This window comes from Deinococcus aquatilis DSM 23025 (genome assembly GCF_000378445.1).
GTDB lineage: Bacteria > Deinococcota > Deinococci > Deinococcales > Deinococcaceae > Deinococcus > Deinococcus aquatilis.
In genome coordinates this window covers 1-56,553 of the sequence record NZ_KB899710.1, presented here as the reverse complement: position 1 = coordinate 56,553, position 56,553 = coordinate 1, and the positions used below count along the sequence as shown (strand labels likewise).

The following is a 56,553-nucleotide window of genomic DNA, read 5'->3' as shown; positions in this document are numbered from 1 at the left end:
TGACTGTGACTGCCTGAGGATCGAGGCCCAGCGACTGCACGAGGCCGCCCGCACTCTGAGCCGACAAAGCCGCTCCTGGGTTGCCCTCCTTGAACACCACGATGTATTGCCCCGGAATGGCATTGGCCTGATCCGCTCCCAGCAGAGGGGCCAGAGCTTCTACCGGCCCCGGTAAGGCGGCAGGCTGATCGACTTGCTGCGTTCCACACGCGGTCAGGAGAGCCGTAAGCAATGCTGTACCCAGAAAAAGACTGTTTTTCGGCATAAAGAAACTCCTCCAATCATCTGCGGCGGCGAGGCATTTGGACGTAATTCATTCAATGTTCATTAGGACTTGATTGAAGTATTAGCACGCTCCTGACCACCTGGGCGTTAAAAAATCGGCAGTTCAGGGCAGCCCCCCCAATCGGGCGGAGGGAGAAAAGAGATCCGGTCGCACCTTGATTGACCCGGCGGAATTGACGTACAGGGCAGGCGACCTCCCAGCAGGTTCACCGCCTGCCCCTCCCCTAGGCAAAAACACTGAACCAAGCGTAAGCCTGTGCCTGTGCGGATGGCCGGGGCGGGAAGTATCGTATGGGCTATGCCGGATTCGAGCCGCCCGCCCACTGCTTTCCCTCTGACCAGATCGGCTGCCGAGCTGTCTGCGGCGACAGAAGAAACCAGGTCGGGCACTCCTTCTGCGGCTTCCGGGCCGCTGGGTCCGGTCTCACCGGGTGCAGTTTCACTGGGTACAGGCCTACTGGGAAAGACCGCCCACCATGTCGCGGCGGCGTCTGCGTCCGTGCGGGTGGCCGTGTTGATCATCAGCGATACACGCACGCCTGAAACCGACACCAGCGGTCAGTACCTGCTGGCCGAGTTGCGGACGCAGGGGCATCAGGTCACGTCCTACCGGATCGTCAAGGACGACGCTGTGGAAATCCGCGCCGCACTGGTGGCCTTCGTGCGCGAGGCGACCATCGTGATCAGCAGCGGCGGCACGGGCATCACCGGGCGCGACGTGACCATTCCGGTGGTGGAATCGCTGATTACCAAGCCTATTCCTGGCTTTGGCGAGCTGTTCCGAATGCTGTCCTATGCACAGGTGGGCGGCGCGGCCATGCTGTCGCGGGCCGTGGCGGGCCTGTGCCGGGGCGCGGTCATCTTTGCCCTGCCCGGTAGCCTGAATGCCGTGACCACCGCCTGGGAAGGGCTGCTGAAATCCGAACTTCCGCATCTGGCCTTCGAGGTCACGCGGCACGGGCAACCCGGCGTGACCGATCTGGGGGGGGCCAGACCTGCGGGCGGCGCGGCAGCAGGAAATACAGGAACTTCTTCCAAGCCCGCAGCGACAAAAACGCCGGAGCTTGGGCGGCACACACCGGGAGGCGGTCACGGTGGCTAACCTGGAGGGACTCGGAGGATTTCTGGCAGGTTTGACGCCCATCACGCGGGTATCGGGGGCGTTCGCGGTCGTGATCCTGCTGCTGGCGGCCTACTGGCTGCTGAGGGTAGGACGCGAGGCGCAGCGGGGGCTGGTGCCGCGTGCAGCGTGGTGGAGTGTGCCGGGACTGGCAATGCTGCTGTTTGCGCCGGTGCTGGACGTGCCCGCGCTGTTCGGGATCGGTGCGGCCATTCTGCTGATCTCCGAATTCTGGCCGGGAGCCTTTGCCTTTGCCGACCGCAAGCCGGGCGCGGCATGGCCGCTGGTCAGTCTGCTGTTGGGTGCCGCCCTGACTCTGGGTATCGTGCGTGCCCCAGAGATAGAAAGCGGGGCAGTGGGCGCGGCCCTGATGCTGCTGCTGGCCGGAGCAGGCGGGCTGATCTCATCGGTGCTCTATCCGGCTGCTCCCGCCCGGACTCCCGGCTTCGGCGTGCGCTGGCAGGCGGTGCAGTCGCCCGAACTTCCCGACCTGACCGTGACCCTGACCGAACACGGCGCACAACTGCGCAACGTGTCGCGCCGCACCCTCAATCTGGCCGGATGGTCGCCCGCCAGTGTCAACGGCTGGCTGCGTCTGCGCGATGAGGGCGGGCATCCCCTGAACACCCTGAGAGCGGGCCAGACTGCATTTTTGCCCCTAGACGGGCAGGAATCCGGTGTACGCGTCTGGTACGTGGCAGGCAACACCTCCGGTACCCCGCTGCTGTTCCGGGCCGACTGGACGCCGCGCGTGCATGCCAATTACCGGGTACTGAACTGAGCCTGGCCCTCTGGCAGTACCTGTCCTCTGTCAAGGGCTGTCAGTGGCAAGCCGACAACGCAGACAGAAGGGGCTGTACAGCATGATTCAGAAGGGCTGACAGAACACCCATAATCCACAGCCCAAACCCTCATCCGGTCAGGATTTATCACAGCGTTGCCCCCAGTGGGGGCCTACCTTGCCCCCACCGTTCTCATAACTGTGGGGAGGTCGGCGCGTATGGTGGGCCAATCGTGAGTTTGGTGTTTGACTGGTCGGCGCTCTGGGCATCTACAGCAGGGCAAGGTACGGGGGGGACGCTCCGCCGCGTGCCAGAAGACTTCCGTGTCGATGAAGTGCCCGCCTATCTGCCTTCGGGCGAGGGCGACCATCTGTTTGTGCGGCTGGAAAAAACGGGCCACACCACGGCTCATCTGCTGCGCGAGCTGACGGCCCATCTGGGGGTTCGTGACCGTGATGTGGGGGTTGCCGGACTCAAGGACCGCCATGCCGTGACCTCACAGTGGATCAGTCTGCCCGGAAAAGTGGAGCGGCGGCTGGAATCGTTTGCCATGGAAGGCGTGCGCGTGCTGGAAACGGCGCGGCACGGCAACAAACTGGCAATGGGGCACCTGCACGGCAACCGCTTTGTGGTGCGGGTGCGCGATGCGGCAGGCACCGCCGCCGAAGCAGAGGCCACCCTCAGTCTTCTGACACGAGTGGGCGTTCCCAATTATTTTGGTCCACAGCGGTTTGGACTGGGGGGCCTGAACGCCGAAGAGGGTCTGCGCGTGCTGCGCGGTGAATCCAAGATCAAAGACCCTCGCGTGCGCCGTTTTCTGACCACCAGCGTGCAGAGTATGGTCTTCAACCGCTTTCTGAGTTTGCGGCTGGAGCGCGGACTGTTTGCAACGCTGATTGCGGGCGATATGGCTAAAAAGCACGATACGGGCGGCGTTTTTCTGGTCGAAGACGCGGACGCCGAGAGGAGCCGCGCCGAACGGGGTGAGGTCAGCGCCACCGGAACTCTGTTTGGCAAGAAGGTCAAACCCCTGACACTGGCCGCAGGAGAGCTGGAGGCCGAAGCTCTGGCTGCTTTTGATCTGACGCCCAGCGTGTTTGCCTCGCGCAGAGGGGATCGCCGCCTGACACGGATTTTTTTGCAGGACGCCCAAATCACCCCCGAAGAAGACGGGTTTACGGCGGCGTTCACGCTTCCCAAGGGCAGTTTCGCCACCAGCGTGCTGCGCGAGATCATGAAAGTGGAGATCGATACGGTGGACCTGCTGGAGTTGCCCGAGGATGCCGATGACGAAACGGCTCTGCATAGCGCCCCAGCGGACGAGGGAGACGCATGAAAACCACCCTGCTGATGTTGATTTTGTTGCTCGGTTCCGCTCTGGCCCTGCAACTGCCCAGCGCGACCCTCAGCCTGCGCCCTTCTTTTGCGGGCGCGGTGCTGGAAGGCCGGATCGCCTCTGCGCGTGCCGACGAACTGCTGGGCGTCTGGAGCGGTGCTGGCCGCGCCCGCCTCCTGAAATGTACCCCGCGCTGCATGGTCGTCGATGCCATTCCGGTCAGCGGCACCGTGCTGATGAATGCCGATTCTGCCTACCGGGTGGCCCTGGGAGGCTCCTTCAAGGCAGGACAGAAATTGATTCTGGTGCTCAAATTTCGCGATCAGAAGATCCTGAATGTGAATGCCACCGTCGCCCGACCATGAGTGAGCAGCACAGGGCCATTCCGTTTGCTGCACCGGAGCCGGATCAGACGTTGCGGGCGGCATTTCTGAGTGCCACCTACGGCCCGGCCTGGCAGCGCTTTCGTCTCAGATCCGAGTTGGAGGGCCAACACACCGCTGAAGACTCGGAAGGATCGGAGCCGGGCTGGGCTGCTGGTGTGCGCTCCTGGGTGATTATCACGGCTTGGAATCCTGGCGGGCAGATTCAGACGGAGTGGGACAACGCCGAGGCCCACCAACGCCTGCTGGCACGCGTGGGCCGCGCTGGACTGGTGCCCACCCTGGCGGTCAACGGCGACGACCAGTGGCGCGAAACAGCCCTGATTCTGCCGGGAGCCAGCCTGCGCGACGGCCTTCGCCTGGGCCGCGAATTTGGTCAGGCAGCCGTGTTGTACGGCGTGGGCAGGCGGGTGGCGCTGGTCTGGCTGGGCACGGATCGGCGGAAAGTAGACAGAGGAGGCGTAGACCGACGCCGTGGGCAGAGGTGCCGTGTAGAACGGTACTGGATGCAGACTGTTGGGTAGTAGGGAGAAGCGCTGAGCCTCAGCCCAACGTCTACTCAGTAGCTGCACGGCCCCAACATCGGCCTTCAACGCGTATACTCTGCGTTTGTGACTGCCGACAGCGGGGCCGAACGTGCCCAGAATGCCATTTCTCCGCTTGGAGTCCTGCCTCCGGCGGGGCCGTCCTGCGTGCATCTGCCCCTGAACGTGACGCCGCAGGAATTGGCCCGCTACGCCGTGGGCCTCGCCAATGCACGGGGCGGCACGCTGCTGGTGGGCGTGGATGCCCTCGCGGGCGGCGCAGAGGCGGTCCGGGATGCGGGCGAACTGCATCCCCTGATGGTCACGCACGCCATTTTCGAGCTGTCGGGCGGGCGGCTGACCGTGAACGTGCAGCATCACCGCCTGCCGGGGGGCGCGAGGGTGCTGGCCGTGTTCGTGCCGCAAGCGCCCTACGTGCTGGCCGCGCCCGATGGAGCCGTGATCGCGTGGGACGGCGCACATCTGGTCCCCGTGACCCCCGCCGAAGCCGAGCCGGTAGCCGACCGGGATTACACCGCCACCGTGCCGCCTGACGCGAGCCTGGCCGACCTCGATCCGGCAGAAGTGGCCCGCCTGCGCGGACTGGGACGCCGGGGCAGCGCGTCCAACCTGCCCGATCTGGACTTTTTGCAGGAACTGGGGCTGCTGATTCCCAGCGGCGGAGCGCTGCGGCCCACGCTGGCGGGCATCCTGTTGGCGGGCACTCCGGCGGCGCTGCGGGCGCATCTGCCTCAGGCCGAGGTCTGCTTTTATCATCACTCCAGCACCGACGTGGAATTTCAGTTCCGGGAAGACCTGTTGCGGCCCATTCCGGCCCTGCTGACCCGGCTGGCCGAACTGATTCAGGCCCGCAACCGCTTTACGCCCGTACAGGTGGGCCTCTTCCGAATCGAGGTCTGGGATCAGGATGAATCGGTGTACCGCGAAGCCCTGCTGAATGCCCTGACCCACCGCGACTACACCCTGCGCGACGCCGTGCATGTACACCATTACCCTGACCGACTGGAGATCATGAATCCGGGCGGGCTGCCGGGGGGCATCACACCGGGCAATATCCTGCGCCACCAGCCCAAGCGCCGCAATCCTCTGCTGGCCGAAGTTCTGGCAAAACTGGGCCTCGTGGAGCGGGCAGGCGTGGGCGTGGACAAGATGTACGGCCTGATGCTGCGCCACGGCAAAGAGCCGCCCGAGTTCACGACCTACCCCGACGCCGTGACGCTGGCCCTGCACTCACCGGGCTTCGACGCCGACTTTGTGCGTTTTGTGGCCCGCAAGCAAGAAGAGATGCAGACCCTGTCGCTGGATATGCTGATCGTGCTGAGCCTGCTGGCCCGCGAAGGCGAGGCGACCCGCGCCACCCTGGCCCGCGCCCTGCAACTGGCCGAGGACCGCACGCCGAGGCTGCTGCGCGGCATGGAAGAACACGCCCTGATCGAGCGGGCAGGCGTGGGGCGCGGCATCGCCTACATCCTGAGCGCCGAGGTTCGGGCCGCGCTGGGCAAACCGGGAGCGTCTGCACCCAGCAGACCAGCGGCCCCTCAGACGGCTCCCAGCCAGCCTGTTTTTAGCCCAGAAGTGCCGCAAGAGCCTACGCCCCCGGCACACCCTGTCGGGCAGGGCGCTGGAGAAGTGCAGGCGTGGGCCGAAGCTCTGGCCTCCGCCATCCGCGCCGCCGCGCCTGCCCAGATTCCTACGCTGCCGCCCGAGCCAGACGAGGCCCAGCCTCTCCCCCATTCTGCGCCTCCTGCACGCGCTGCCCGCGCTCCCACGCCCACCCAGACCGACGGCCCTTCTGCTGCCGAGGTGAGGGCCGTGGCTCTGGCTCTGGCCCGCGAGCAGGGCAGCGTCAGAAACGTGGAACTCCGCGCCGCCTGTGCCCTGACGCCGCAGCAATCTTGGCGCGTGCTGCGGCGACTGGTACAAGACGGGCTGCTGCAAAAGCGCGGGCTGGGCAAGCGGGACGCGGCCTACGTGCTGGCGTAAGGGGCTGAGTGTGGGGCGACAGAACCCCCCCGTTGCTAACGCAACGCCCCCCTTGAGGGGAGGACAAGGGCTTTTGCGCTCCCCTTAAGGGAGGCTGACTGCGAAGCAGACTGGGGGGTTGTGTGACCCACCTCGGCCAGAATCAATAACTCACAGCCTTCCCTCTCACCCCTTCCGAGCCACCACGAACACGCGCCGGAACGGAAAGGGTGTGCCGTAGTCCTGAACCGGATAGGCCCGTGCCAACTCTGAGCCGTATTCGGCCAGAAATTCGGCGGCTTCTGCCCCGTCCAGTTGCGCCAGCACGGGCCTCAGCGCCGTTCCTTTCACCCATTCCAGCACCGCGTTTGCGCCGTCTGGGAGTGCGGGAAGCAGATGCAGATAGGTCGTTTCCCAGGCGTTGACCGTGAAGCCGAGGGGAGCGAGAAGCGCGGTGTACTGGGCGGGGCCGAACGCGCCCAGTGTGGCCTTATCGCGGGACTCGGCCTGAAGGTTGGCCCAGCGTGGGCGGCTCAGCACTTCGGCCAGCAGGATATGGCTGGGGGCCTCAAAATTGCCCGGAACCTGAAAGGCGAACGTACCGCCAGCCGCCACGAGTCCGGCCAGACGCGGAATGAGGCGGGCGTGGTCGTCTACCCACTGCAAAGCCGCGTTGCTGAACAGCACCTCCAGCGGCGCGGCGGATTGCCACTCGCGTAGATCGGCCTGCTGGAAAGTCAGGTTGGGGCCAGCATAGGCGGCCTTGCTCAGCATTTCCGCGCTGCTGTCGAGGCCCAGTACCGTTGCCTCCGGCCAGCGCTTTGCCAGAGCTGCCGTGAGATGGCCTGTGCCGCAGCCCAGATCAGCCACAGTATGCGGCGGTGTCTGGGGCTGCACCTGCGCCAGCAAGTCAAAGAAGGGCCGATCCCGCTCCTGTTGAAACTGAAGGTATTGCTGCGGATTCCACATGAATCGAGCTTAGGATTCTGGGCAGAAGGGTGCTTGGTACTACTCTAGAGACAACAACTGCCAGCTTTTGCCGATGCTTTTGGGCCGTACACTACCTCTCATGCTCTATGTAACAAACGTTTGTTCCACCTGCCCGGAGAAACTGTGAATCCGGCGCTGACCCGCCCGCGCAGCGTGCTGTTTGCACCCGGCAACCGCGCCGATCTGATGGCGAAACTGCCCCGCAGCGGGCCGGACGCGGTGGTTCTGGACCTTGAAGACGCTGTACCCAACACGCCCGAAGCCAAAGCAGAGGCCCGGACGATGACGCGGGACGCGGCGCGGGACCTGGTGGCCGCCTTTCCCAGACTGAATGTCTTTGTGCGGATCAATGCGCTCCACTCGGCGTACTTTGCCGACGATCTGCACGCCCTGACCCCCGAACTGGCGGGCGTGGTGGTGCCCAAACTGGAATCGGGGGCCGAGGCGCAGGCGGTAGAGGCGGCACTGGCGGAACACGGGCTGAACCTGCCCATCATGGCGGGGCTGGAAACGGCACTGGGCGTGTGGCACGCGCACGACATCATGGACGTGCCTGCGGTGCTGTGGGCCTACTTCGGGGCAGAGGATTACACCACCGACCTCGGCGGCACGCGCCTGTCAGAGCCGTCTCAGACGCCCAATCTGGAGGTTCTGTATGCCCGTTCTCGGGTGGCCCTGGCGGCGCGGGTGGCGGGTGTTCCGGCGCTGGACATTGTGGTCACGCGGCTGAACGACGACGCGGCCTTCTCGGTGGATGCCGCACAGGGGCGGGCGCTGGGCTATGCGGGCAAGCTGTGTATTCATCCGGCGCAGGTGCCGCTCTGTCACGGTATTTTTGGCCCCACGCCCGCCGACACCGCCCGCGCCCGCCGCCTGCTGGACGCCGCCCACGCCGCTGCCGAGGCCGGACGGGGCGTGATGACCTTTGAAGGCCAGATGATCGACGAACCGATGCTTGCCAAAGCCCGCGCCCTGATCGCGCAGGCAGAGGCCGCCCAGACTGAGGCCGTACACGAAGAGGCACGCCATGAATGAAGACCTGAACCGCCCGCAGGGTCGCTACTTTGAAGAACTGACCCCCGGCACGCTGATTCGTCACCGCATCACGCGCACCATCACCGAGGCGGACAACGTATTTTTTACGACCATGACCATGAATCCGCAGCCGCTGCATCTGGATCACGAGTACGCGGCGGGCACCGAATTTGGTCGGCCTTTGGTGAACAGCCTGCTGACCCTGAGCCTGCTGGTGGGCCTGAGCGTGCATGAGCTGACGCTGGGCACGCTGATCGCCAACCTCGGCCTGACCGATGTGGTCTTTCCGCGCCCCGTGTTTCACGGCGACACCATCCACGCCGAATCGGAAGTGCTGGAGGCCCGCGCCAGTGGCAGCCGCCCCGACGCCGGAATCGTGACGGTAGAGCACCGGGCCATCAATCAACGTGGGGAAGTGGTGGCGCGGTGCAAACGAACGGCGCTGATGCAGAAAAGAAAGTGATTTAAGGAGAGAAAGTGACTTGGGGGTGCGGGGAGGAAAGGCGGTCACTGCGCCGACGCCTCCCCCCTGCTAGCCTGCGCCTGATGTCCGTCCTGCCCCTGCTTCCGCCCACCGAAAAGCCCCGAATCATCGTGGAGCATCCTGATTTTTATGTGGTGCACAAACCTGCGCTGTGGCTGACACATGCGGTTCGGGCGCGGGTAGAAGTGCCGGACGTGCTGAGCTACATGCAGGCGGCCACGGGCGAAAGCATTCTCGCGCCGCCGCACCGCCTTGACCGGGAAACCAGCGGCGCACAGCTTCTAACCCGCGATACCGACGCCGCCCGCAAGTTTTTCACCCTGTTCAAGACGCATCTGGTGGGCAAAACCTACCTTGCCATCGTACACGGCACGCCCGATTGGGAGCGGCGCACGCTGGATGCCCCGCTGGGTGAACTGGGACTGGGGGGCCGCAACAAGATCGTGATCCGGCAGGCGGTGATCCCGGACGGCAGGCCCGCCATCACCGATTTCCGCGTGCTGGAGCGGCGCGGCGGCCACAGCCTGATCGAAGCGTACCCACGTTCGGGGCGGCTGCACCAGATTCGGGCGCACCTCTCTCATCTGGGGTTGCCGATGGTGGGCGACAAGATCTATGGCCGCGACCCCGACGCCTTTCTGGAGTTTATGGAAACCGGGCAAACGCCAGAGCTGACCACCAGATTGGGGCTGGCACGTCAGGCCCTGCACGCCGCCCGCATCGCCTTTCCGTGGGATGGAGCGCAGTTCAGCGCAGAATTGCCGCTGGCTCCCGATTTGCAGGCGTACTGGGACGGGCTTCAGGCATCCGTGCCTAAATCATTTGACATCGAATAACCCACCAACCAGCTTGGCCTTCGCTTGAGACGGCGTGAAGCAGGCATTCAGAGGGGGGAAAGCCTTTCTTGAAACTCGGCAGTAGGCGCGGAATGCCGGTCTAGAGTGCCTCCAGTCCTACGGAGGCACCCACATGAACCGCAACATCAAAACAATGCTGGCCCTAACGACCGCCCTTGCTCTGGCCGCTCCCGCCGGAGCACAGACCATTGCCGACAAAGGCACCGTGAACGTGAACGGTGCGAAAGTGTTTTACAAGGCGACTGGCAGCGGCCAACCCCTGATTCTCATTCACGGCTACCCGCTCAGCGGCGAACTGTTCAAGAACAACCGCGCCGCTCTCGCCAAAAACTTCCGTGTGATTACGGTCGATTTGCCTGGATTCGGTAGCAGCACCACCACCAGCCGTGAGGCCAGCATCGAGAACTACGCCAAAACCATGCTGGCCTTTATGGACGCCGTAAAGATCGACAAGGCCATCGTGGGCGGCATGAGCATGGGCGGCATGACCCTGCTGCAAATGTACAAGCAGGCTCCTGAACGCTTTAAGGGCCTGATTTTCATTGACACCACCGCCGACGCCGCTGGCCCCGCCGAAGCGGCCAACTGGCGCGGCACCGCACAGCAGGCCGAAATGATGGGAGTCTCCAGCCTCGTGCCCGCCCTGCTGCCCCGCATGCTGACGGGCAAGAGCCGGATGGAGATGCCCAATCAGGTGGAATTCCTGAGCGGCCTGATCAAGCAGGCCAGCCTGAACGGAGCCATCGGCGGCGCGAATGCTCTGGCCGCCCGTCCCGACGCCAACCCCATCCTGCCCACCATCGGCGTGCCGACCCTGCTGGTGTTCGGCGTGGAAGACAACGTAACGCCCATCGAGCTTGCCATGAAGATGCAGAAAGGGATCGTGGGCAGCAAACTGGTGCTGATTCCCGGTGCAGGCCACGCCGCCACCTTCGAGAAAGCCGCTGCCGCTTCTGCCGCCATGCTGGACTGGGCCAAGACGGTCCGCTAAAAAGGCATGCTGTAATAACAACGTGCTGGACAGGGCTGGAGCGCTGAGGCGTTCCGGCTCTTTTTTGTTGCCAGCGCCACAGCTCCCAACAGCTTGACTGGCTCCCGCACCTCTGCCACAACCTACGGCCTACAACCCACAACCACAGCCCAATTCACACTGCATTCACATTCGCTCCTCCTGCCCTTCACGCGGGTCGCCGTACCTTCTATTCACGCAAGGGGACAGGCCCCACGCACCACACAGAAGGACGCGCAGCAGCGCGAGGGAGCAACTCACATGGACGTCATCATCAACAACGCTACACCCGCACAGATCACCGCTCAGCCCGCCCAGACCTACGCTCCTGTTCAGGGGATGCCCTACGGCTACGGCCCACAGGCATACCAGCCCTACGGACACCACGACGGCCCCGGCTTCGGCTTTTTCGCCCTGCTGGGACTCGGTATCTTCCTGGTTGCCCGCGCCCGCCGCAAGCGCCAGATGTGGCGGCACCGCATGGGCAAAAGTGGGATGGGCAGAGGCGGCATGAGCAGCGGCCCACACAGCTTGGCCGGAGCAGGCGCAGACTGGGGCAAACCGGACATGGACAGGTCGGAGATGGCCGACGAATGGCGCGAGAACTTCCGGCGCGGCAAACAGAAGTTTTTTAGCGACGGCGCACTGGCAATTGCCCGCGAACGCTACGCCAAGGGCGAGATCAACGCCGACGAATACCAGCAGCTCACCAAAACCCTGCTGGGCGACGGCGGCGCGGCAGACAAGGCCGCCGAACCGAAAGCCGATGCAGATAAACTGATCTGAACTTGATAGCCGCAACGCAGTAGATTTGAGGGCCGAGGGTCTGCGGGGCTAAAAACCCGGCGGCTCTCGGCCCCTCTTATTGATCCCTGTTGGGCTGAGTATCGTTCCGGCGGAGGCATAATACGGATTCCGATTAAACACCGTGCTTTTCGGTGTTTAATTCGAGCGGAGCGAGTAGGAAAAAGTACGGATTCCGGGAGATGGACGGACAGGCGGTGGGGTTCCGACTGTACGGGAATCATACGGAATCCGTATAACCCCCCAGTCGGCTTCGCCGCCAGCCCCCCTTAGAGGGGAGCACAAAAGCGCCCTTGTCCTCCCCTCTCCTGCGGACTCGTAGAGCTGCGGAGCAGAGCTTTGCAAGTCTAAGGGGGGGCGTTGCGCCAGCAACGGGGGGGGTCACCTTCCAAGCCTGCAAGCTGTTCCCCACCCCTGCAAGACTCCAGACCCTTAGACTGCTGTATTCCCACACTGCCCACACCCGCCGCAAAGGAGCCGCGCCCATGTCTAGCACCATATTGATCGTAGAAGATGAAGTGCGGCTGGCCGACATTCTGGAAGAATATTTGCGGCGAGAAGGCTTTCATACCGAACGGGCCGCCACCGGGCCGCGTGCGCTGGAGTTATGGCGTTCGGCGCGGCCTGCGCTGATGCTGCTGGACCTGATGCTGCCCGGAATGGACGGCCTGGAGGTGGCGCGGCGGGTGCGGGCCGAATCCGGGCTGCCCATCATCATGCTGACGGCGCGGGATGAGGAAGTGGACCGGCTTGTTGGGCTGGGCATCGGCGCGGATGATTATGTGGTCAAGCCGTACAGCCCGCGTGAAGTGGTGGCGCGGGTGCGGGCGGTGCTGCGGCGGGCCGGAGGCGGGGTAGACGTGCCCACGCTGCTGCACGTCGGCCCCCTCAGTGTGGACACGGCAGCCTTTGAAGTCCGGCTGGACGGCACACCTCTGGAAGTCACGGTGGCCGAGGTGCGCCTGCTGGCAGCGCTGGCGCGGGAGCCGGGGGTGGTCAGGTCGCGCACCGAACTCTTGGCGGCGCTGGGCGGGCTAGACCGGGGCACCGATGAGCGGGCGGTGGATGCCCACGTCAAGAATCTGCGGCGCAAGCTGGGCCAGCGCGAACACTTACTGGACACCGTGCGCGGCGTGGGCTACCGCCTGAAATCGGAAGGATAGGTGGCCCGTGAAGTCTCCCCAACCGCAACCCCCCAAGCAGCCACTTCGCCCGGACTGGTCCCAAAGGCAGGGCTGGGAGGGCCATTCGTTGGAAACCACCCTGCGCCAACGACATCACCTGAACAAACAGCGCCGCAAGAGTCGCAAACGCAACCGCAGTGGCCTGCGCTCTCGCCTGACTCGCAGCTTTGCCCTGGTGGCGGTGCTGGCGGTTGTCCTGACGACCTTTGCCACCGTAGACGCGGCCTTCCGGGTGATCGCCAAACTGAACCCGGAATTGGGCCTGACCTCTGACACGAACGGATACTCTGTTGGTTTCCAGTGGTCGTGGCCGGAGGTAGATCCACAGGCAGACCCCGCTGCACCTGCTTCGGCAGAGGCAGCTTCTACGCTGGCCCAGCGGCGGGAACTGGTTCGCAGCGCCTCTGCCGACATCACGCGCAGCGCCATCAGATCGGCGTTTCTGAGTGCGCTGCTGGCAGTGATGGTGGCGGCATTCCTGACGCGGCAACTGACCCGGCCACTGGGGAGGCTGGTGGTGGGGGCACAGCGGCTTCAGGCTGGAGAACGGGAATTACAGTTGCCCATACCGCGCCGCCAGGACGAACTGCGTGACCTCACGGCGGCCTTCAACGACCTGACCACCAGCCTGGCCCGGCAGGAGGCGTGGCGGCGCGGGCTGATCGCGGATGTGGCCCACGATCTCCGCACCCCGCTGGCCGTATTGCGCTCCGAAATAGAGGCCATGCAGGACGGCGTGCAGCCCACCGACGCCGCCGCCCTGAGCCGCCTCCACAGCGAGGTGTTGCTGCTGGCCCGTCTGGTCACTGACCTGCGCCTGCTGTCTCTGGCCGAAAGTGGGGCGCTGAGTCTCAAGCCTGTACCGCTGGACGGCAGCCAGATGCTACACGCGCTGGCCGATGCCTATGCCAACCGTGCAGCGAGCGCGGGCGTGATGCTGGAGGTGGTGGCCCCGCATCCCGCCCCCCTGATGGCCGACCCAGACCGCCTGACCCAGACCCTCCGCAACATTCTGGACAATGCCCTGCGCTACGCCGCGCCCGGTGCAGTCACTCTCAGCGCCCACTCAGACGGCCCCCGAACCTGCCTGATCATCCGCGATCATGGCCCCGGCTTTCGCCCCGACGACCTTTCACGGGCCTTCGAGCGTTTTTACCGCGCCGATGCCAGCCGCACCCGCGATCCTCAGGGACGTGCCAGCAGCGGCCTCGGGCTTGCCATTGCCCGCGCCCTCACCGAAGCGCAGGGGGGAACCATCGAGGCCCGCAACCATCCGCAGGGCGGCGCAGAATTTACGCTGACTTTCCCGGTGCGAGGGGATGCCTCCTGACGGTCATAGGCTGTGGACCCGCGTCCAAAACCTACGCCTCTTCCGGCATCGTTCCTTCCACCCATACCGTTTTCTGATCGGTGTAATGCACCTGTCCGGCGGGCGCACCCTTGGGCCGCCAGACGTGCTTGATACGGGTGTAATCCACCGGAACATTCCCGCCGCCGCGTGCCTTGCTGTGGGCAGCGGCGAGGCGGGCGGCATACAGAATGTCGGGCAGATCCAGCTCGCGCCCGCCACTTCTGACCAGTACATGACTGCCGGGATAGCCCTGCACATGAAACCAGAAATCCATGCTGCGCCCCAACCGGTGCGTCAGGGCGGCGTTTTCTTTGTTGTTGCGGCCAATCAGAACTTCCAGACCGCTGGGCGTGGTGTAGCGTGAACCATACGGGCTACGTTCGGGTTTTTCGCTTTGCAGGGTGGCGCTGAGGGCTTCCAGATCTTCCAGAGAGGCGTGATCGAGTTGCGCGACCCGCTCTGTGGCAGCCTCCAGTTCGGCCCGCAAGGTGGGTTCGCGCTCGGCCAGGCGCTCGTACACGTCTTCGCGGCGGCGGGCGCGGGTATAGCGTTTTTCGGCGTTCTGCACGGCACTGAGCTGGGGTTCGAGGGCCACCGGAACTTCACCGCTGCCGTCGAAGGCAGGCAGCAGCACGCTGGCACTGCCCGCAGGCACGGTATAAGCATAGGCCATCAGCAGATCGGCCTCGGTGCGGTCCTGGGCGGCCACCTCCAGCCCCGCCTCGGCGCGGGTCACGTCGGCCAGTTGATGGCTCAGCAGGGTCACGCGCTTGTCCAGCGGTTCGCGCAGCACCTTGCGGAGGGCCGCCGTTTTGTCGCTGCGGGCCGCCTCGCGTGCGCCGCCCTGCATCACACCTTCGCTGACGGTGGGGTCGGACACGATGGAGGCCAGCGCCGCCAACGCTTCTGGCAAGCCCTGTTCGCCGGGGGCCTGATCCATTGGCAACCCGGTGCGGCGGGCCAGTTCTGCGCCCAGCAGCAGGCCCAGCCCGTCTATCCGGTCACGCCATTTGCCGATGGGCACACTGGCGAGGCTCGCGGCGTCTTCGGCAGACAGCGCACGCGGATCGAGTTTCTGGTAGGGCGGCGGCGGCGTGTAGATGCCCCCCGTGCGAACCGTGCGAAAGCGGTTGCGGCTGTTGGTGATCTCGCGGGCAGCCAGCACGATGCGGCCCTCAAACGGCTCGCCTCCCTCCGGCGCGGCGTCCAGCACCAGCAGGTTGGCATTCCGGCCCGTGACTTCAAACAGCAGGCGGCTGGGCACCTGATCCACAAACCCCGATTCGCCCGAAAAATGCAGCACCAGCACGCGGTCCAGCTTGAGTTGTTCTGCACCCAGCAGGTCGCCGCGTACCCGGTTGGCCAGAAACCGTTGAAAGCCGTTGCGGGGATCGCCGCGCAGCCGCTCCCGGCTGATAAACACCACTGGTTGCGGTGGGCGGTAAGACAGTACCAGATTGCCCACGCCTTCCAGCAGCAGGGCCGCCGTAGTTTCGTCGGGAAAGGCCCAGCCCAGCGTTCTGAGCGGCAAGTTGGGTGCAAGCTCCCGCAGCACCCGCGCCAGCATCAGCCCTTCCACAGCAGACACCTCCAGCGGTTGGGCAGACAGGCCAAGACGGAAAAAATGATCATGGGAGCCATGCTAGCGCCCAGCCCCGCACGGAACCTATCGGCCATCCGGCGCAGGGGGCAAACCTGAGCAACACGAAAGGCACAAGCCGGAGCCTGTGCCTGATGAAATGTCAGCTTGCGGGTGCCCGCAAAACGGAGGGTTGTTTAGAAGAAGTTGCCGATACGGAAGTAGAAGCGTCCGTTGTTGTCCTGGGGGCTGTAGCCATAATCGAAGCGCAGGTTGGCGAGGCGTGCGCCGTTGAAGCCCACATTGACCTGCACGCCCGCGCCAATGCCGTATTTCAGGCTGAAGGTTTCGCCCGTACTCCAGGCGTCGCCAGCGTCGGCAAATACGACGCCGTACACGCCTTCTGTGACGGCAGTATTGAAGTTGAAGTCGTAGCGGTACTCGCCGCTAGCCGTGAAGTAGTTGGTGCCGAATTCAGAGCTGTCGGCCAGGCCACGAATCTGCTTGGACGCCACCGGGGTACTGCCGCCGCCCACCGTGAAACCTGTGCCCGTCGGGGTGGTGCCCAGAATGGTGCCTGCATTGGCCCGGACGGCGAGGACCGAACGCGCGGCCTGAACTCCGTTGCCCTTGTCGATGGTGCCGCCCACACCGAAGTAGGTGCTGGCTCCGGTTTCGATGTCTGTCCAGCCCACGGGCGTTTCGCCGGAGCGCCCGAAGGAGTAGGCCGGGTCAAGGTTGGCCCGCACGCCGCTGCTGGGGAATTCGGGGTTGTTGGTGGTGTCGTAGCGCAGGCCCAGATTCACGCGGGTCGTGAGGTTGGTGGGAGACAGGAGCGCCGTTGCAACTGCGTCATCCTTGTATTTGTCGACAGAGACGACGTCATCGGTCTGCACCGGCTCCAAGAAGTAGGTGCGGTAGTTGAGGCCCACGCCCGCGCTGATGCCCAGCGCAGAAGTGATGTTGCGGCCTGCCGAGACGCTGAAGCCCGTGGTACGAATGGTGTAGTCGCGGTCGGTGTCGTAACTCTTGTCTTTCAGGGCCTCGTTGGACTTGTCGACCAAAGTATTGTTGCCCGACACACTGGTTCCCACGTTGGCCGATACGCTGGTGCGGTTGGTGCGGAAATCCGCGAAGTCCAGATCGAGCCAAGGAATGGTGTATGACACGTTGCCCACGAGGTTCTGCCCGGCCTGGTTCTGCTGGGCACCCCCCGAGATGCTGAAGTTGTGGCCGAGTCCGAACACGTTGGGGTTGCTGTAAGAGGCGTCGCCTGCCAGGCCCGACACCGTATCGTAGGCCAGGCCGAGGCTCACGGGAATACCGCTGCTGGCTTCGGCCAAGGTCAGCACGTAGGTAATGTTTTCGGGGGTTTCAGGATCGCTGGTGGCCGATTCGCCCACGATGGTCACGTAGCCCAGACGGCTGATGTTGCCCAGGGCGGCGCGGATTTCCGGCAGGGAGAACGGGCGGTTCACGGCGGGCAGTTCGCGCAGAATCACGCGGTCCTGGGTGCGCTGGTTGCCCTGCCACTTCAGGTCGTAGCCCACGATCTTCACTTCGCGGGTATTGAAGGTCAGCGTGCCGTTTTCAAAGGTCACGGCGTCGCGGGTGCTGATCTCATAGCCAGCCTTGCGGTAGGCGTCGCGCACGGCGAGGAAATCCTGCTGGGCCAGTTGCGGGCTGTAAACGTCGCCGACCTTGGTGCTGATGGCCGCCTGAAGCGTGGCAGTGGGAACCAGCGTATTGCCCGCAAACACGACAGCCTTGACGGGGCCGCTGGCGATATCTGCCGCCCCGAACAGCACCGTGACGCGGGAAGGATCGCTGGGGTCGGGTTGCAGGCCAAAGCCCACGGGTTTGCCCGTCTGGTTGGACAGGGTACGCACATCGGCCTGAATGCCTGCCAGCGTGAGGGGCTGGCCCACACGGGACTGCAAGGTCACTTTCGGATCGCCCAGATCGCTGAGGTCGAGGGCGGAGATGCGGCCTTCCAGAGCGCGGATTTTGAGCACGCCGTTTTCCAGGCTGCTGCCCTGCGCGTCTGCACCTGCCTGCAGGTATCCGGCAGCGTCGTAGGCCTGCTGAAGCTGCTGAATGGCCGCAAAGTAGGCTGTCGGCGTAAATTTCTTGGCGTCGTAGAGGGGTTTGAAGATGGCAGTGACGGTGGCGGCGGGCAGCAGCGACACGTTTTCCACTTCTACGCGCTTGATGGGCGCAGTTTCATCGACCACGAAGGTCAGGGCCACCGTATTGTCGGCGTTGACCTTCTGGGTCACGCTGATGCTGGGGGCAAAGGGATAGCCTTCGCTGCTGTAGTTCTGGGCGAGGGCTTCTTTGGCCTGATCGAGCCGCTGAGAGTTCAGGGTCGCGCCAGGAGCCACGTTCAGCAGATCGGCCACGCTCGCCTTGAAACCGTCGGCGGGCAGGAAGGTCAGGCCAGTGGTCTCCACCGTGGAAATGGTGGGGTTGGGCGTTACCGTGATGGAGAGGGTGTCGCGCCCGCCCACGGTACGGAGTTCAGCCACCGCAGACTTGAAGTAGCCGCTGGCCACGACTTCCTGCTCGACCTGACGCAGATTGACGCTGGACAGGGCCGCGCCGGGCTGGGTGGTCAGGGTGGCCCGCACAAAGTTGGCGAGCAGTTCGGTGGTGCCTGTGACGGTGATGTCCTGCACGGTTCCGGCCTGCTGAGTCTGTACGGGCGTGGTCGCGGGCGCTTGTTGGGCGTGGGCCAGTGCCGGAGCAACCAGCAGCATTGTCGTCACGGCAAGAGTCATGGGGTGTCGCATTCTTCTCCTAGTGTCGCACAGGCCCGCGAGAGTCCGCCCCGTGCAGTGAGAATTCTCTGAACATCTGGCTCAGAAATAAGTTTCACCGCAGCAGAACGTGGGCCTGACGACGCACTGAGCTACACCTTCCCGGTTGGGCTGCTGAGAAGCGTGAAGATTCCTTGACGGTAAGATCAGAAAGCAGGCTGGGAGAGCCTGCCCAACCGGGGGGGCAGACTTGAGAAGGCACCCTCGACAGTCCAGAATGCCTTCATGCCACAGTCATCCGTCGATCTGAGAGCGCCGTCCGTCAGGGGCGTGGGGGTTCATGGCTCATAGCAACACCAGTGCACGCTGGATAACGCCCGATCTCTGTCGCACTTCCGGGCTGCCCTGCAACGTGCCGGGGTCGCCATGAGCGTTCCGGAAGTGCTGGCCCATCTACGGGCGCTGGAGGCCGAAACCGGACGGCAGCCCGGCAGTGTGCGTCTGGTCGCCGTAACCAAGGGGCAGCCCGTGGAGGCCATTCGGGAGCGCGTGCTGGCTTACGGCGAACACACACTTGGAGAAGGCCGCGCCCAGGAACTGCGCGACAAGGCAGCGGAACTGTCCGGCCTGGAGACAGGGCCAACCGGGACCGAATGGCCTGGTGTCGAGTGGCACTTCATCGGGACGTTGCAGCGCAACAAGGTCAAGTACCTGAAACCCGTGACGCTGGTTCACGGCATAGAGGAGGTCTGGCAGGCCGAAGCCATCGCGCAGGCTGCCGAGGGCTGGGGGCGTGCGCCCGATCTGCTGCTTCAGCTTCATAATGGAGAAGAACAGAAACATGGTGTCAGGCCGGAGCAATTGAGTGCCGTCTACCATCAGGTGATGCAGACTGGACTGAAGGTACGGGGCCTGATGGTCATGGCCCCTGACGATGCCGACGAGCAGGCGACCCTGCGCCTGTTTGAAGACACGGCCCGCCGCGCCCATGATCTGGGCCTGCCTGAGCTGAGCATGGGCATGAGTGACGATTATCCGCAGGCGGTGCGGGCCGGGGCCACGTTGGTCAGGGTCGGCAGGAGGTTATTTCTATGACGAGGTTCTTTGCATGAGGTCAGGACTATGAAGTTATCTCCACTCGATATCCGTCACCGTGAGTTTCCGGGCAAGTTCGGGGGCTATGACCGCCTCAGCGTGCGCCAGTTTTTGACCGATGTGGCCGAAGAACTGGAAGGCCTGTTGCAGGAGCGCCAGGCTATGCAGGAACGCACGCAGGAGCTGGAACGCCGCATAGAAGAAATGAAGCAGCAGGAAGACGACATTCGCCGGACACTGGTGGCTGCCGAGCGCATGGGCCACGACCTGCGCGAAACAGCAGCCCGTGAAAGCGAGGTGATTCTGGCCCAGGCCAACACCTTCCGCGACGCCATTCACAACGACGCGCAGAGCCGCAGCACCGAGCTGGAAGCAGCTCACCAGAGCCGCATCAGTGCGCTGGAACTGGCCTTCCGGAGCCGTTTTGCCGACCTGGAGCGCGAGCAACACCAGTTGATCCTGGAGCGAGAGCGGGCACAGGCCGAACGAATGAACGCGCTGGAGCGCACCTTTTCCGATCGTCACAGCGACCTGACAGCGCGGCTGGCAAGTGCCCGGCAGGAGTACGCCCAGTTTCTCAGCGGCTACCGCGCCCTGGTGTCGTCGTTCGGTGAACTCTCGTCCCGCCACGTCCTGCCCGAAGAAGCGGCCCCGCTGGAACGCCCGCCCCTGCCCACCACGCCGCTGCCGATGATCGAGCCGGGCCTGCCCGAATTGCCTGATCCAGTTCTGGAAGCCCACGAGCCGCCAAGGATTGAAGAACAGCAGTTTCTATAAAGGCGCTGAAAGACAGTACGTGGTCAGTAGAGGAAATAAGAAGAACGTCTGCTACGGGATGAGATCGTCCAGTAAAAGTCGGTCCTTCCTCTGCTACCAGCAGGCTGACAACCGTAGTTTCCTTTTACGGGTGCCCCCACCCCGCACCCGCTAGGCTACGGCCATGTCCCTGCCCACTCTGGCACTCCCACTGACCGACCCTGAGTTTGTGCGCGATCCGTACCCCCTGCTGGCCGAGGTACGCGAGCAGACTCCAGCCTTCCACGATCCGAACCTGAACCGGGTGTTTCTGACCCGGCACGCGGACATTTCGGCAGTGCTGAGAGACAAGCGCTTTGGCCGCAGCGTATTGCACCGCTATTCCCGCGATGAACTGGGCTGGCCGCTTCCCGATCCCCGGCAGGCCCATTTTGATGCCTTCAACGGCAACCATATGCTGGACAGCGAGGGCGAAAAACATGCCCGGTTGCGCTCGCTGGTCGGGCTGGCATTTACGCCCCGGCGGGTGGAAGGGCTGACGCAGCGCATAGGAACGCTGCTGACCGCGCAACTGGAAGGGTTGCGGGAAAGTGGACCGTTCGACCTCGTATCGGCCTACGCCGAGCCGCTGCCCGTGACGGTCATTGCCGAACTGCTGGGAGTGCCGGAAGCTGAACGGGGCAACCTGCGCCCCTGGTCGGCGGCCATTGTGCGGCTGTACGAACCCACCCATACGCCAGAAGATCAGGACGGAGCAGAACGGGCCGTGCTGGAATTTGGGGCCTTGCTGCGTGACCTGGCCGCCCAACGCCGCCGCGACCCGCAGGACGACCTGATTACCGCGCTGGTACAGGCCGAACAGGACGGAGACCGACTGACCGAGCAGGAGTTGATCGACACCTGTATTCTGCTACTGAACGCAGGTCATGAGGCCAGCGTCAACGGCCTATCGGCGGGCGTGCTGGCCCTGCTGAGGGACCGGGAGGCGGATGGCAACCTCTGGCAAACGCTGGTGCAGGCGGCCCCGCAGGAAAACAGTTTGCCCCTCTTTCGCCGCGCTGTAGAAGAACTGCTGCGTTTTGATACGCCGCTGCCCATGTTCGAGCGATTTGTCCTGGAAGACACCACACTCCACGGCGAGTCCCTGAAAGCAGGAGACAAGGTGGCCCTGCTGTATGCCAGCGGCAACCGCGATCCACGCCGTTTTGATGCTCCCGACAGCCTGAACCTGAACCGAGACCCCAATCCACATCTGACCTTCGGGCTGGGCAGTCATTATTGTCTCGGTGCGCCACTGGCCCGCCTGGAACTGGCCCTGAGCCTGCGTGCACTGTGCCGCAATCTGCCAGAACTGCGTCTGGCCCATGCAGATGCACCCGCCGAATATGTGGGCGGCTTCGTTATTCGCGGGCTGGCGCGGCTGGATGTGGTAACGCGCTGAACGCACGGAGCCAGCGCCCATCCAGCTCTCCCACCGAAGCTGCGGCATGGGCCTGCTCTTCTTGACCCAGTGCCCAGAGCGCCAGCACATGGGCAGGACTGCGGGGCACAGCACGGGCCAAAGCTTTCTCGGCGGTGCGGCGAGCTTTTTCGGTTCCACCCACTGCGGCCTGTACCTGTGCCAGCACTGCCAGTAAGTGCGGGTCAGCGGCCTCGCCTGCCATCTCAGCGACCTTCAGGCCCTCGGCCAGCGTTCTGAGAGCGGCGCGTGGATCGGTAGGCAGCAGGAGTTCTCCCAGCAGAGTCGCGGCGGCCACAAGCGCTCCCGCGTCGCCCCCTTCACGGGCCAGAGCGCGGGCATGGATGGCCTGTGCCTGTGCATTGGCCTCACCTTCCAGCGCCAGCAGGCGGGCCGACAGCAGCGCCACACGCGGCGAATCGGGCAATGGGGCCAGAATCTGGCGGGCGGCTTCGGTCTGACCCAGGCGCAGCAGAGCCGCCACACGGGTCAGAGGGTGGGTAGCCCACTGCGCCGCCAGGCTGGGTCGTCCCAGATGGAGGGCCAGTTCCGCACAGGCCTGGGCTTCTGCTGGTTCGGGCTGCAATTCAGACAGAACGGCCAGTGCGCCTACGTCATCGCCTGCGTTCAGGGCAGCCTGAAGGGCGGCCAGTGTCATGCCTCTCCCCCATCAGGTTGTGGAGGAATCCAAGGGTGACCCAGCGGCAAAACTTCCCCGCTGCCTGAGTGACAGGCAGTGAGCCTGCACATCAGGAGAGGACTCTGTGCACTTATAGGCAGGAACAACACTGGTGGCAGAAGAACATTCAACATGTGCAGGGCAGAATAGCCCCGCCAGCGCCCCTGACCTTTGAAGGGAGTGCTTAGGCGCTGAGCGCCATATCCAGTCCCAGGAAGCGCCACAGGGCGCGGCGCGATACACGCAGACCGCTCGGATGCTCCAGCGCCACCAATCGTCCATCCCGAATCCAGCGGCGCACGGTGCGCTCGTGGGTACTCGTAAAATCGGCCACTTCACTGATTTTCAGGAGCTTGGGCAGGTTCTCGAACTGGTTAGAGAGAGTCAAGGTACGCCTCCAAAAAGCAGGCGGGGCCACCAGAAGGCAGCCCCGCACAACAATTTATGATTTTGATTTCCTGCACGATTTCACCGCACTCGGCAGCCCCACCCAAGAGGCCCACCGCGCCGCCCGCGCCCCAACCGCCGCCCTTGAGGGACGCAGTGGGATCAGACCCAAGCCAACGAACAGGAATCCGTTTCAACTTGCGGGAACTTTACCACACCCCAAGTCAGGGCCGCGTCAACGTTCAGCGAATTTAAAGGGGCCACCTGATGGGGGGGAAGAAAAGGTCTGCTCGGGACGTGGAAGGCGTCATACAGGTGCCCGGCTCGTCAGTCAAATGCTCTACAGTGCAGCCGAATGTCTCTCTTTACTCAACTGTCGGGCACCTTTATCAACGTGGGCGCAGTGCTGGTGGGCACGCTGCTGGGGCTGCTGCTGGGAGGCCGCCTGCCCGAACGCACCCAGCGCACGCTGCTGCAAACGCTGAGTCTGGTCACGCTGTTCATTGCGCTGGATATGGCGGGCAGCCTGAACCGGGTGAGCGGTGGGGCCGTACCAGGAGTCATTCTGGCTCTGGTCAGCCTCGCACTGGGCGCGGTGGTCGGAGAGGCACTGGGCATAGAAGAAGGCCTGGCACGTCTGGGAGACGCCCTCAAGCGACGTTTCAGGGGCGGCGGGCGCTTTACCGAAGGCTTCGTGGCCGCGAGCCTGCTGTTCTGCATCGGCCCGATGACCGTGGTGGGCGGCCTTCAGAACGGTCTGACGGGTGACAACGCCACCTACGTCCTCAAAAGTACGCTGGACGGCATCGCGGCGCTGGCATTGGCGGGCGCTTACGGCATCGGCGTGGGGTTTTCGGCCATCACGGTCCTGCTGCTTCAGGGCGGCCTGAGCCTCGCAGCGGGCGGATTTGCTGCTGGGCTGCTGGGCGGCGCAAGTCCCGAAATCCTCAAGACCAATCCCTACGTCCTGCTGATCACCGGAGCTGGCGGCCTGGTCATCGTGGGCATTTCATGGAACCTGATGCTGGCCGGGCTGGGCTGGGAAGACCGCCGCGTGCGCGTGGGCAGTATGCTTCCGGCCCTGTTGATTGCGCCGCTGGCCCTATGGGTGGCGACCCGGCTGGGCTGATCTGCGCCTGACCTGATAACGCTTTTTCAGCGTGCCCGCTCATTTCCTGCTTTCACTGACCTTCTGGGTCCACCACGTCCTGACCCAGCCACGAAAGTTGGAATATTTGCCCGCCAGACTCAGATGCACCTTACGGTCTTTTTCGGCAGACAGGCGAGCAATTCTGGCATTGAGGGCCGTGGCCTCGTCGCGTCCGAACACCTGCCTCCCGGCTTCTGCCAGGACTGCCTCGCTGCGGGCCAGTCGCCGGAGTTCAGCCGTTTGGGCAGGGGTCAGGTGCAGTTGCCGGACAAGGCGTTCACCATCGGTACGGCCAGAGGGAAGCACAAACAGCCGGGTCAATACCGCGCTGCTGGGCCAGGGGTCGGCAGGCTGGGTGGATGAGGCCTGGGCCTGCATGCTCGGCAACGTCGTCAGGGTCACGCCAAGAACGCTGGTGATCAACAGAGTTCGGAGGGGATTCATCCTTGCAGCCTAACGGCGCTTGATGACCGGCTTCAATGCCGCTGATGTGCCCTTCGTCACGTTTGAGTCAGGCCTGTCTCATGTGGCCGCCACATCTGCCGAATGACCTTACGGTGACGTTCATGGGCCACTGGGACAGCGTTTGTGAAGGAGTGAGGGTCAGTGCTTCGTCAGGTTCGCGCCCTACCTTGCCTGCACCGAAAGGCCAAACCCAAAACGGGCCACCCTACGTCCTATTCATTCCGGAGGTTTCCACATGAACACCAAAACGATGACCATGATCACCCTACTGCTCGGCCTCGGCGCAACGACCGTCGCCAGCGCCAGCCCAGCCAAGATCAGTGCCCAGAGCATCATCGTGAACCCGGTCGAAACCAAACTGAACGTACAGGTCTGGGTGAACAAGGACGCCAGCGGCAACCAGAATCCGGTCTACCGCAAGGGTGAAAAGGTCAGCGTGGGCCTCAAGACCAACGGTGACGCCTACGTCTACCTGTTCAACGTGAACGCCAACGGCCAGATCGACCTGTTTTTTCCCAACAGCTACGAGGAAAGCAACTTCGTGCAGGCCGGGGTCACGCGGGTTTTCCCCGCACAGGCCGCCAAGTACACCCTGACGGTGGCTGGCCCCAACGGTCAGGACCGCCTGCTGGCCCTTGCCAGCAAAAAAGAGCTGAATCTGGATGATATTGCCCGTTTCGTGGGCGACGAAGGCTTTGCACAGGTGCGTGTGCAGGGGCAGGAAAACCTGGCCCGCGCCCTGAGCATCGTGGTCAATCCTCTGCCCGCCGATTCCTGGGTCACGGACGTCGCCACCTTCCGCGTCGGCCAGGGCGGCGCTGCACAGGGCGGAGCAGGCAATCAGGGCGGCACTGCACAGGGTGGAAACAATCAGGGCGGCGCAACCGGAACCGTGACGGTCACGCCGGGAACACCTGCCCAGCCCGCACCCCAGCCGACGCCTCAGCCCATTCCCCAGCCTCAGCCCACCGCACGGATTCAGCCCGGACAGAAGCAGGACGGCTCCTTCGATCAGGCCATGGTCGAAGCCTATGACCGCCTGAAGGGAAGCGAGTCGCTGGGCAACGCGACCACCTACGCCGTGCCCTGGAGCGACGGCCTGTGGCAGAAATTTAACGGTGTGGGCGCCTACGGCGACGCCGCCCTGCTCCATGCCAACGGCAGCAGCCGCTCCTACGCGGTGCATGGCCGCCTGCTGGAACGTTATCTGGCCTTGGCTCAGGCCGAGAACAGCGCCACCCGTCCTCCTTCCCGCCTCGGCTGGGCTGCGGGCGACGAGAAAGTCATTCCCCGCAATACCTACGGCACCAGCGGCCTCTACGGCTTTTTCCAGAGCGGCGCACTCTACAGCACCGAAAAATACGGCACGTTCTGGCTGATCGGTGACGTTCTGAAAACCTACCAGGGCCTCGGCGGCAGCGGCTCCTTCCTCGGCTTCCCCACCCGCGACCAGTACCAGATCGGCGGCGCGTGGGCAGCAGATTTCGAGGGCGGCACCATCCGCACCGTCAACGGAGCCGTGAAGGTCTACCGCAAGTAAAGACCAGCCATCTTCTTCCCCGCACTCTCCCGGAACCGGGCAGGACTGACTGCCAATCTCCCATACTTGGCGTCCCCTCTCCGGTCACCTTCCCCCCGTTTTCCCGGTACATTCCCTGAACCGGGACGGGTCTGAATGACGGCGCTGACGCGGCCTGAACCCTCCGTTTCAGCACAAGCCCTCCACCCCATCAACCAGCGTTGAGATCAGAAGACGCGCCCGCACCGGAAGTGGTGATGGGCGCGTTTTCTGTGGCGTGCAGCAGCAGGGAGTCTCAGCTCAGTTTGGCTTTGAATTCCTCGTACCCGAACGTCTTGACGACTTCATAGCGCCCGTCTGCGTGCAGAATGCCGATATCGGGGTGCTTGACGCCGTTGAAGAAGGTCGTTTTGACCATCGTGTAGTGGATCATGTCGTCGAAAACCACGCGGTCTCCGACCTTCAGAGTGTGCGGGAAGGCGTATTCACCGATCACGTCGCCTGCCAAGCAGGTCGTGCCGCCGATGATGTATTCATATTCAAAATCTCCCGGATTGCCTGCGCCCAGAATGCGCGGGCGGTAGGGCATCTCCAGCACGTCGGGCATGTGGGCACTGACCGAAATATCGAGCAGAGCAGCCTGTTTGACGTTCTGCACCACGTCCAGCACGCTGCTGACCAGCCAGCCGGTCTGCCAGCCGAAGGCGCTGCCCGGTTCCAGAATGACATGCAGGCCGTAGCGTTCGCGGAAGGAACGGATGACGCGAATCAGGCGGGGAATGTCGTAGCCTTCGCGGGTCATCAGGTGGCCGCCGCCAAAATTGACCCATTTCATGCGCGGCAGGAATTCACCGAATTTTTCCTCGAAAGCTTCCAGCGTGCGCTCCAGCGTGGTGGAGTCGTTTTCGCAGAGGCTATGAAAATGCAGACCGTCTACCCCGTCCAGCAGGTCTTCGCGGAATTCGCGGCGGGTGACGCCGAGGCGCGAGAAGGGGCCAGCCGGGTTGTACAGGTCGGTTTCCACCTCGCCGTATTCGTGGTTGACGCGGATGCCCACATGAACGACCTGTCCGGCGGCGCGGGCGGCCTGCACCTGCGGCCTGAAACGTTCCCACTGAGAAAAGGAATTGAAGACCAGGTGGTCGGCCAGCGCCAGAATCTGCGGAAATTCGGCGTCGCTGTAGGCGGGCGCGTAGACATGCACCTCGCCCTTCATCTCCTCGCGGGCCAACCGCGCTTCGTTCAGGCTGCTGGCGGTGGCTCCAGTGATGCCGTATTCGCGCAGCATCGGGAAGGTACTCCACATAGAAAAGCCCTTGAACGCCACGATGATCTGAGCGCCGCTTTCCTGCTGCACCTGTGAAATCAGCGACAGGTTCCGCCGCAGCCGCGACTCGTCCAGCACAAAAGCGGGGCTGGGAATGGCCGCCCAGTCCACAGAGTCTACGGGCGTCACATCAGGCAGGGCAAAAGGCAGGGAGAGAGAATCAGGAGCCGTCATAGCGCACAGGGTAGCGGGTTCGGGGGGCCGTCAAGGTGTCTTTGAATTCTGACCGGGGGGCAAGACCGGCTGAACACCCCCAGCAGGCTTGGCGTTGGAAGTGGTGTCACGCTGCTGATCCTCAAGCATCTGTTCCAGAATCTGCCGTCTCTGTTGCTGCGCGTCCAGTGATGGAGTGGAGACGTGAGACGAGCAGGCCCGCACCCCTCCCACGATCAGCGCCACAGCCAGGAACCACGGAAAACGAAAGCCCTCCAGAGCTGGGCGCTTTGAAATTGCTCCCCCACCGGCGGGGCGAAGCGAAGACCCCGCCCGAATCCGCCTGGCTGTTTTGGAATTCCAGGCCGCGTCTTTGCTGTTTCGCAGAATTTTTTCTGCACCCTTGTGGCCTTCTGCGGCGGCCCGCTCCAGCAGGTGCTTGGCATAGTCCAGACTGTCTTGCAGAGGCGGACTATTCACCGGTCGCAGCACGCCGTCTTCTCCGACTTCTACCCGTCCGGCCCGCAACTGCTGGGCCAGCGCAAAGCGGGCGTTATTGTCGCCTGCATCGGCAGCCCGGAGCAGATAGCGGTAGCGGGCGCGTTCATCGAGGTCAAATTGCTGCTGGAATTCAGGAAACCAGTGATAGACCCGCCAGCTCATCTCACCACTGCCCAGATCAGCGGCTTTCAGAATGTGTTCCCGGATCACACCTTCTTGCCCAGGATTTCTGGCTTTTTCTACGGCGACTACCAGCTCGGCACAGGCCAAATCGCCCTCAGCTCTGGCCCGCAGCAGGGGCGGCAGAGGATTGGGCCAGTGAAGTTGCGGCATTTCGAGGGCCAGCGCACCCAACAGCCACGCCGCATCGGGTTCTCCAGCGTCAGCCATCGCAGACAACAGACGGCCCAGACGCTCTGAGACGGACGGGACCAGGTCGGGGCTTCTGAGCCAACCCCCCTGTGCATACGACAACCCCAGCGGGCGTTGCTGCACTTCCCGCTCGGCAAAAGTCAGGTAACGCTCCATCGCCCCGCGCCGCTCGGCCAGGGGGCGCTGCTCTCCACTCAGAAACCCGAACAGCAATTCGGTGTGTCTGTCGTCCAGATCGGCGGCCAGGTGGGCACGTTCCAGCGCTTTATCTGATTCGTGCAAAAACAGCCAGGCGTGGTGGGCCACACGGGCATGAAATTCGGCCCACAGCTTTTGCAGGTCTGTCTGAGACAGCAGCGCCGCCTCCTGCTGCTGGCGCACGAACGCGAGCATGTGCGTTTCGCTGCCGCCCCATTCGGCCCGCAGGTGCAGCAGCATGGCGCGGCGCAGTTCCAGACTGGCCGGATTGCTGCCCAGCGGCTCGGTATACCAATTGGGGTACTGCTCTGCTTCTACCTCTGCCAGCGCCAACCTACAGCCACGCGTATTGTGCACAGAAGCCACGACCAGCCACGCATGCAGCGGGTTGGCCGTCAGCGTGACCGCGTGCAATGCACAGGCTTCGGCTTGCTCCAGAAAATGATGCATACCGCGCCTGCCCTGATCGCTGACCAGATTCATGGTGGAACTGCCGCGCATGGCCCAGGCCCGCGACAGCAGCCAGGTCGCCAGGGCTGTATGGGCGGCGTACGATCCAGGGCAGGCCTCCAACCACGCGCCCAACTTCTCTCCCAGAGCCGGATCGGGCTGGTCAAACTGCGTGAAGACCTGTTGAAGATCGCTGGCCCGGCCCTCACCCCGCTCGAAGGCGTCCTGCTGACCTGAGATGGCCTCCTGCAGCTGGGCATATCGCCCATCCCGCAGCAGCGCGATAGATGAGGATGCGGCGGGCAGGAGTGGGAATGAGGAGTTCATCTCAAATTTATCTTACCGGTCTTCTTCTTATCCAGCGACGAATCTGAGCGCACCGGGCAGGCCAGTGCTGTCAGCCAGCGTGGGCACCAGCGTACTGGTGCTGAGTTGCGCGGCGTAGCGCACGTCTTCGCCCAACCCGAGGCTGGCGAGGTACGCCCCGTGTCCGGCACTGCCCAGCGCCTCGATTGGATTTCCAGCGTTGCGGCGCATGGTCAGGGCGATGCGTGCGCCGTCGTCGATGGTAAATTCTCCCATTGCCAGCAGGTATTCGGCCAGCACCCCCGCCGCGTACACGTCTTCCAGGCTCACACGTTCATCAGTTCCGGCGCACACCAGCGCAATTTCTTCGGTGGCGATGGCGCGGGCGCGGCGGGCGGCGGCGTGGGCATTGGTCAGGGCCGCCAGCAGGATGTGTTTGCCCGTCTGGGCGGCAATGTGCGCGGCTCCGGTGCCGTTGGTGGTATTCATGACCACCGTTTTGCCCGTAAAATTCTGCGCCGCTGCCTCTACGGGGCTGTTGCCGAAATCGAAACCGGGAATGGGCAGGCCGCCGCGTTCGCCGCCCAGCAGCAGGCCAGAGCCGCCGCCTTCGGGCCGAAGACCCAGCGCCACCGCAGGCGAGGAGGTGAGCAGCAGGGCGTCTGCACCGCGTTCCAGATAAGTCACCGCCGTGGTGGTGGCCCGCAGCACATCGATCACCAGGACCACATCGGGGTAATTGCCGTGCGGCAGCAGGTCTACGCGCAGCCTCATACGAGGGCCGCCCGCAGGCGTTCTAGCCCCGCCGCGCCTCCATCTGGGCCGTAGACCGCGCTTCCGGCGACCAGCACAGTTGCGCCCGCTTCGGCCAGGGCGCGGGCGTTGGCCGCATTCACGCCGCCGTCGACCTCGATTTCGGCGTCGCTGCCCAGTTCATCCAGCCAGCGGCGCAGGGTACGCACCCGCTCCAGACTGGCCGGAAGGAATTTCTGGCCGCCGAAACCCGGATTCACGCTCATGACCAGGACCAGATCCACGTCGGCCAGCACAGGGCGCACGGCTTCCAGCGAGGTGCCGGGGTTGAGGGTTACGCCCGCCCGTTTGCCCAGTTCACGGATAGATTGCACGGCACGGTGAAGATGCTGGGTGGACTCCACATGCACCGTGATGCCGTCGGCCCCGGCTTCGGCAAAGTCGCGCAGGTAGCGCTCAGGCCGCTCGATCATCAGGTGAACATCCATGAACAGGGAACTGACCCGCCGCGCCGCCGCCAGAATGGGCAGGCCGAAGCTGATGTTGGGCACGAACGCGCCGTCCATCACATCGACATGGGCATAATCGGCCCCGGCGATGGCCTGAAGTTCCTCACCCAGCCGGGAAAAATCGCAGGACAGAATGCTGGGAGCCAGCTTGACAGGGCGTGGCACGGTGCCGGATGCGGGGTCGGCAGATTGGGCGGGAACACTCACGCTGCCTAGTCTAACATTCCTTACCTTCGCACGGAACAGAACACCCGGATAGAATTAGATTCAGGCAGAATTTAGGGCAAAAAAACAGCCTCTTCCAACAAGGGAAGAGGCGGAATTTACCCTGATTCAGCGCCCGTAATAGGCGGTCAGGCTGGTCTTGGCAAGGGTGATGCCGTTCAGGTTGAAGCCGAGGAAGGCGGGGCTGGCGGTGGCGGGCAGCTCCAGAGTTTTGCTGAGGGCATACAGCGTGAAGACGTAGCGGTGAGGCGCGTCGCCGACAGGCGGGCAGGCTCCCACGAAGCCGGGTGCGCCGCCATCGTTGTTGAGTTGTGCAGCTCCGGCGGGCAGCGTACCGCCCGCGCTGCCTGCTCCCGCCGCGATTCCGGTGGCCGTGGCGGGAATGTTGTACACGGCCCAGTGCCAGAAGCCGCTGCCTGTGGGCGCGTCGGGGTCGTATTTGGTCAGGACGAGGCTCTGCGTTCCGGCGGGCACCCCCGTCCAGTTCAGCGCCGGACTGGTGTTGGGGCCAGTGCAGCCAAAGCCGTTGGCGACATGCTCGCCCGCATACACGCCGCCGTTGGTAAAGGTCGGGCTGGTGAGATTCAGGCTACCGGCCACCGAAGCGGGACTGGGCTGAGCCACCGTGAGGCGCTGGGCGGCGTTCAGGCCTGCGTTGATCCCGGGCACAGGAGCGGGCGTGGTGGGTGTGCCCATCATGCTGGGAGCGCAACTGGCGAGGGTCAGGGAAACGGTGGCGAGGGCGGCAAAACGCAGGGGCAGGGCAGTGGAGCTGAACACGGGAAACCTCCAGAGTGGGCAGTGGGGCGGGACATCCAGCCTGATGACGAATCTAAGCACCGAATGAAGTCGCCTGACATTACCTGCCGAACGGTGGTCTGAGGCTTGGTGCAATCTCACAATCTGGATATTTGAACAAGTGTGAATGTTTGAACAATGGCTGGACAACCGGGAAGCAGCCCCGCGCCACCCCAAACGCCCGTTAGGTTTTGCGTGGCATCATGTCGTTACACGGAGGCTTTCACCATGACCACCCCCACCGATCCCAGCACCGATTTAGGGGCGTGGAAGGCAATGGCCCGCAAGGATTTGCGCGGTGCCGACCCGGACACGCTGAACCGCACCACCGCCGAGGGCCTGACCCTCAAGGCCCTGTATACGCGGGCCGACCTGCCCAGCGGCGCAGATACGCTGCCCGGACTGCCGCCCTATACCCGTGGCCCCCGCGCCACCATGTACGCGCAGCGCCCGTGGACGATTCGGCAATACGCGGGCTTTTCTACCGCCGAAGAATCCAACGCCTTCTACCGCCGCAATCTGGCCGCCGGACAAAAAGGCCTGAGCGTGGCCTTCGATCTGGCGACCCACCGGGGCTACGACTCCGACCATCCCCGCGTGGTGGGCGACGTGGGCAAGGCGGGCGTGGCGATAGACAGCGTGGAAGACATGAAGATCCTCTTTGACGGGATTCCGCTGGAAGATATGTCGGTCAGCATGACCATGAACGGCGCAGTCCTGCCCGTGCTGGCCGCCTTTATCGTGGCGGGCGAGGAACAGGGCGTGCCGCGTGCCCAGCTCTCGGGCACCATCCAGAACGACATTCTCAAAGAATTCATGGTGCGGAATACCTACATCTATCCGCCCACGCCCAGCATGCGGATCGTGGCCGACATCATCGCGTTTACGGCCCGCGAGATGCCCAAATTCAACTCTATTTCTATCAGCGGCTACCACCTGCAAGAGGCGGGAGCCAATGCCGCACTGGAGCTGGCCTACACGCTGGCCGACGGGCTGGAATATGTGCGGGCGGCGCTGCAAAAGGGGCTGGATGTGGACGAATTCGCGCCGCGTCTGAGCTTCTTTTTTGCCATCGGCATGAATTTTTATGTGGAGATTGCCAAGCTGCGGGCCGCCCGCCTGCTGTGGGACGAGATCATGGCCGGATTTGCTCCCAAAAATCCCATGAGCCGCGCCCTGCGGACCCACTGCCAGACCAGCGGCTGGAGTCTGAGCGAGCAAGACCCCTACAACAATGTGGTTCGCACGACCATCGAGGCGATGGCGGCAGTGTTCGGCGGCACGCAGAGCCTGCACACCAACGCCTTTGACGAGGCTATTGGCCTGCCCACCGATTTTTCGGCCCGGATTGCCCGCAACACGCAACTGGTCTTGCAGGAAGAAACGGGCATCCCAGACGTGGTGGACCCGTGGGGCGGCAGCTACCTGATGGAACGCCTGACGGTGGATCTGGCTGATAAAGCGCGGGAACTGATGCGCGAGGTCGAAGAACTGGGCGGCATGGCAAAAGCCATCGAATCGGGCGTGCCCAAGCTGAGAATCGAGGAATCGGCGGCCCGCAAACAGGCCCGCATAGACCGGGGCGAGGACGTGATCGTGGGCGTGAACAAGTACCGCCCGACCCAGCCCACCGAAGTAGACGTGCTGAACATCGACAACGCCGCCGTGAGGCTGTCTCAGATTGCGCGGCTGGAGCGGGTGCGGGCGCAGAGGGACGCTGTGAAGGTGCAGACCGCGCTGGACGCACTGGAAGACGCCGCACGCGCAGATAAAACCAACACAGGCGAGGGCAATCTGCTGGCCCTGAGTGTGGCCGCGATGCAGGCCCGCGCCACCGTGGGCGAGGTCAGTGACGCACTGGAACGGGTCTGGGGCCGCCACGCCGCCGAGGTCCGTACCCTGTCGGGCGTGTACGCGCAGGGCTATGCCGGGGATGAAGGCTTTGCGGCCCTGCAAGGCGAAATCGAGGCCTTTGCCGAGGCCGAGGGCCGCCGCCCGCGCATGTTGGTCGTCAAGATGGGTCAGGACGGACATGACCGGGGAGCCAAGGTGATCGCCACCGGCTTTGCTGATCTGGGCTTCGATGTGGACGTTGGCCCGCTGTTCCAGACGCCGGAAGAAGCGGCGCGGCAGGCCATCGAAAATGACGTGCATGTCGTGGGCGTCAGTTCTCAGGCGGCGGGCCACCTCACCCTGATTCCGCACCTGATCGCCGCACTGAAGGCCGAGGGCGCGGGCGATATTCAGGTCATCGCGGGCGGCGTGATTCCGCAGCAGGATTACGCGGCGCTGCGGGCGGCAGGCGTGGCGGGCATCTTCGGCCCCGGCACCCCTATTCTGACCAGTGCGCGGGAAGTCTTGCGGCTGGTTCGGGATGCGGGAAGTGGGGCGTAATGCGTGGTCTGAGGGCTGCGCAGGAGATAAATCCACCATCAGCCATCGCCTGCCGCCCACTCACCCGGCAGCGATACAACTCACCTATGAGACCAACCTCTGGTGAAGCGAAGACGAACTCGAATGGAGTGAAAAGGAGAACGGCGGCAGGGCAGCGACGGACGCCTCTGTCGGCGCTCTCCCGGCAGAGGTTGGGATCAGAGCCGTCTCGTCTGACCCGGATCGCCGCCCTCACTTTTACGGTCTGCCTGACGACCATGCCTGCCACTGCTGCCACGACGCCGACCAAGACGGCCCAACCTTCAGCCCCGGTATCAGGCCAAACATCGGCCCAGAATGCGGCGCGGGTGGCGGTGGCCCGCGAGACAGCGCAGGTGCGGCTGCTTCAGCGCAGCGGCGGTCTGAAGGCTGTAAAGGTCACAGGAAGCTGTGCAGGCCGCGACAACGTGCCCCTGTTGAAGGTCTGGGCCGATGCCAAGGGCACGCCGAGGCTGGTGCAGTATCAGCGCCTCTTTCCAGACAATTCCCAGAGTTTTATGGGTTACTACGATGCGGCGGGGCGGTTGCGCTATGCCACAGCCAGCGCCAGCGGATTTATCGGCCTGCTGTACAACGTGACCACCGAATACGACGCGGCGGGCCGTCAGGTGGCCGAGTCCGGTACACGCCGCCCCGGTTGGAGTCAGGACTTGCTGCGGATGCCGGGGCTGAATCCCGATCTGCTCAAGCGGGGCATTTGCACGCGGTGAGGGAACGCGGGGCGGTGAGCTTCGGGCCGTGCTGCCCGCCTGAAACCAGATTCCCAGCGTCCCACACGTCCTATACTTTCTTCACATGTCCTCCGCTGCCCATCCACTGACCGCGCCGCTGCTGGCCGGGAGCCGCCGGGCACTCGCGCAGGCCATCACGCTGGCCGAGAGCAGCCGCCCGGACCATGAGGAGCAGGCGCAACTGCTGCTGGCCGAGGTCGCGGGCCAGGCAAAGCAGACGGTACGTGTGGGCCTGACGGGTGTTCCGGGCGTCGGCAAGAGCACCTTTATCGAGGGACTGGGTGTACAACTGGCCGATGCGGGCCACCGGGTCGCGGTGTTGGCCGTAGACCCCAGCAGCACCCGCACCGGCGGCAGCATCATGGGCGACAAAACCCGGATGCCGCGCCTGACGGTGCATCCACGCGCCTTTATCCGGCCCAGTCCGAGCGGCGGCACCCTGGGCGGCGTAACGCGGCGTACCCGTGAAGCTCTGCTGCTGTGTGAGGCCGCAGGCTATGACGTGATTCTGGTGGAAACGGTGGGCGTGGGCCAATCTGAAACGCAGGTGGCCGCCATGACCGACCTGTTCGTGCTGCTCACGCTGCCCAATGCCGGAGACGAACTACAGGGCATCAAGCGCGGAATCATGGAACTGGCCGACATCTGCGTGGTCAACAAGGCCGACACCGACCCGAAAGCCGCCAACCGTGCCCAGTCGGAACTGACGGCGGCCCTGAGCCTGCTGACACCGCACAGCGCCGTATGGCAACCCCGTGTGGTGCAGGCTTCGGCCCTCACCGGAGCAGGCGTAGACCGCGTGTGGGAGGCGGTGCAGGCTTACACGTCCACGGTAGATCTTCCGGCCAAGCGCCGCAGCCAGACCGCGAGTTGGTTCGATGATCTGCTGCGCGAATTGGCATGGCGCAATTTTTTGGAGCAGACGAACAGCGCGGGATTGGCAAGACTGCGGTCCGAGGTGCTGCGCGGCGACTTGACCCCGGTACAGGGAATCAGAAAGCTGCGTCCTGCTTCAGGTGGCCCAGAATTTCCTACGGCACAACCATCTGACGCAAGATGACCTGATGATCTTCAAAAAAGCGCCGTGGACGACCCAGAGCGGTTTCGAGGGGTACGGGGCGCAGGGCAGCCTCTGGGACACCGGGCGGCGGAGGCCCCCGGTAGACGTGGGCAGCGGTTGGCCCCACCAAGGAGCGGGCAGGATGGTCGAATACGGCGTCGGCCACAGCGTGTGGGAGCTGCCCCGGCAACAGCACCCGCCCCGGCAGCTCCCACAGTCCCCGTCCGGTGGCCTCGGTGCGGGTCCGCAGCCAGACGTGTTGATTTGTGATACCAAATTGCGATGATTCGTGAGAATCATCCGAGCAGAGCGAGTAGCAAAAAGTACGGGCTGGCGGCGATGGACGAACATCTGGTGCTTTCCCGGATGTTCGGGAATCAGAGCAAGTCCGTATGAGGTGCAGCCAGCGTTCTTCGTGCAGCAGCAGTCCAGCGGGCAGGGTCGCCCGGAGTTGCCTGACGGCCTGCCATTCGGCCCGCAACCGTGCAAAGGCGGGGGTCAGGGCAAACCGGGTCAGGAAGGTCCGCACCGGGTCAGGAACTCCGGTGGGCAAGGGCCAGCCTTCAAACAGGGCCGCCCGAATATCGGTGGCATTCAGGCCCGCCACTTCGGGCACAGGCAGGCGCGACCAGCCGGGAAACCAGCGCAGATAGGCCGTGCTGGCATCCTTTTCAAAGCCGACCAGAGCTACGGGCCGAGCAGGGCCGAATTCTTGCTCGGCCTGCCAGCGCACATCGGCGGCCCACAGGTCTGCATCGAAGCGGTCGGGCAGGGCACGGAACCTGACTTGCCGCGTGCCGACTCCCGCTTCCCCGAGGGCGGCCCGCAGCATCTGGGCACGCTCGGGGGCGCTGAAGGGGTTGCGGATACTGCGGGCCAGATTGGCACTTCCCAGCAGCACCAGCACACGCGGGGCGGCCCCCAGAGCCTGAACGATGGTGGCGACATGGGCGGTGTGCGGCGGCTGAAAACGGCCCACGAAGACAGCGGGCGGAGGGTTGGCACTCATTCTTGAGGAGAGTTCAACTGACCGCGCAGGCCCTCTGCCACAAGGTCCCGCAGGGCAGCCACATCAGCCCCCAGACTGACCCGGTAGGTATGCGGATTCAGAAGGCGGCGCGTGCCCGCAGGCAGGCAGGCCAGTTCAGCCTGAGCACGCGCCTGCACGTCCCGCAGCGGTTCGGGGGCAGAGGTGCGCTGACCACCCCGCATGACCACTTCGCGGGCATTGGTCCAGTGCAGATCGGCGCTCAGGAGGCTGGAGCGTAGCGGGTTGGTGGGATCGCTGACCTGCTGCCCCGCTCGCGGCTGCTCTCCCAGCGTCAGCACATCGAGCATCAGGGTGCCTGCCGGATCGGTGGCCCGCCAGACGTGCTTTGAACCCGGCAGGCTGGATTTGGCCGGATCTCCCGTCAGCTTCATTTTGGGAACGCCTTGCAGGGCCGCCAGCTTAAATACGCCGCCCAGTGCGCCGCCGCCCCTGCCGCCTGCCGTGGCAAGCTGCGTGCCCACGCCATACACATCGATTCGGCCCCCCTCGGCAATCACTCCGGCAATCACCGATTCCGAGAGGTCGTTGCTGGCGACAATCTGCACCGCGTCAAACCCCGCCTCATCCAGCGCGGCGCGGATATAGCGCGACAGATACGCCAGATCGCCGCTGTCCAGCCGCACGCCCCGCAATTCGTGCCCCTGCTGGCGCAGTTCGCGGGCCACCGTCAGGGCATTGGGCAGGCCACTTCGGAGGGTATCCACGGTATCCAGCAGCAGGGTGGTGCTGTCTGGATAGAGGCGGGCATAGGCGCGGAAGGCGTCCAGCTCGGTGGGAAAGCTTTCGATCCAGGCGTGGGCGTGCGTGCCCGTGACCGGCAACCCGAATTGTCGCCCCGCCTCCACATTGCTGGTTCCGGTGGCCCCGCCCACAAAGGCCGCCCGCGCCGCGCTGACCGCTCCATCAGGCCCCTGCGCCCGCCTCGCTCCAAATTCCACCACCTGACCCCCAAACGGGCTGGCCTGCGCCGCCTGCACGCAACGGGCCGCCTTGGTCGCCACCAACGTCTGAAAATTCAGCGTGTTCAGCAGCATGGTTTCGATCAATTGGGCTTCCCACAGGGGCGCGGTCACGGTCAGCAGAGGCTCGTGGGCAAACACCACCCGGCCTTCCCGAAAAGCTTCGATTTGCCCGCTGAAGCGCCAGCCCCGCAGCGCCTCCAGAAAGGCGGGGGTAAACAGGTTCAGCGTCTCCAGATAAGCCAGATCGGATTCGGCAAAATGCAGGTCTTGCAGCGTGTCCAGGAGGGGTTCCAACCCGGCCCAGACCGCGTAGCCGCCTTCAAAGGGCAGTCGGCGGAAATACAGATCGAACACCGCCTCGTGGGTGTGCAGACCGTGCTGGTGGTAGCCCTGCATCATGGTCAACTGGTACAGGTCGGTCAGAAGCGGCGACAGGGAAGGCATGACGGCCCCATCATGAGAGGCCCACTTATCCGCAATGGTGAGGAGGCGAGAAGCAATTCTTATGAAGACTCCCTTTAATCCCGTATCAGGTGATCTCAGGACTACACAGGGCAGCGGTCATCCGGCATACTCCGCCCATGCCCGACACCTTGTCCCGGCAACGCCGCATTGCGCGTGAGCTGCACGTTCGGCCCGACATCGACCCCGCTGCGGAGACCAAGCGCCGCGTGGATTTTCTGGCGGCCTACCTGAATAGCACTGGGGCTTCCGGCTTTGTGCTGGGCATCAGCGGCGGGCAGGACAGTACGCTGGCAGGCCGCCTGTGCCAGCTGGCCGCCGAACAGGTGCGGGCGCAGGGGGGCAGTTGTTCGTTTCTGGCGGTGCGGTTGCCCTACGGCGTGCAGGCCGATGAAGCCGACGCCCAGACCTCGCTCGAATTTATTCGGCCTGACCGCTGCGTGACCGTGAATATCCAGCCTGCCGCAGACGCCAGCGCACAGGCCGCCGCCGATGCGCTGGGCCTGCCTCTGCGGGACTTTGTGCGGGGCAACATCAAGGCGCGTGAACGTATGACCGCGCAGTACGCACTGGCGGGGCAAGCTGGCCTGCTGGTGGTGGGCACCGACCACGCCGCCGAAGCCGTGACCGGATTTTTTACCAAATACGGAGACGGCGGCGTGGATCTGACGCCCCTGACTGGCCTGACCAAACGGCAGGGCGCAGCGCTGCTACAGCATCTGGGCGCACCCGACAGCACCTGGCGCAAGGTGCCCACGGCAGATCTGGAAGACGACCGCCCCGGCCTGCCCGACGAAGTGGCGTTGGGCCTGACCTACACCCAAATTGACGATTACTTGGAAGGCCGTGAGGTCGGCGCAGAGGTGGCCGCCAAGTTGGAGCGCCTGTACCAGCAGACCCGGCACAAACGCAGCGTGCCTGTCACCCCTTTTGATGATTGGTGGCAGACACAGGACTAAGCAGCATTCAGTCAGTGGTGGCTGTAGGCCGGGATTAAGGACAGGAAGCTCTGAGACCCGGCCCTGAGATGGGCCAGCCTCAGTTATTCGGCCTCGTTGAATTCCGCCTCAGCTGCCCGCTTGATCGGATTTTTCTGGGTGATCTGTGTTTCGGCGTTTTTGCCTGTAACACCCCGATTACTGGGCGTGGGCCGGGGCAAGAAACGGTTGCCCAGGGCCATCAGATCGGCGGTGAGTTGCGGGGCAATGGCCTGCGCTGTTCTGAGCAGCATGGCGGGGCCACCGATCATAGCTTCAGCGTCGCCGCGCACGGTGGCATTCACCATTCGGCGGGCCGCTTCCGGGGCAGACATGGAGATGACTGGCAGGTTGTCCAGCGTGGCAAACAGCGCGTATTCACGGGTATGTTGGCCCTTCACGGTGGCGTTGCGAGCACTGCCCGTCTGCATCAGGCCGGGGCAGACCGTGGTGACGGTGACGCCTTCGGGGGCCAGTTCTGCCCGCAACACCTGCCCCAAGCCCACCAACGCAAATTTGCTGACCGAATATGGCGCGAGGTGAGGAATGCCCACCTTGCCCCCCACCGAGGCCACCAGCAACACCCGCCCCCGCACGGCCCTCAGCAGCGGCAGCGCGGCGCGGGTCATCTTGAGGGGGCCAAAGGTATTGACCTCCATGATGTCCCGGAAATCGGCCTCGGTCATGTTCGCCAGCGGCCCGGTCTGGATGATGCCTGCCACGTTCGCCAGTACGTCCAGCCGCCCATATTCGGCTTCGGTGGCATCGAGGGCGCGGGCGATGTCGGCATCCACGGTCACGTCTCCAGCCACCGTGAGCACGCGTGCGCCCCGGCCCCGCAGATCAGCAGCGGCGCGGCCCAGTTCAGCGGCGTCGCGGGCCATCAGGGTCAGGTGAGCGCCCCGTGCGGCAAATTCGCGGCCCAGCGCCAGCCCCAGCCCCCGCGACCCGCCCGTGATCAGCACCGATTTTCCGGTCAGGTCGGCGGGCGTTTTCAGGGCGCGGCGGCCCACCAATGCAGCCAGCCCCGCCACCAGCAGCAGCCTGCGCGGAAGCATCCTTTTCTTGACTCGGGGTTTTCTGGATGTCTGCTTGCGGCTCATACCCAGAGTTTGCCGTGAACAGACCGGGACAAGGCGGCGCATGAGGGAAGACGAAAGGCAATCTCCCCCGGCCCCACTGGACAAGCAAACCTCTGGGCGCTTCGGCAGAATCCGTATAAGCTACCCGCATGACTGCCAACCGGGGCCGCACCATTTTCGAGCGAATTATTGACCGGGACATTCCCGCCGAAATTGTCTTCGAGGATCAGGAATTTATTGCCATCCGCGATATCGCGCCCAAAGCACCGATTCACCTGCTGGTGATTCCCAAGCGCCACACCGAGCGCCTGGACGACATCACCGACGCCGCCGAACTGGGCCGCCTGTGGCTGACGGCAACGAAAGTGGCCCGCGAACACGCCGACGATTACCGCCTGGTCGTGAACTGCGGCGAGGGTGGCGGGCAGGTGGTGTTTCATACCCACATTCACATTCTGGCCGGCTGGCAAAACGGCCCCGAGAGCGATACCGAATGAGGCCTGAAATAGGAGCGGTGCTATTTGATCTGGACGGCGTGCTGGTCGATAGCGAACTGTTGGCCGCCAACGTCTGGGTAGACCTGCTGGCCGAGCATGGCCTGACCATGAACCGAGAGAACTTTATGGCGCGGGCGGTGGGCAGCACGCACGCAGCCCTCTTCGACTGGCTGTCCAGCGATCACGGCTGGCAGCGGCCCGACACTTTTGTGCAGACGATGGATACACGCTTGGCGGCAGCTTTTCAGGCTGTGCCCGCCATCGAGGGAGCGCGGGAAACGTTGGAGGCCCTGCACGCGGCGGGGCTGCCCTTCGCGGTTGCCAGCAACTCCGAGCGCACCCGCCTGCACCTCAAGTTGGCCTCGGGGGGGTTGGCCGAATTGGTGGGCCAGCACGCTTACGACCCGGCCAGCGTGGGCGGGCGCGGCAAGCCCAAACCGGATCTGTACCTGCACGCCGCCGCACAGTTGGGCGTTTCCCCAGAGCGCTGCGTGGTCATAGAAGACAGCGCCACAGGCGTGATGGCCGGAGCCGCAGCGGGCGCGGCAGTGTGGGGCTTGTTGGCAGGCGGGCACGCCCACCCCAGTGGCGCGGCAGCCCTGACCGCAGCAGGCGCAGGACGTATTCTGCACACGCACGAGGAATTACGGGAGGCGCTGGGATTGGGCGTACCAGTCTAAAAAATTACCGCTGGGCCGACAGAAAGACCAGGGTTTTGGACACCCGCCAGTTCTCGTCTTGAAGCAGGGGCCGCAGCACTTGACCCAGCGCCGCCCGCCCGCGCTCCTGCTCTGGCGCGGATAACTTGTGCCATGCAGGAATGGAGGCCAGATAATTCAGCACCGGCTGGGCATCTGGAAAGATCAGCGCACTCTGCGAAAAGCTGACCTCGACATTGCCGAACACGTCCCGTACCTGCTCTTCCCCGTTCAGTTCCGAAAACGCCGCTGCATGAGTGCCCTGCCCAACCCGCACTGCCTCCAGCGACGGTTCCAGAATGGCAGCTTCGGCCACCACTGCTCACAATTCGGCCATATAGGTACTGGAATTGGTCACGGCCAAAAAGCGGCCACCCGGCTTCAATACCCGCCGAAATTCTTTGAGGGCAGCGGTCACGTCTGGTACGTGGTAGAGCATGTGGCGGGCCGTGACCACATCAAGAGTGGCGTCGGCAAAAGGCAGGGCATCGGCGCTGGCCTGCATGAATTCCACGCCGGACTGATGGGCACGGGCCTGCTCCACCATGCCCGCCGACAGATCAACGCCGACCAAGCGCCCGGTGTGGCCCCGCGCCCGCAAACGCCCGGGAAACTCGCCCGGGCCTGTGCCTACATCCAGCAAGATTTCTTGTCCATTCAGCCGCAACAGTCCGTCAAAAGTCGCCTCTAATTCGGGGCCGACGCTGTAGCGCACATGCGTATCGATACGGGTACGCAAGTGCTGTTCGGTGGCGTACTGCGCGGCGACCTCGGCGGGATGATTGGCGGTCATGGGAGGTACTGTAGAGCACTCAACGAGCCGATCTGACCGATGGTGCAGGCTCTCCCCTACGCCATCGGCAATTCAATCATGCCGCCGCCCTCGTCGGGTTGGCGGCCTTCCATGCAGGCGGTCACGGCCAATCCGGTGGGCGTTTGTGCAAGGCCACCTTCCGCCGTTTCGCGCAGTTGAGCGGGCATCATGCGGCCTACCTGTGCCATTGCGCCCACCACCTCATCGGGCGGAATGAACGATTCCAGTTGCGCCAACGCCAACTGCGCGGCACTGACGGCGTGAACGGCAAAGAAGGCATTCCGGCTCACGCACGGTACTTCTACATATCCGCCCACCGGATCGCAGACCAGACCGATGGTATTCATCAGGGCGAGGCTGGCCGCGTGGATACAGGCGCGGGGACTGCCGCCCAGAAGTTCGGTGACAGCCGCCGCCGCCATCGCCGCACTTGATCCAATCTCTGCCTGACACCCGCCCGCCGCGCCCGAAATGAACATGCGTTTGCTGATGGCTTTGCCCACGCCCGCCGCCAGAATCATCGGGTCTACGAGGCGTTCGTCGGGAATGCCCAGATGGTCGGCCACACCCAGCAGCGCACCGGGAATGGTTCCGGCACTTCCGGCGGTGGGGGCAGCTACGATGCGGCCCATGCGGGCGTTTTCCTCGTTGACGGCCATCGCGTAGGCCTGCACCCGGCGAATCAGCGGGGCATTCAGGGCGTCGGGCGCGTCCCACAGCCCCTTGGCATTCCAGCCCACCATGCCCGTGATGCTTTTGGCGTCGCTGCTCAGTCCCCGCTCTATGCTGTCCCGCATTTCTCCGATCCGGCGGGCCATTTCAGCGCGAATATCGGCGGGGTCCAGCCCGGTCTCTTCGCAGTCTTGGGCCAGCACCCAGCCGGAAGCCGGGGCCGGGGCGTTCATCAGGTCGGTGAGGGTCAGCATTTTCAGTCTCCTTCGGAGAGTCAGTGGTCAGTAGTGAGTGGGGAGTGGGTCGGGGAAAGGGAGGTAAAGATCGGGGTGAGCTAGAGAAAGAGAGCCAGCTAGTTTTAAGGCTTTTGACCTTCCCACTGACTACTCACTACTCACCACTCACCGCCTTTACCCATCCATCAGCTTCGGCAGCATCCGCGTCCAGGCCATACCCGCCCAGGCCCGCACAAAATTCAGGGCGGGTTCGCTGAGGGGTTGATCCAGTTCTATCGCCAGCAGCGCGTCTCCGCCCCGTTTTTCGCGGGCACAGGTCAGTGCAGCGATGTTGGCTCCATCGGCGGCGAGGGTGGTGGCGACGCGGGCAATCACGCCGATGGTATCCACGTAACGCAGCAAAAGCGTGGGCTGAGAAGCATCAAAATCCACCTTGAAGCCCTGCACGCTGCCCACCCGGATGATGCCGCCGCCTGTGCTGCTGCCTATCACCATGACGCTCTGTGTGTCGCCCTTCAGATCGATCTGGGCCGTGTTGGGATGCACGTCACCCAGATCCACGTCATGGAATTCGACCTTCAGACCGGCTTTTTCTGCTTCGGCAAAGGCACCCGGCAGGCGGGGATCGTCGGGCAAGAAGCCCAGCAGACCCGCCACCAGCGCCAGATGTGTGCCGTGACCCCGCCCCGTTTTGGCAAAGCTGGCGTGCAGGCCAATGCGGGCCGTGCGCGGAGCCTCGCCCAACAGGTGGTGGGCCACCAACCCGAGGCGGCACGCGCCAGCGGTGTGGCTGCTGCTCGGCCCGATCATCACGGGACCGATCATGTCAAGAAGGGACATGCGGGCAGTATAGGCAACTTGGCGGGCGACTGTCCGTGAGATGAGGACGGGGAAGGGGGCTTGGTCTCAATGTCCCAAGGGAATGAAGATCAAGGGGCCAAGGCATTTGGGCGGGTGCGTTCTGACCCTCAGCTTTGAGAAGACTCGTAAAGCTGCGCTGACAGAGGGGAGAGGTGAATCACCCTTCTTAGACCCTCACACGCTTTTTTCTCGCCCCAGCCGCTTCTTTTCTGCTCGCACCAGCCCCACGAACTGGGCCAGCCGGGGCGCACGGTTCCAGCGTTTGCGGTCTCCGACCACGCGCCAGATCCATTCCACGCCCATTTTGCGCGTCCACGCGGGGGCAAGGTCGGCAGTTCCGGCCAGCACGTCGATCACGCCGCCGCAGCCGATCAGCACGGGGGCATTCAGCACCTGCCGCCAGTACTGGTTAAAGGTTTCCTGCCGCCCACCACCCATTGCCGTCAGCACCAGATGGGCGTTGCTGGCCCCCACCAGATCGGCCACGCGCTGGTCTTCGGGCAGATCGAAGTAGCCGTGGTGCACGCCCGCCACCGTAATGCCGTAATCGCGGGCCGCGTTCTGGGCGGCAACCTCGGCCACACCCGGTTTTGCACCCAGGAAAAACACCCTCAGATCGGCCCCGTGGCGCTTCATCAGCCCCGCTACGATGTCGAAACCGGGAGCACGCGGCACCTCCACGCCGTGCAGTTGGCGGGCGGCGTACACGATGCCCACGCCGTCTGCGGTGACCAGATCGGCAATCTGAACCGCGTTGGCAAATTCCGGGTGGCTGCGCGACTGCACGATCAATTCGGGGTTCAGCGTGACGACCGTGTGCGGGGCGCGGGATTGCCTGAACATCCACTCGCCCAGCAGATCCAGGGTGGCATCCAGAGAAATCACGTCCAGCGGCAGCCCGAACAGTTCCAAGCGGGAAGAATTCGGAAGGCGCGGGTTGGAAGATTCGGCGGGGCGGGCGTTGGTCATGCTGGGCCGATTGTAAGGGGCAGGGGCCGGTTTGGGCCAACAGAGAAGGCCTCCCCCACATACCCCCGCCAACTTCTGGCCCGCTTGCGGCATACTGCGGGGCATGTTGCCCGGTGTTTTTGGAGTTTTGCCCGCAGACGCTCAGGCGCAGATGGTGGCGGCAGGACGGGTGGGGCGCTGGGCGCGGGGTGGGCTGCTGTTTCATCCCGAAGACCCCGCCGAAACGCTGCACCTGCTCACGCGCGGTACGGTCAGGCTGTACCGCCTCGGTTCCGGCGCACGCGAAGTCACGCTGGACGTTCACGGCGCGGGTGCGCTGCTCGGAGCCTCTACCCTGCTGCAAAACGAACGGTACGGCGTGTATGCCGAAGCGATGGACGATACGGAGACCCTGATGATCGGCCAGGAAACCCTGTCTCGCCTGACCCGCACCTATCCGCCCGTGGGGGTGGCCCTCACCGAACAGGTCACGCGGCAAACGCGGGGTGTGCAGGAACGGCTGGCCGGACTCGTCTTTCTGGAAGTGTCTCAGCGCCTGGCCCTGGCCCTGCTGAACCTGGCCGAGCGCGAAGGCCCCTGGCCCGAAGGCGGCACGCTGGCCCTGCGCGAGCGCGTTTCTCATCAGGATCTGGCGCATGTGGTGGGCAGCACCCGCGAAACCATCACCAAATTGCTGGGTGACTTCCGCACCCGTGGGCTGCTGGATCTGGGCTACCGCCGAATCATCCTGACTGACCGCACCGGGTTGCAGCAGGCCACGCGGGAGCCGCTGCGCTAGGCAGGCAGCGAATTTTGGGCCAGAGGATTCATGCTCTGTAAAGCTCCCCTGCTCTCACAGCTCCTTGATCAGAATATAAATTCTGCGCCCACCACGCCTTTCCTGCTGCCCACAACCTACGTCCCACTTTCCAGATGCCCTACCCGCATTGTTGCTTTAAGTTTTGCGGTGCTTTAACGTGCATGGGTTGATTCTTCCGCATATGGGACGGTGGAGGACTTAAATCCAAGATTCTTCCGTCTGGCACGCATTACTTTGGCCCAAACGGTAAACAGAAGGGGCGCAGCGGATGGCGGCAGATTTGGCAACAGCTTACCGAGCAGGCGAATTGGCAGAATTTATCCGGCTGCGGGCGGGCGATACGGCGGCGGCACTGGCCGAAACGCGGCCCGACATAGATCGGGCAGCACTGGCAGCGGCGCTGCGGGCCTATCACCACGATCTGGGCACGCTGGACGCCCACAGCGAGGCAGCCCTGACGCAGTTGGCGCACCCGGCCTCCCGCGTGGTGGTCACGGGGCAGCAAGCCGGACTGCTGACCGGGCCAGCCTACAGCGTGCACAAGGGCGCAGGCGCGGCGCTGCTGGCGAGCGAACTGCACACCGAGGACGTGCCCGTGGTGGCGGTGTACTGGATCGCCAGCCAGGATCACGACGCGGCAGAAGTGGCCTCTACGACGCTGCTGGATCACTCCGAGAAGCTGCACCACCTGACCTTGGATGTGCCGGAAGGCGTACCCGTGGGCCGCGTGGCATGGCGACCAGACTGGACCGAGCAGGTGATGGCCCTGCTGGACGCCTTCGACGCCCCCAAAGAGTATGTGGCCGCCGTGCGGGCCAGAGTCGAACGGGCGCTGGCTGCGGGCGGCAGTTACGCCGATGTGTTTGCCCGCCTGATTCACGGGCTGCTGGCCCCGGCTGGCCTGCTGGTGCTCGATCCTCTGCATCCCGCGCTGGCCCGCCTGATGGCCCCCACGCTGGCCCGCGAGCTGGAGCGCCCGCTGGAAAGTTCGGCCCGCATAGAAGCCGCCGCCGCCGCGCTGGAACGCCGGGGCTTCGTGCCGCAACTGCGCCGCCCCGCCGGGGCCACCAACCTCTTTATAGAGGAAGAAGACGGCCAGCGCCGATTGCTGCGACTGGAAGGCCGAACCTTCGAGACCGAAACCCGCAGCTACGCCAAAGCCGACCTGCTGGCCGTATTGGACGCCGATCCCTCGCGCCTGACTCCGGCGGCTGGCCTGCGCCCCACCGTGCAGGACGCGCTGCTGCCCACCGCCGCCTTTGTGGTCGGCCCCGGCGAAATTGCCTACGGCGCACAGCTCAAAGAGGTGTACCCGCTGCATGGATTGGCGCAACCGCTGCTGTGGCCCCGCCTGAGCGTGACGTGGCTGGAACCCAATGTGGCCCGCCTGCTGCGCCGCCTGAACGCCACCGCCGCGCAGGTGCAGGCCGACCCGGAAGGCGTGCTGGGCCGCTCTCTGGCGCAGGAGCGTCAGGCCGGAGCCGTGACCGCCGAACGCCTCAGCGCCCTCGACGCCGATCTGCACGCCCTGACCGCCGAAATCGCGGCCCTCGATCCCACGCTGGAAGGAGCCGCCGCCCGCACCCGCACCCGCACCACCGCCCGAGTTGCCCACCTTCAGATGTTGGCCGCCCGCGCACTGGCAAGGCAGGAAAATGACCGCAGCGGCCAACTGACCCGCCTCAAAGATCATCTGTTGCCGAACGGCACACCGCAAGAACGCGAAATGAACTTTCTGACCTATCTGCTGAAGCACGGCGAAACCCCGCTAAAGCTGCTGCTGAAGCGGCCTGCGGGGTGGCGGGGGGAAGTGGAGATTCCGTAAGGAACGGTCAGTGAAAACGCGTAGGTAGGCCATTCCTTGAAGGCTGGGCGACCCAACCCCCCCGTTGCTGACGCAACGCCCCCCCTTAAAGGGGAGGACTAAAGCTTGGTGCTCGGGCTGGCGGCGAAGCCAACTGGGGGGTTCTGCCACCCTAGAAATGCCCCGCCCTACACGCCCTTCCCACTCCCGACAACCCACCTCCCACAGCCCAGTATTTACCGCCCGAATTCCTCTACAAACCGTTCCTGCACCGCCGTTTCTATGGCATTGCGGCTGCGGGTGGCCCGCACCAGCTTGATGGCTTCTCTGGGGGGCATGCCGCCCTGCACTAGCAGACAGGCGGCCACCAGTCCGGCGCGGCCCAGCCCGCCACGGCAGTGCACGACCACGCTGCGGCCATCCAGCAGATGCGTCATCAGTTCGTCGATGTAGGCGGCAAAGCCAGCGCGGTCTGTGGGCGCGTGCTGATCCACTATCGGGCAGGCGGCGATCAGGATGCTGCGGGCCTCGGCTTCGGCGTGGTAGCCGTCCATGCCCAGCATGTCGAATTCAAAATCTTCGATCAGGGGGGCCAGGACCTGGACGCCGCCCTGAGCCAGCGTGTGCATATCCTCGGCCACATCGCGGGCATGGGTCACGCCCTGCTGATAGATGCTGCCGCCTTTCTTGCCGGGTGCAAAGGTCAGGCCGAGGCGTCCGGGCCAGATTCCGGTAGAAATCCAGTCCACGCGGATGGGGTCGTTGATGCTGTTCTGCTCTCTGGTGGCCTGCATGATTATCCTCCCGCCAGCCAACGGGCGGCGTCCAGTGCGTGATAGGTGATGATGGCGTCGGCCCCGGCGCGGCGCATTCCGGTCAGGGTTTCCAGCACGGTGCGGCGTTCGTCCATAAAACCCAGTTGGGCGGCGGCCTTGATCAGCGCGTATTCACCGCTGACGTTATAGGTGATTAAAGGAAGATCGAAGTTATCCCGCAGGAGCTTGAGCACATCAAGGTAAGCCAGCGCGGGCTTGACCATCAGGTAATCGGCTCCCTGCTCAGCGTCCAGCCGCGCTTCCCGCAGAGCCTCGCGGTAGCCGCCTGCCGGGTCCATCTGGTAGGTGGCCCGGTCCCCGACGCTGGGCGTACTGCCCGCCGCATCTCGGAAGGGGCCATAGTAGGCACTGGCGTACTTCACGGCGTAACTCATGACCGGAATATGTGAGAACCCCGCCGCATCCAGCGCCGCCCGGATCGCCGCCACTTGGCCGTCCATCATGGCGCTCGGAGCCACGATGTCGGCCCCCGCCCGCGCCTGAGACACGGCAGTCTGGGCCAACAGTTCCAGTGAAGGATCGTTGTCTACCGTCCATTCGTTGGGGTGAATTTCGCAGAGGGGGCCGCAGTGTCCGTGGTCGGTGTATTCACACAGGCAGGTATCGGCAATGACGGTTAGGTCGGGGTGGGCTGCCTTGATCGCCCGCGCCGCCCGCTGAATGATGCCCTCATCGGCATACGCCTGCGTACCCAGCGTGTCTTTATGGGCCGGAATGCCGAACAGGATCACCGAGCGGATGCCCAAAGCCAGTGCCGCTCCGGCTTGCTGCACGGCGCTCTCCAGACTGTGGCGGCTCACTCCGGGCATGCTGGCAATCGGCGTATCCGTGGCTTCCTCATGGACGAACATGGGGTGGATCAGGTGCGCCGGGGCCAGCGTGACCTCACGGGTCAGCGCCCGCAGTGCCGGAGAACGCCGCAAGCGCCGGGGACGGTCTGTAGGAATGGGAACAGCAGAATCAGGCATGACAGGAGGGTAGCGCGGGGCCACCACACAGAATAGGAACTGGAAAGGCGTCTGAAGGCTGAAAGGCGAAGGGGCCGAAGAAGGTCAATCTCTACGTTCACGATGTCTCTACTCTTCAGCGCCTCTCTTTGATCAGTGCCAGGAGCAACTGCACTCTACAGATTTACCGCCCCAACACCTTAAACCTTCAGATTTTCCCGTACTTCCACCCTAACCGCTCTGCCGCCCCCAACGCTTCCGCCTCTCCCCACACCGCCCCGGCCACAGCCAACGCTGCATAGAGGGCTGGAAATCCGCCCGGAGTAGTGGTCAGGTGGGCATCGCTAACGACCTGACCAGGGCGCACGTCGGCAGGAGAAAAGCCCCATAGCAGGTCGGTCAGGTCGGTGGGGCCACCCAGAATGCGGCCTTCCAGTGTGCCTGCCTCGCCGGGCAACAGGACTCCGCTGCCGCTGGCTCCGGTGGGCAACCCAGCGTGGGCCGCTAAAAAACCGCGCAGCAAAGGATCGCGGGCGGCTTTGGCGGCTCCGGGGCCACCGGGAATCAGCAGGCCAGCGGGTTCGGGCAGGGCGGCATACATGACATGCGGCGTGCTGACCAATCCCCCAGCGGTCAGAATGCTGACGCGGGAGCGGTGCAGCGTGCGGGTCGCGCCTTCACCTCCGCACAGGCGGCACACGGCCACCATGATCCCCAGTTCCAGTTCGCTGACGCCCGCGTAGACCGGAATGGCAACGACCGGCCCCTCAGCGCTGAGTTCTGGCCGCGCTGGATCAGGTTCGGTCACGACGAGACAGACGACGGCAGGGGCAAGGCCCGCACCTGATAACTGCGGCGGGCCAGCGGCGGGCTGACTTCACCCTTCTCTATCAGCTCCTGGGCAGCCTCGCGGGTCAGGCGCTCCACGCGGGTCAGGTACACCAACAGGGTTGCCGGGCCATCGAAACGGCGGGGATGCTGGTCGCCCTCGGCCCACAGATCGAGCCAAGCAATCATCGTCGTCCCCTCACGTCACAGCTCCCGCAGGTCTTCCCAGAGTTGCCAGCCCACTCCTTCCGGCGTGCCGTCCAGCAGCGGATTCAGAGCCTGGCTTGCAGCTTCGGCATCGCTGTGGAGGGCCTCGTTGCTGGGGCGGTCGTCGTAGACACGCAGCACCGTGAATTGGTAAAAGGTCTGGGCCGCCGTCGGCTCGCCGTTTTCAAAAAAGGCGAACGGCGGCGACACCATGTCCCACAGCACATGGGCGTCGTCCTCATCGGCGGCGCCCGGAGCTTTGGGGAGGTCCAGCTCTCGGGGAAGGTAGTGCTCCAGGTCTACATCGGCGCTCTGAGGATGCCAGACGTACCCTTGCAGCAGTCGGATGGCGGCGCGGCCTCCGGCCTGCGAATCGGTGATGCTCACACCCCCAGCATACCCGATAACCTTCCTCCCTGAATTCTTAATCCTGTGCTTGGAGTTCTGCTTCCAGAACCCAGAGGCGGTCGCGCACGCGCAAGACCTCTGCGCGGGCCAGGCTGGACGCCGGATAGACCCTCCGCAGCACGTCTTCTGCGCCCGGATGATGGGCCTCCAGAGCACGGCCCGCCTCACGCCATACCCCCGCCCGGAAAGGATGCAGGGCCGGGTCTTGCAGGGCATTACGCAGCCACAGCAGCGTGTCCGCGCCCTCGGTGATGGTGGCCCGCACCTCCAGCGCCAGCAGTTGCGCGGCCAGCCCCGGATCGGGGGCATAGAGGCCCGAGACCTGACCGGAGCCGCTGCCCAGCGATACCCGGCGCAGCAGGGCATGGGCGCGGTTGATGTCGGCCAGCGCCGCCTGGAGCTGAGAGGTCTGGGCCTGAGCAGGCGGAGCCGAGGGGGTCTGGAATTGACCTGCCCGCAGGTAGGCTTCGGCGCGGATGGCGTGGGCCTGAGCCGCCGCGTAAGGATGATCGGTCATGGAGAGCGCACGCTCGGCAAAACTGAGGGCCGAGGCAGGCAGCGGATCGGCCAGCGCCCGCGTCAGCAACATATCGAAGGTCAGGACCTGTTCCCGGTCAGGTTCGGGGGTGCCGGACAGCCCTGTGGCAGGACGCAACAGCTGGTCGAGCAGGGCGCGGGCCTGCTGCAAATCGGGATGGTCGCGGCGGGGACCACAAAACGGGTAGAGGTAGGGCAACCCGATTCCCCGCGTCAGGTACGCCAGCGCGAGGCGGTACTGGGTGCGGCGCAAACGGTATTCGGCCTCGGCCTGCCGTGATCCTGGTACCGTCAGCAGCCCCGACAGAAGGCTCAGGGCGGCGCAGGCCTGCGCCAACGCCTCATCGGGACGGCCCAGGGCCAGCAGGATCGGCAATCCCTCCGAAAGCAGGCGGGCGCGTGGAAGGGCGTCTTCACGGCCACGCGGGGCAGCGTCGGTGGCGGCCAGCAGTCCAAGGGCGCGCTGCAGAAGCGTCAGCCCCTCTGCCGGATGTCCCAGCCTGCGCTGCGCGGTGGCGGCGCGGGCCAGCACACGGGCGGTTTCTTCGGTGCTGCCGCCCGCACGGGGAAGGCGTTCGGCGGCGTCCTGAAGGGCATGCAGCGCGGCGGCAGGCTGGCCCAGTCTCAGGCGCAAATCACCCTCTTGGTAGCGGGCACGGGCCGACAGCAGCGGGCTGGAGGCAGGTACGCTTTGCAGCGCACTCAGGGCTTCGGGCCAGCGCCCCGCATCTTTGGCGATGAGTCCACGCCACAGCGCCGCACGTGGGCCGCCCTGCGCGGTGCGGGGGTCGGTGGCGGCGCGGGTGGCGGCCTCCAGATCACCGCTCCAGCGGGCCAACGCTGCCTGCACCAGCAGCGCATCGGCCTGTGCTGCCACTGTCCAGGATGACGGGGGCCATGACGAAGGCGGCCACGTGGACGGATCTGAAACTTCCGACAGCAGGCCGCTCAGATCGGGGTGGGCCAGTTGCCCACGTGCGGCCTCGAAATTTCCGGCATCCACACTACTTTCGGCCAACTTGACCCTGGCCCACGCCCGCACCGGATCACGGGGAGATTCCAGCAGGGTAAACAGCGCGTCGCGGGCGCGTGGGTCGCCGTATTCTCCCCGTCCGGCATGGTGGGTTGCCAGCGCACGGGCCAGGATTTCCAGGGCTTCCCCCGATGCCCCGGCCCTTTCCTTGCTCTTCCGGATAACGCTGCCCCGAAGACTGTTCCCACGAATATGGGGCCACAGCGGCGGCAGATAGCGGGCGTCGTCAGGGCGGCGGCTGACCTGTGCAGCCAGGGCGGGCCAGTCTTGCAACAGGGTCAGGGCAATGAGGGTAAAGCCCGCCAGTTGAGCCGCAGATTCGCTCTCAGGTCTGCCCTCCTGTTCACTGACCCCCCCCACGTCCTGAAAGGCAGCCACCAGACGGAGGGCGGCGGCCTGGGCCTCGGCAGCGGGAACCAGCGGCAGGGCAGCTTGCAGCACGTCGGCAGCTGTCCAGCCTGCATCAGAGGAACCGCTCAGCAGGGCGCGGGCATGGGTAGGCAGGGCAGCGGGCGAGAAACCCAGTGCGGCACCCAGGGCAATGTCCGGGAGCGCCGCTGGGAGCGCAACCACCGACAGGGACGCCAACGCCGCTGCCAGAGCACGAATATCAGGGTCGGCCAACAGCCGCGCCGCGCCGCTTTCTCCCTGTCCGGCCTCGCCCCGGCCCACACTGGCGAGCAGGGTCAGGCGGTCCAGATTGCGGCCCGTTTCCCGCACCAGGGCGTCAGCGGCAGCGCGGCCAATGCCGAGGCGGGCCATCAGGTAGGCGCGGGCCTCGGCAGGCGTGGGGGGGCGCAGCTCTATGAGTTCGGCCACGCCAGCGGGCAGATGTGCCCCCCAGTGGGCGGTCAGCTCCGCCGTGTCTTCCAGCGCCAGCAACACCGCCAGACCTGACGGAGCGCGGCGCAGCAGATGTTCGGTGGCCCAGACCGCCGCAGAAACAGGCGTGCCGTCAGGCAGACGGGGCGGCTCTCCGGCAAAATTCAGATCGGCAGTGACGCGGGCCAGCAGCACCCCTGCCCCCACCGGGAACGCAGCACGGACAGCCTCGGCCTGAGCCGCAGCCAACGCCGCGAACGAACGGCCAGCAGCAGGAAAGGCGGGCAACTGACCCGATGCGTCTCCCGCCAGCGACAGGCGCAGCACCGGCACATGCTCGGCAGCCAACGCCAGAGCCAGATGATCGATCAAGACCGTTTTGCCCGCGCCGCGCCGTCCAGTGACGATCATCCGGGGCGTCCGGCCCGCACGCACTCCGGCCAGGAACTGCTTGTAGGCCCGCTTTTTGCTGCGGCCCAACAGTTCCAGTTCATCGGGCAGAGGGGCCGGGGCACCCGGAAGCGACGCACCGACCAGAGAAGCGCTGAGCAGGGGGCGTCCAGCTTCATGCGCCAGCGCGGTCAGGATGGCTGCCAGCGCCGCTTTATCGGCAGGCGTGCCGATGTCGCGGTAGACGATATTACGCACAGACGCCGGATTTGCACCCTGCGCCCTCATCTCGCTTTCCAGCCAGCGCAGGCTGCCGCGTACTGCCCCCGCCGTACCGTGCACAGGCGGAAGATGGGCACGCAGATCGGCCAGAATTCCGCGCCAGTCGAGGTCTAGAGCAGCAGACCCGCTCATATCCGCCCCCACCGAGAGAGGGAAAGCAGAGAGGGGCAGAAAGCTACACAGTCCACAGGCGACTGAATCAAGGTGGCCTGAGCCTACCACCCTGGCCCCCAGTCGTTGCACCCGGTTCATAAATAGGCTGTGCAGACCGTTCCTGACGCACCAATCAGATTTTCAGGGTATGGATGTGTATACTCGGTGCAGCTTTTTAACTTGGACAAGGTTTCGGCGGCCATCGGCTGGCCGTCTGCCCCACTCAACTCACCTGATGCTGCCGCAGCGGGCCACCGCGCCCCACTTTCTGGAGGAATCACCATGCGCCTATCTCTGAAAAATCGTCCTTTTCTGACCCTCGCCCTGACCCTGACCGCCGTTTCCGGCGTTGCCCATGCCCAGTCTCAGCAGGCTGCCCAGTCCCTGTACGACTCCGGCAAATGGCAGGAAGCCGCTGCCGCCGCCGCCGCCCTGAACACCAGCATGGGACTGGCCCTGGCCGCCGAAGCGACCACCGGTGGCGCAGTTCTGGTCGCCGACAACGCCAAGAAGCCCCTCTTTGAAAAGGCCCAGAACTACGCGAAGCAGGCCATCAAATTAGACCCCAACAATGCCGAGGCCTACTTTGAACTGGCCCGCGCACAGGGCCGCCTCGCGCAGTACGTGGGCGTCTTCCAGAGCCTGCCACTGGCGCAGGACATGAAGAAAAACCTGGATCAGGCCATCAAGCTGAGTCCCAAACTGGCCGGAGCCTACGTGGCCCTGGGCCTCTGGAACGCCAACCTGGACGTCAGCGGCATCAAGGGACTGGCCGGACGCGCCGTGGGCGGCAGCAAGGCGCAGATTACGCCCAACTTTGAAAAGGCGATTGCCCTCGAACCCAACGTCGCCATTCACCGCATCGAATACGCCAACGCCCTGCTGACTCAGGGCAACAAGGCCGCCGCCGCCGCCCAACTGGAGAAGGCCGTGACCATCGAAGCCAACACCTTCTGGGAAAAGCGTGACCTGGACGCGGCCAAGGCCAAGCTCGCCACGTTGAAGTAACCCTTTTCGGAACGTGGATCGTAGATCGTGGTGAAGCTGTTTCCACGTTCCACGATCCACGTTCTTTATTTCACCTCTCTCCCTTCACCCGTTCAGCAGCGTCACCGCTCCGGCCAGCACCCGCACCTGAATTTCACTCACCTCGCCCGCCAGATCGCCGTCGAGGTGCAGGTGAGTGGGCGCGGCCCAACGAATCGTCACGGCCTGCCCGGTCGCGTGATACACGCGGGGTTGGCCCAGGTGCGTGCCGCGCAGCACCCTTCCCATCAGGCCCAGCAGTTGCGGGCGGGTCACGGGGCCGCTGGCGAGGGCATTGAGTTTGCCGTCGTGCGCGTCCGACTGCGGGCTGATCAGGAATCCGCCACCGTAACGCGTGCCGTTCATGACCGCCGCCAGGCAACTGGGGCCGGAATAGAGGGTCTGCCCGTCTACAGTCAGGGTCAGGTCGGTCAGTTGCAGGTCGCGCAGGGCGGCCAGTGCCCCCCACAGATAACGTCCGAATCCGGTCAGGCGGGCGGGGGCACGCAGCATGGTGGCGGCCACCTGTGCATCGAAACCCAGACCCAGACCGTTCAGCAACAGGCGGGGCACGCCCTCACCCTCACCCTCGGTCACGGTGGCCTCCAGCGCGTCTACGCGGCGCGGCGTGTAGCTCAGGCGGTCCAGGGCCTCTCCGAACCCTCCCGGTTTCAGGCCCAACATTCCGGCGTAGTCGTTGCCACTGCCCAGCGGCACGATGGCCAGAGGCCGACCCTGCTGGACGGGAGTGCCCTGGTCTGCACTGCTCTGATCTGTACTGCTGCCTGCACTGCGCCCGATCAATGCGGGCAACAGTGCGCCCACCGTGCCGTCTCCGCCCACGGCCATCACTGCCACTTCGGGGGGCAGGGCCTGAACGCGGGCCAGCGCATCGGCTCCTGATCCAGCCGAAATCAGCTCGAAATCGAAGCGGCGGGCCAGGAGTTCGCCTTCCAACCTGGGCCATTCGCGCGAGGCCAACCCGCGTCCGGCATGGGGATTGAGGACCACAGCATAACGGCGCTGGGCAGGGGGTGTGGGCAGCAAAGGTGCAGAAGTCACGGTCTGCTCAGAATACGGCGGCGGGAGGCGACACATCCTGCACACCAGCTATTCCGGGCTTCAGTACTGGACATCTTAGGTTTTTGATCGACTGAGACGCCACTGTTCATTTTCTAGCGTTGACCACATTTTGGGCAGCACATGAGCGGCATCACTGGTTTGTGACGACCCACGATGCCGCTCTCGCTGAGCCTACCAAGCTTGTCGACCTGTTGAAAGCCCGAGTTCCCTTCCTCCGGCGCGACACGCTGCAGCGTGTCGCTGACGTGATCGAAGCCCTGATTCAAGCGCAATCGACCTGTCACCGATTGTTGGGCACGTTCCTCCCCAATGAAGCGTCGCCTGAA

The 56,553-nt window shown here is 64.5% G+C and carries 54 protein-coding genes and 1 pseudogene (1 of these 55 only partly in view); 28 read left to right on the top strand and 27 right to left on the bottom strand.

The window, feature by feature from the left end; translation table 11 throughout:
• Positions 1-265: the beginning of a S8 family peptidase gene (locus tag F561_RS0110765; protein WP_019009975.1), read on the bottom strand. Its footprint begins 1,388 nt before the window's first position; only the first 265 of its 1,653 coding nucleotides appear in the window; its start codon is at positions 263-265; its stop codon lies off the left edge, out of view.
• Positions 266-583: 318 nt separating this feature from the next.
• Between F561_RS0110765 and F561_RS0110760 the strand changes: the two genes are divergently transcribed.
• The 6 genes from F561_RS0110760 (at position 584) to F561_RS0110735 (ending at position 6,434) form a co-directional block, all read left to right on the top strand.
• On the top strand, positions 584-1,387 hold the full coding sequence (locus F561_RS0110760) for a MogA/MoaB family molybdenum cofactor biosynthesis protein (protein ID WP_157451771.1): 804 nt from the start codon (positions 584-586) through the stop codon (positions 1,385-1,387).
• Positions 1,380-2,186 (top strand): hypothetical protein, encoded by an 807-nt coding sequence (locus F561_RS0110755; protein WP_245556491.1) that lies wholly within the window; start codon positions 1,380-1,382, stop codon positions 2,184-2,186. The genes F561_RS0110760 and F561_RS0110755 overlap by 8 nt, the downstream gene beginning before the upstream one ends.
• Positions 2,187-2,419: 233 nt before the next feature.
• Positions 2,420-3,523, top strand: a complete 1,104-nt coding sequence (gene truD / locus F561_RS0110750) for a tRNA pseudouridine(13) synthase TruD (protein ID WP_051096889.1) — start codon at positions 2,420-2,422, stop codon at positions 3,521-3,523.
• Complete coding sequence (locus F561_RS0110745; protein WP_019009971.1) at positions 3,520-3,888, top strand: hypothetical protein; 369 nt, start codon at positions 3,520-3,522, stop codon at positions 3,886-3,888. The genes truD and F561_RS0110745 overlap by 4 nt, the downstream gene beginning before the upstream one ends.
• Complete coding sequence (locus F561_RS25255) at positions 3,885-4,430, top strand: DUF3293 domain-containing protein (protein ID WP_019009970.1); 546 nt, start codon at positions 3,885-3,887, stop codon at positions 4,428-4,430. Before F561_RS0110745 ends, F561_RS25255 begins: the two co-directional genes overlap by 4 nt.
• Before the next feature lie 87 nt (positions 4,431-4,517).
• Entirely contained in the window at positions 4,518-6,434 is a 1,917-nt protein-coding gene (locus F561_RS0110735) for an AlbA family DNA-binding domain-containing protein (RefSeq protein ID WP_019009969.1), read from the top strand.
• Between the two features lie 165 nt (positions 6,435-6,599).
• On the opposite strand, the gene F561_RS0110730 is transcribed toward F561_RS0110735, so the two are convergent.
• Complete coding sequence (locus F561_RS0110730; RefSeq protein WP_019009968.1) at positions 6,600-7,382, bottom strand: methyltransferase domain-containing protein; 783 nt, start codon at positions 7,380-7,382, stop codon at positions 6,600-6,602.
• Between the two features lie 144 nt (positions 7,383-7,526).
• Between F561_RS0110730 and F561_RS0110725 the strand changes: the two genes are divergently transcribed.
• The 7 genes from F561_RS0110725 (at position 7,527) to F561_RS0110695 (ending at position 14,106) form a co-directional block, all read left to right on the top strand.
• A complete protein-coding gene (locus F561_RS0110725) occupies positions 7,527-8,438 on the top strand; it encodes an HpcH/HpaI aldolase/citrate lyase family protein (RefSeq protein WP_157451769.1) in 912 nt (303 codons plus the stop codon).
• Positions 8,431-8,901: a MaoC family dehydratase gene (locus tag F561_RS0110720; RefSeq protein WP_019009966.1), complete on the top strand. Its 471-nt coding sequence runs from the start codon at positions 8,431-8,433 to the stop codon at positions 8,899-8,901. Before F561_RS0110725 ends, F561_RS0110720 begins: the two co-directional genes overlap by 8 nt.
• Positions 8,902-8,984: 83 nt before the next feature.
• Positions 8,985-9,758 (top strand): RluA family pseudouridine synthase, encoded by a 774-nt coding sequence (locus F561_RS0110715; protein WP_019009965.1) that lies wholly within the window; start codon positions 8,985-8,987, stop codon positions 9,756-9,758.
• Between the two features lie 133 nt (positions 9,759-9,891).
• Positions 9,892-10,770, top strand: coding sequence for an alpha/beta fold hydrolase (locus F561_RS0110710; protein WP_019009964.1), 879 nt, complete (start codon positions 9,892-9,894; stop codon positions 10,768-10,770).
• Positions 10,771-11,049: 279 nt separating this feature from the next.
• Positions 11,050-11,574 (top strand): SHOCT domain-containing protein, encoded by a 525-nt coding sequence (locus F561_RS0110705; RefSeq protein WP_019009963.1) that lies wholly within the window; start codon positions 11,050-11,052, stop codon positions 11,572-11,574.
• Between the two features lie 503 nt (positions 11,575-12,077).
• Positions 12,078-12,755 (top strand): response regulator, encoded by a 678-nt coding sequence (locus F561_RS0110700; RefSeq protein ID WP_040380444.1) that lies wholly within the window; start codon positions 12,078-12,080, stop codon positions 12,753-12,755.
• Positions 12,756-12,843: 88 nt separating this feature from the next.
• The gene (locus F561_RS0110695; RefSeq protein ID WP_019009961.1) at positions 12,844-14,106 is read left to right on the top strand and encodes an ATP-binding protein; all 1,263 of its coding nucleotides are present in this window, start codon (positions 12,844-12,846) and stop codon (positions 14,104-14,106) included.
• A gap of 31 nt (positions 14,107-14,137) precedes the next feature.
• Here F561_RS0110695 and F561_RS0110690 read toward each other — a convergent pair whose 3' ends face one another.
• On the bottom strand, positions 14,138-15,706 hold the full coding sequence (locus F561_RS0110690) for an Rqc2 family fibronectin-binding protein (protein WP_026298800.1): 1,569 nt from the start codon (positions 15,704-15,706) through the stop codon (positions 14,138-14,140).
• Between the two features lie 197 nt (positions 15,707-15,903).
• A complete protein-coding gene (locus F561_RS0110685; protein WP_026298799.1) occupies positions 15,904-18,498 on the bottom strand; it encodes a BamA/OMP85 family outer membrane protein in 2,595 nt (864 codons plus the stop codon).
• Between the two features lie 393 nt (positions 18,499-18,891).
• On the opposite strand from F561_RS0110685, the gene F561_RS0110680 reads away from it, so the two are divergent.
• From F561_RS0110680 to F561_RS0110670, 3 genes are all read left to right on the top strand, one after another.
• Positions 18,892-19,560 carry a YggS family pyridoxal phosphate-dependent enzyme gene (locus F561_RS0110680; RefSeq protein WP_019009958.1) on the top strand — a complete coding sequence of 223 codons (669 nt, stop codon included), beginning with the start codon at positions 18,892-18,894 and terminating at the stop codon, positions 19,558-19,560.
• A 27-nt stretch (positions 19,561-19,587) separates the two neighbouring features.
• The gene (locus F561_RS0110675) at positions 19,588-20,337 is read left to right on the top strand and encodes a DivIVA domain-containing protein (protein ID WP_019009957.1); all 750 of its coding nucleotides are present in this window, start codon (positions 19,588-19,590) and stop codon (positions 20,335-20,337) included.
• Between the two features lie 163 nt (positions 20,338-20,500).
• A complete protein-coding gene (locus tag F561_RS0110670; RefSeq protein WP_019009956.1) occupies positions 20,501-21,757 on the top strand; it encodes a cytochrome P450 in 1,257 nt (418 codons plus the stop codon).
• Here the strand turns inward: F561_RS0110670 and F561_RS0110665 are convergent.
• Together F561_RS0110665 and F561_RS0110660 are read right to left on the bottom strand one after the other, a co-directional pair.
• Positions 21,717-22,433: a tetratricopeptide repeat protein gene (locus tag F561_RS0110665; protein ID WP_019009955.1), complete on the bottom strand. Its 717-nt coding sequence runs from the start codon at positions 22,431-22,433 to the stop codon at positions 21,717-21,719. The two genes, F561_RS0110670 and F561_RS0110665, sit on opposite strands and share 41 nt — an antisense overlap.
• 205 nt (positions 22,434-22,638) lie before the next feature.
• The gene (locus tag F561_RS0110660) at positions 22,639-22,842 is read right to left on the bottom strand and encodes a helix-turn-helix domain-containing protein (RefSeq protein WP_026298798.1); all 204 of its coding nucleotides are present in this window, start codon (positions 22,840-22,842) and stop codon (positions 22,639-22,641) included.
• Between the two features lie 354 nt (positions 22,843-23,196).
• On the opposite strand from F561_RS0110660, the gene F561_RS0110655 reads away from it, so the two are divergent.
• Positions 23,197-23,970 carry a DUF554 domain-containing protein gene (locus F561_RS0110655; protein WP_019009953.1) on the top strand — a complete coding sequence of 258 codons (774 nt, stop codon included), beginning with the start codon at positions 23,197-23,199 and terminating at the stop codon, positions 23,968-23,970.
• Positions 23,971-24,009: 39 nt separating this feature from the next.
• On the opposite strand, the gene F561_RS0110650 is transcribed toward F561_RS0110655, so the two are convergent.
• The gene (locus F561_RS0110650) at positions 24,010-24,435 is read right to left on the bottom strand and encodes a hypothetical protein (protein ID WP_019009952.1); all 426 of its coding nucleotides are present in this window, start codon (positions 24,433-24,435) and stop codon (positions 24,010-24,012) included.
• A gap of 256 nt (positions 24,436-24,691) precedes the next feature.
• On the opposite strand from F561_RS0110650, the gene F561_RS0110640 reads away from it, so the two are divergent.
• On the top strand, positions 24,692-25,996 hold the full coding sequence (locus tag F561_RS0110640; RefSeq protein WP_019009951.1) for a DUF4384 domain-containing protein: 1,305 nt from the start codon (positions 24,692-24,694) through the stop codon (positions 25,994-25,996).
• A gap of 274 nt (positions 25,997-26,270) precedes the next feature.
• Here F561_RS0110640 and nspC read toward each other — a convergent pair whose 3' ends face one another.
• The 5 genes from nspC to F561_RS0110615 all read right to left on the bottom strand — a co-directional run bounded on the left by nspC (position 26,271) and on the right by F561_RS0110615 (position 31,549).
• A complete protein-coding gene (gene nspC / locus F561_RS0110635) occupies positions 26,271-27,476 on the bottom strand; it encodes a carboxynorspermidine decarboxylase (RefSeq protein WP_019009950.1) in 1,206 nt (401 codons plus the stop codon).
• A 30-nt stretch (positions 27,477-27,506) separates the two neighbouring features.
• Positions 27,507-29,303, bottom strand: coding sequence for a DUF4034 domain-containing protein (locus tag F561_RS27195; protein ID WP_019009949.1), 1,797 nt, complete (start codon positions 29,301-29,303; stop codon positions 27,507-27,509).
• 27 nt (positions 29,304-29,330) lie between these two features.
• On the bottom strand, positions 29,331-30,056 hold the full coding sequence (locus tag F561_RS0110625; protein ID WP_019009948.1) for a 2-phosphosulfolactate phosphatase: 726 nt from the start codon (positions 30,054-30,056) through the stop codon (positions 29,331-29,333).
• Positions 30,053-30,751, bottom strand: a complete 699-nt coding sequence (rpe, locus tag F561_RS0110620) for a ribulose-phosphate 3-epimerase (protein WP_019009947.1) — start codon at positions 30,749-30,751, stop codon at positions 30,053-30,055. Before rpe ends, F561_RS0110625 begins: the two co-directional genes overlap by 4 nt.
• A 126-nt stretch (positions 30,752-30,877) precedes the next feature.
• Positions 30,878-31,549 (bottom strand): YbhB/YbcL family Raf kinase inhibitor-like protein, encoded by a 672-nt coding sequence (locus F561_RS0110615; RefSeq protein ID WP_019009946.1) that lies wholly within the window; start codon positions 31,547-31,549, stop codon positions 30,878-30,880.
• Positions 31,550-31,795: 246 nt separating this feature from the next.
• Here F561_RS0110615 and scpA point away from each other — a divergent pair, with 246 nt between their 5' ends.
• From scpA to meaB, 3 genes are all read left to right on the top strand, one after another.
• Positions 31,796-33,961 carry a methylmalonyl-CoA mutase gene (gene scpA / locus F561_RS0110610; RefSeq protein WP_019009945.1) on the top strand — a complete coding sequence of 722 codons (2,166 nt, stop codon included), beginning with the start codon at positions 31,796-31,798 and terminating at the stop codon, positions 33,959-33,961.
• 257 nt (positions 33,962-34,218) lie between these two features.
• Positions 34,219-34,710 carry a hypothetical protein gene (locus tag F561_RS0110605; RefSeq protein WP_019009944.1) on the top strand — a complete coding sequence of 164 codons (492 nt, stop codon included), beginning with the start codon at positions 34,219-34,221 and terminating at the stop codon, positions 34,708-34,710.
• 85 nt (positions 34,711-34,795) lie between these two features.
• Entirely contained in the window at positions 34,796-35,791 is a 996-nt protein-coding gene (meaB, locus tag F561_RS0110600; RefSeq protein ID WP_019009943.1) for a methylmalonyl Co-A mutase-associated GTPase MeaB, read from the top strand.
• On the opposite strand, the gene F561_RS29940 is transcribed toward meaB, so the two are convergent.
• Together F561_RS29940 and F561_RS0110590 are read right to left on the bottom strand one after the other, a co-directional pair.
• The gene (locus F561_RS29940; RefSeq protein WP_019009942.1) at positions 35,763-36,800 is read right to left on the bottom strand and encodes an adenylyltransferase/cytidyltransferase family protein; all 1,038 of its coding nucleotides are present in this window, start codon (positions 36,798-36,800) and stop codon (positions 35,763-35,765) included. The genes meaB and F561_RS29940 overlap by 29 nt on opposite strands.
• A complete protein-coding gene (locus F561_RS0110590; protein WP_019009941.1) occupies positions 36,797-38,248 on the bottom strand; it encodes a nicotinate phosphoribosyltransferase in 1,452 nt (483 codons plus the stop codon). The genes F561_RS29940 and F561_RS0110590 overlap by 4 nt, the downstream gene beginning before the upstream one ends.
• Before the next feature lie 137 nt (positions 38,249-38,385).
• Here F561_RS0110590 and nadE point away from each other — a divergent pair, with 137 nt between their 5' ends.
• On the top strand, positions 38,386-39,225 hold the full coding sequence (gene nadE, locus F561_RS0110585; RefSeq protein WP_019009940.1) for an ammonia-dependent NAD(+) synthetase: 840 nt from the start codon (positions 38,386-38,388) through the stop codon (positions 39,223-39,225).
• Positions 39,226-39,308: 83 nt separating this feature from the next.
• On the opposite strand, the gene F561_RS0110580 is transcribed toward nadE, so the two are convergent.
• Complete coding sequence (locus tag F561_RS0110580; protein WP_019009939.1) at positions 39,309-40,301, bottom strand: SDR family NAD(P)-dependent oxidoreductase; 993 nt, start codon at positions 40,299-40,301, stop codon at positions 39,309-39,311.
• 173 nt (positions 40,302-40,474) lie between these two features.
• On the opposite strand from F561_RS0110580, the gene F561_RS0110575 reads away from it, so the two are divergent.
• On the top strand, positions 40,475-40,822 hold the full coding sequence (locus F561_RS0110575) for a histidine triad nucleotide-binding protein (protein WP_019009938.1): 348 nt from the start codon (positions 40,475-40,477) through the stop codon (positions 40,820-40,822).
• Entirely contained in the window at positions 40,819-41,502 is a 684-nt protein-coding gene (locus tag F561_RS0110570; protein WP_019009937.1) for an HAD family hydrolase, read from the top strand. Before F561_RS0110575 ends, F561_RS0110570 begins: the two co-directional genes overlap by 4 nt.
• Positions 41,503-41,506: 4 nt before the next feature.
• Here F561_RS0110570 and F561_RS0110565 read toward each other — a convergent pair whose 3' ends face one another.
• From F561_RS0110565 to F561_RS0110545, 5 genes are all read right to left on the bottom strand, one after another.
• Positions 41,507-41,836 carry a hypothetical protein gene (locus tag F561_RS0110565; protein ID WP_157451767.1) on the bottom strand — a complete coding sequence of 110 codons (330 nt, stop codon included), beginning with the start codon at positions 41,834-41,836 and terminating at the stop codon, positions 41,507-41,509.
• A gap of 6 nt (positions 41,837-41,842) precedes the next feature.
• Positions 41,843-42,313, bottom strand: coding sequence for a class I SAM-dependent methyltransferase (locus tag F561_RS25240; protein ID WP_019009935.1), 471 nt, complete (start codon positions 42,311-42,313; stop codon positions 41,843-41,845).
• A 56-nt stretch (positions 42,314-42,369) separates the two neighbouring features.
• Positions 42,370-43,257, bottom strand: coding sequence for an L-serine ammonia-lyase, iron-sulfur-dependent, subunit alpha (locus F561_RS0110555; RefSeq protein WP_026298797.1), 888 nt, complete (start codon positions 43,255-43,257; stop codon positions 42,370-42,372).
• A 159-nt stretch (positions 43,258-43,416) separates the two neighbouring features.
• Positions 43,417-44,082, bottom strand: coding sequence for an L-serine ammonia-lyase, iron-sulfur-dependent subunit beta (sdaAB, locus tag F561_RS0110550; RefSeq protein ID WP_026298796.1), 666 nt, complete (start codon positions 44,080-44,082; stop codon positions 43,417-43,419).
• Between the two features lie 195 nt (positions 44,083-44,277).
• A complete protein-coding gene (locus tag F561_RS0110545) occupies positions 44,278-45,072 on the bottom strand; it encodes a WecB/TagA/CpsF family glycosyltransferase (RefSeq protein WP_019009932.1) in 795 nt (264 codons plus the stop codon).
• A gap of 103 nt (positions 45,073-45,175) precedes the next feature.
• On the opposite strand from F561_RS0110545, the gene F561_RS0110540 reads away from it, so the two are divergent.
• Positions 45,176-45,850 carry a Crp/Fnr family transcriptional regulator gene (locus F561_RS0110540; protein ID WP_019009931.1) on the top strand — a complete coding sequence of 225 codons (675 nt, stop codon included), beginning with the start codon at positions 45,176-45,178 and terminating at the stop codon, positions 45,848-45,850.
• Positions 45,851-46,139: 289 nt separating this feature from the next.
• Entirely contained in the window at positions 46,140-47,696 is a 1,557-nt protein-coding gene (gene bshC, locus F561_RS0110535) for a bacillithiol biosynthesis cysteine-adding enzyme BshC (RefSeq protein WP_019009930.1), read from the top strand.
• Between the two features lie 215 nt (positions 47,697-47,911).
• Here the strand turns inward: bshC and F561_RS0110530 are convergent, their stop codons facing one another.
• From F561_RS0110530 to F561_RS0110505, 6 genes are all read right to left on the bottom strand, one after another.
• Positions 47,912-48,469: a cyclin-dependent kinase inhibitor 3 family protein gene (locus tag F561_RS0110530; protein WP_019009929.1), complete on the bottom strand. Its 558-nt coding sequence runs from the start codon at positions 48,467-48,469 to the stop codon at positions 47,912-47,914.
• A gap of 2 nt (positions 48,470-48,471) precedes the next feature.
• The gene (hemB, locus tag F561_RS0110525; RefSeq protein ID WP_026298795.1) at positions 48,472-49,479 is read right to left on the bottom strand and encodes a porphobilinogen synthase; all 1,008 of its coding nucleotides are present in this window, start codon (positions 49,477-49,479) and stop codon (positions 48,472-48,474) included.
• A 187-nt stretch (positions 49,480-49,666) separates the two neighbouring features.
• The gene (locus F561_RS0110520) at positions 49,667-50,266 is read right to left on the bottom strand and encodes a helix-turn-helix domain-containing protein (RefSeq protein ID WP_019009927.1); all 600 of its coding nucleotides are present in this window, start codon (positions 50,264-50,266) and stop codon (positions 49,667-49,669) included.
• Positions 50,263-50,475, bottom strand: a complete 213-nt coding sequence (locus F561_RS0110515; RefSeq protein WP_019009926.1) for a hypothetical protein — start codon at positions 50,473-50,475, stop codon at positions 50,263-50,265. Before F561_RS0110515 ends, F561_RS0110520 begins: the two co-directional genes overlap by 4 nt.
• A gap of 15 nt (positions 50,476-50,490) precedes the next feature.
• Positions 50,491-50,880 carry a DUF3208 domain-containing protein gene (locus tag F561_RS0110510; protein WP_019009925.1) on the bottom strand — a complete coding sequence of 130 codons (390 nt, stop codon included), beginning with the start codon at positions 50,878-50,880 and terminating at the stop codon, positions 50,491-50,493.
• A gap of 37 nt (positions 50,881-50,917) precedes the next feature.
• Entirely contained in the window at positions 50,918-54,097 is a 3,180-nt protein-coding gene (locus tag F561_RS0110505) for a hypothetical protein (RefSeq protein ID WP_019009924.1), read from the bottom strand.
• Positions 54,098-54,400: 303 nt separating this feature from the next.
• On the opposite strand from F561_RS0110505, the gene F561_RS0110500 reads away from it, so the two are divergent.
• Positions 54,401-55,126 (top strand): tetratricopeptide repeat protein, encoded by a 726-nt coding sequence (locus F561_RS0110500; protein WP_019009923.1) that lies wholly within the window; start codon positions 54,401-54,403, stop codon positions 55,124-55,126.
• A gap of 84 nt (positions 55,127-55,210) precedes the next feature.
• Here the strand turns inward: F561_RS0110500 and F561_RS0110495 are convergent, their stop codons facing one another.
• Positions 55,211-56,242 (bottom strand): diacylglycerol/lipid kinase family protein, encoded by a 1,032-nt coding sequence (locus F561_RS0110495; RefSeq protein WP_083922397.1) that lies wholly within the window; start codon positions 56,240-56,242, stop codon positions 55,211-55,213.
• A 125-nt stretch (positions 56,243-56,367) separates the two neighbouring features.
• On the opposite strand from F561_RS0110495, the pseudogene F561_RS29650 reads away from it, so the two are divergent.
• A pseudogene (locus tag F561_RS29650) lies at positions 56,368-56,553 on the top strand (IS4 family transposase); the annotation flags it as partial.

Coding starts and splice junctions, on each gene's coding strand:
- F561_RS0110580 (WP_019009939.1), bottom strand. CDS start 40,301: ATGCTTCCGCGCAGGCTGCTGCTGGTGGCGGGGCTGGCTGCATTGGTG.
- F561_RS25255 (WP_019009970.1), top strand. CDS start 3,885: ATGAGTGAGCAGCACAGGGCCATTCCGTTTGCTGCACCGGAGCCGGAT.
- F561_RS0110665 (WP_019009955.1), bottom strand. CDS start 22,433: ATGACACTGGCCGCCCTTCAGGCTGCCCTGAACGCAGGCGATGACGTA.
- F561_RS0110710 (WP_019009964.1), top strand. CDS start 9,892: ATGAACCGCAACATCAAAACAATGCTGGCCCTAACGACCGCCCTTGCT.
- F561_RS0110685 (WP_026298799.1), bottom strand. CDS start 18,498: ATGCGACACCCCATGACTCTTGCCGTGACGACAATGCTGCTGGTTGCT.
- F561_RS0110495 (WP_083922397.1), bottom strand. CDS start 56,242: ATGTGTCGCCTCCCGCCGCCGTATTCTGAGCAGACCGTGACTTCTGCA.
- nadE (WP_019009940.1), top strand. CDS start 38,386: ATGCCCGACACCTTGTCCCGGCAACGCCGCATTGCGCGTGAGCTGCAC.
- F561_RS29940 (WP_019009942.1), bottom strand. CDS start 36,800: ATGAGTGCCAACCCTCCGCCCGCTGTCTTCGTGGGCCGTTTTCAGCCG.
- sdaAB (WP_026298796.1), bottom strand. CDS start 44,082: ATGTCCCTTCTTGACATGATCGGTCCCGTGATGATCGGGCCGAGCAGC.
- F561_RS0110640 (WP_019009951.1), top strand. CDS start 24,692: ATGAACACCAAAACGATGACCATGATCACCCTACTGCTCGGCCTCGGC.
- F561_RS0110675 (WP_019009957.1), top strand. CDS start 19,588: ATGAAGTTATCTCCACTCGATATCCGTCACCGTGAGTTTCCGGGCAAG.
- F561_RS0110655 (WP_019009953.1), top strand. CDS start 23,197: ATGTCTCTCTTTACTCAACTGTCGGGCACCTTTATCAACGTGGGCGCA.
- F561_RS0110515 (WP_019009926.1), bottom strand. CDS start 50,475: ATGATTGCTTGGCTCGATCTGTGGGCCGAGGGCGACCAGCATCCCCGC.
- F561_RS0110670 (WP_019009956.1), top strand. CDS start 20,501: ATGTCCCTGCCCACTCTGGCACTCCCACTGACCGACCCTGAGTTTGTG.
- F561_RS0110720 (WP_019009966.1), top strand. CDS start 8,431: ATGAATGAAGACCTGAACCGCCCGCAGGGTCGCTACTTTGAAGAACTG.
- F561_RS0110540 (WP_019009931.1), top strand. CDS start 45,176: ATGTTGCCCGGTGTTTTTGGAGTTTTGCCCGCAGACGCTCAGGCGCAG.
- hemB (WP_026298795.1), bottom strand. CDS start 49,479: ATGCCTGATTCTGCTGTTCCCATTCCTACAGACCGTCCCCGGCGCTTG.
- F561_RS27195 (WP_019009949.1), bottom strand. CDS start 29,303: ATGAACTCCTCATTCCCACTCCTGCCCGCCGCATCCTCATCTATCGCG.
- F561_RS0110730 (WP_019009968.1), bottom strand. CDS start 7,382: ATGTGGAATCCGCAGCAATACCTTCAGTTTCAACAGGAGCGGGATCGG.
- F561_RS0110680 (WP_019009958.1), top strand. CDS start 18,892: ATGAGCGTTCCGGAAGTGCTGGCCCATCTACGGGCGCTGGAGGCCGAA.
- F561_RS0110745 (WP_019009971.1), top strand. CDS start 3,520: ATGAAAACCACCCTGCTGATGTTGATTTTGTTGCTCGGTTCCGCTCTG.
- F561_RS25240 (WP_019009935.1), bottom strand. CDS start 42,313: ATGACCGCCAATCATCCCGCCGAGGTCGCCGCGCAGTACGCCACCGAA.
- F561_RS0110590 (WP_019009941.1), bottom strand. CDS start 38,248: ATGCCTTCCCTGTCGCCGCTTCTGACCGACCTGTACCAGTTGACCATG.
- bshC (WP_019009930.1), top strand. CDS start 46,140: ATGGCGGCAGATTTGGCAACAGCTTACCGAGCAGGCGAATTGGCAGAA.
- F561_RS0110530 (WP_019009929.1), bottom strand. CDS start 48,469: ATGCAGGCCACCAGAGAGCAGAACAGCATCAACGACCCCATCCGCGTG.
- F561_RS0110500 (WP_019009923.1), top strand. CDS start 54,401: ATGCGCCTATCTCTGAAAAATCGTCCTTTTCTGACCCTCGCCCTGACC.
- F561_RS0110625 (WP_019009948.1), bottom strand. CDS start 30,056: ATGAGGCTGCGCGTAGACCTGCTGCCGCACGGCAATTACCCCGATGTG.
- F561_RS0110575 (WP_019009938.1), top strand. CDS start 40,475: ATGACTGCCAACCGGGGCCGCACCATTTTCGAGCGAATTATTGACCGG.
- F561_RS0110545 (WP_019009932.1), bottom strand. CDS start 45,072: ATGACCAACGCCCGCCCCGCCGAATCTTCCAACCCGCGCCTTCCGAAT.
- F561_RS0110705 (WP_019009963.1), top strand. CDS start 11,050: ATGGACGTCATCATCAACAACGCTACACCCGCACAGATCACCGCTCAG.
- nspC (WP_019009950.1), bottom strand. CDS start 27,476: ATGACGGCTCCTGATTCTCTCTCCCTGCCTTTTGCCCTGCCTGATGTG.
- F561_RS0110605 (WP_019009944.1), top strand. CDS start 34,219: ATGCCTGCCACTGCTGCCACGACGCCGACCAAGACGGCCCAACCTTCA.
- meaB (WP_019009943.1), top strand. CDS start 34,796: ATGTCCTCCGCTGCCCATCCACTGACCGCGCCGCTGCTGGCCGGGAGC.
- F561_RS0110715 (WP_019009965.1), top strand. CDS start 8,985: ATGTCCGTCCTGCCCCTGCTTCCGCCCACCGAAAAGCCCCGAATCATC.
- scpA (WP_019009945.1), top strand. CDS start 31,796: ATGACCACCCCCACCGATCCCAGCACCGATTTAGGGGCGTGGAAGGCA.
- F561_RS0110760 (WP_157451771.1), top strand. CDS start 584: ATGCCGGATTCGAGCCGCCCGCCCACTGCTTTCCCTCTGACCAGATCG.
- F561_RS0110700 (WP_040380444.1), top strand. CDS start 12,078: ATGTCTAGCACCATATTGATCGTAGAAGATGAAGTGCGGCTGGCCGAC.
- F561_RS0110650 (WP_019009952.1), bottom strand. CDS start 24,435: ATGAATCCCCTCCGAACTCTGTTGATCACCAGCGTTCTTGGCGTGACC.
- F561_RS0110505 (WP_019009924.1), bottom strand. CDS start 54,097: ATGAGCGGGTCTGCTGCTCTAGACCTCGACTGGCGCGGAATTCTGGCC.
- F561_RS0110570 (WP_019009937.1), top strand. CDS start 40,819: ATGAGGCCTGAAATAGGAGCGGTGCTATTTGATCTGGACGGCGTGCTG.